At 53.0% G+C, this 43,552-nt stretch carries 29 protein-coding genes and 2 pseudogenes (1 of these 31 only partly in view); 8 read left to right on the plus strand and 23 right to left on the minus strand.

Annotated features, from left to right (window positions below; translation table 11 throughout):
• A protein-coding gene (locus tag LJF34_RS24275; protein WP_231188498.1) for an inositol-3-phosphate synthase crosses the window boundary here: on the minus strand, nucleotides 1-997 show its 5' portion. It extends 203 nt beyond the left edge of the window; 997 of the gene's 1,200 nt are visible here — the first part of the coding sequence; its start codon is at nucleotides 995-997; its stop codon lies off the left edge, out of view.
• Nucleotides 998-1,689: 692 nt separating this feature from the next.
• Here LJF34_RS24275 and LJF34_RS24280 point away from each other — a divergent pair.
• The 5 genes from LJF34_RS24280 (at nucleotide 1,690) to LJF34_RS24300 (ending at nucleotide 10,913) form a co-directional block, all read left to right on the plus strand.
• Nucleotides 1,690-2,469 (plus strand): IclR family transcriptional regulator, encoded by a 780-nt coding sequence (locus LJF34_RS24280; protein ID WP_255666474.1) that lies wholly within the window; start codon nucleotides 1,690-1,692, stop codon nucleotides 2,467-2,469.
• Between the two features lie 741 nt (nucleotides 2,470-3,210).
• A complete protein-coding gene (locus tag LJF34_RS24285; protein WP_231188499.1) occupies nucleotides 3,211-6,804 on the plus strand; it encodes a ThuA domain-containing protein in 3,594 nt (1,197 codons plus the stop codon).
• A gap of 658 nt (nucleotides 6,805-7,462) precedes the next feature.
• Nucleotides 7,463-7,834 carry a hypothetical protein gene (locus LJF34_RS24290; protein WP_231188501.1) on the plus strand — a complete coding sequence of 124 codons (372 nt, stop codon included), beginning with the start codon at nucleotides 7,463-7,465 and terminating at the stop codon, nucleotides 7,832-7,834.
• 893 nt (nucleotides 7,835-8,727) lie between these two features.
• Nucleotides 8,728-9,942, plus strand: a complete 1,215-nt coding sequence (locus tag LJF34_RS24295; RefSeq protein WP_231188503.1) for an orc1/cdc6 family replication initiation protein — start codon at nucleotides 8,728-8,730, stop codon at nucleotides 9,940-9,942.
• A 380-nt stretch (nucleotides 9,943-10,322) separates the two neighbouring features.
• Nucleotides 10,323-10,913, plus strand: coding sequence for a VTT domain-containing protein (locus LJF34_RS24300; protein WP_231188504.1), 591 nt, complete (start codon nucleotides 10,323-10,325; stop codon nucleotides 10,911-10,913).
• 409 nt (nucleotides 10,914-11,322) lie between these two features.
• Here LJF34_RS24300 and LJF34_RS24305 read toward each other — a convergent pair whose 3' ends face one another.
• Nucleotides 11,323-11,586, minus strand: coding sequence for a HalOD1 output domain-containing protein (locus LJF34_RS24305; protein WP_231188505.1), 264 nt, complete (start codon nucleotides 11,584-11,586; stop codon nucleotides 11,323-11,325).
• 476 nt (nucleotides 11,587-12,062) lie between these two features.
• On the opposite strand from LJF34_RS24305, the gene LJF34_RS24310 reads away from it, so the two are divergent.
• Nucleotides 12,063-13,901, plus strand: coding sequence for a multicopper oxidase domain-containing protein (locus LJF34_RS24310; protein ID WP_231188507.1), 1,839 nt, complete (start codon nucleotides 12,063-12,065; stop codon nucleotides 13,899-13,901).
• 507 nt (nucleotides 13,902-14,408) lie between these two features.
• Here LJF34_RS24310 and LJF34_RS24315 read toward each other — a convergent pair.
• Complete coding sequence (locus LJF34_RS24315; protein WP_231188508.1) at nucleotides 14,409-17,219, minus strand: LamG-like jellyroll fold domain-containing protein; 2,811 nt, start codon at nucleotides 17,217-17,219, stop codon at nucleotides 14,409-14,411.
• 408 nt (nucleotides 17,220-17,627) lie between these two features.
• Here LJF34_RS24315 and LJF34_RS24320 point away from each other — a divergent pair, with 408 nt between their 5' ends.
• Entirely contained in the window at nucleotides 17,628-18,290 is a 663-nt protein-coding gene (locus LJF34_RS24320) for a hypothetical protein (RefSeq protein WP_231188509.1), read from the plus strand.
• Between the two features lie 631 nt (nucleotides 18,291-18,921).
• Here the strand turns inward: LJF34_RS24320 and LJF34_RS24325 are convergent.
• The 3 genes from LJF34_RS24325 to LJF34_RS24335 all read right to left on the minus strand — a co-directional run bounded on the left by LJF34_RS24325 (nucleotide 18,922) and on the right by LJF34_RS24335 (nucleotide 21,578).
• A complete protein-coding gene (locus tag LJF34_RS24325; RefSeq protein WP_231188512.1) occupies nucleotides 18,922-19,290 on the minus strand; it encodes a VOC family protein in 369 nt (122 codons plus the stop codon).
• 167 nt (nucleotides 19,291-19,457) lie between these two features.
• The gene (locus LJF34_RS24330; protein WP_231188514.1) at nucleotides 19,458-20,600 is read right to left on the minus strand and encodes a Gfo/Idh/MocA family oxidoreductase; all 1,143 of its coding nucleotides are present in this window, start codon (nucleotides 20,598-20,600) and stop codon (nucleotides 19,458-19,460) included.
• A 9-nt stretch (nucleotides 20,601-20,609) separates the two neighbouring features.
• A complete protein-coding gene (locus LJF34_RS24335) occupies nucleotides 20,610-21,578 on the minus strand; it encodes a sugar phosphate isomerase/epimerase (protein WP_231188516.1) in 969 nt (322 codons plus the stop codon).
• Nucleotides 21,579-22,366: 788 nt separating this feature from the next.
• On the opposite strand from LJF34_RS24335, the gene LJF34_RS24340 reads away from it, so the two are divergent.
• Nucleotides 22,367-23,140 carry an IclR family transcriptional regulator gene (locus LJF34_RS24340; RefSeq protein ID WP_231188518.1) on the plus strand — a complete coding sequence of 258 codons (774 nt, stop codon included), beginning with the start codon at nucleotides 22,367-22,369 and terminating at the stop codon, nucleotides 23,138-23,140.
• Nucleotides 23,141-23,261: 121 nt separating this feature from the next.
• Here the strand turns inward: LJF34_RS24340 and LJF34_RS24345 are convergent, their stop codons facing one another.
• From LJF34_RS24345 to LJF34_RS24425, 17 genes and pseudogenes are all read right to left on the minus strand, one after another.
• Nucleotides 23,262-24,074 (minus strand): ABC transporter permease, encoded by an 813-nt coding sequence (locus LJF34_RS24345; RefSeq protein ID WP_231188520.1) that lies wholly within the window; start codon nucleotides 24,072-24,074, stop codon nucleotides 23,262-23,264.
• Nucleotides 24,067-24,897 (minus strand): ABC transporter permease, encoded by an 831-nt coding sequence (locus tag LJF34_RS24350; protein ID WP_231188529.1) that lies wholly within the window; start codon nucleotides 24,895-24,897, stop codon nucleotides 24,067-24,069. Before LJF34_RS24350 ends, LJF34_RS24345 begins: the two co-directional genes overlap by 8 nt.
• Before the next feature lie 86 nt (nucleotides 24,898-24,983).
• Nucleotides 24,984-26,114: an ABC transporter ATP-binding protein gene (locus LJF34_RS24355; protein ID WP_231188530.1), complete on the minus strand. Its 1,131-nt coding sequence runs from the start codon at nucleotides 26,112-26,114 to the stop codon at nucleotides 24,984-24,986.
• Between the two features lie 193 nt (nucleotides 26,115-26,307).
• On the minus strand, nucleotides 26,308-26,640 hold the full coding sequence (locus tag LJF34_RS24360) for a hypothetical protein (RefSeq protein WP_231188531.1): 333 nt from the start codon (nucleotides 26,638-26,640) through the stop codon (nucleotides 26,308-26,310).
• Between the two features lie 118 nt (nucleotides 26,641-26,758).
• Nucleotides 26,759-28,261, minus strand: coding sequence for an aldehyde dehydrogenase family protein (locus LJF34_RS24365; RefSeq protein WP_231188532.1), 1,503 nt, complete (start codon nucleotides 28,259-28,261; stop codon nucleotides 26,759-26,761).
• A 42-nt stretch (nucleotides 28,262-28,303) separates the two neighbouring features.
• Nucleotides 28,304-29,476, minus strand: a complete 1,173-nt coding sequence (locus LJF34_RS24370; RefSeq protein WP_231188533.1) for an extracellular solute-binding protein — start codon at nucleotides 29,474-29,476, stop codon at nucleotides 28,304-28,306.
• Between the two features lie 279 nt (nucleotides 29,477-29,755).
• On the minus strand, nucleotides 29,756-30,118 hold the full coding sequence (locus LJF34_RS24375) for a Rieske (2Fe-2S) protein (protein ID WP_231188534.1): 363 nt from the start codon (nucleotides 30,116-30,118) through the stop codon (nucleotides 29,756-29,758).
• A gap of 43 nt (nucleotides 30,119-30,161) precedes the next feature.
• Nucleotides 30,162-31,238, minus strand: a complete 1,077-nt coding sequence (locus LJF34_RS24380; RefSeq protein ID WP_231188535.1) for an amidohydrolase family protein — start codon at nucleotides 31,236-31,238, stop codon at nucleotides 30,162-30,164.
• A gap of 2,130 nt (nucleotides 31,239-33,368) precedes the next feature.
• Complete coding sequence (locus LJF34_RS24385; protein ID WP_231188536.1) at nucleotides 33,369-33,587, minus strand: hypothetical protein; 219 nt, start codon at nucleotides 33,585-33,587, stop codon at nucleotides 33,369-33,371.
• A 133-nt stretch (nucleotides 33,588-33,720) separates the two neighbouring features.
• Nucleotides 33,721-35,415, minus strand: coding sequence for a cation acetate symporter (locus tag LJF34_RS24390; protein ID WP_231188538.1), 1,695 nt, complete (start codon nucleotides 35,413-35,415; stop codon nucleotides 33,721-33,723).
• On the minus strand, nucleotides 35,412-35,843 hold the full coding sequence (locus tag LJF34_RS24395; protein ID WP_231188540.1) for a DUF4212 domain-containing protein: 432 nt from the start codon (nucleotides 35,841-35,843) through the stop codon (nucleotides 35,412-35,414). The genes LJF34_RS24390 and LJF34_RS24395 overlap by 4 nt, the downstream gene beginning before the upstream one ends.
• A 46-nt stretch (nucleotides 35,844-35,889) precedes the next feature.
• Nucleotides 35,890-37,872 carry an acetate--CoA ligase gene (acs, locus tag LJF34_RS24400; protein WP_231188543.1) on the minus strand — a complete coding sequence of 661 codons (1,983 nt, stop codon included), beginning with the start codon at nucleotides 37,870-37,872 and terminating at the stop codon, nucleotides 35,890-35,892.
• Nucleotides 37,873-38,045: 173 nt separating this feature from the next.
• Nucleotides 38,046-39,671 (minus strand): bacterio-opsin activator domain-containing protein, encoded by a 1,626-nt coding sequence (locus LJF34_RS24405; protein ID WP_231188544.1) that lies wholly within the window; start codon nucleotides 39,669-39,671, stop codon nucleotides 38,046-38,048.
• Between the two features lie 135 nt (nucleotides 39,672-39,806).
• Complete coding sequence (locus tag LJF34_RS24410; RefSeq protein WP_231188550.1) at nucleotides 39,807-41,702, minus strand: acetate--CoA ligase; 1,896 nt, start codon at nucleotides 41,700-41,702, stop codon at nucleotides 39,807-39,809.
• A 213-nt stretch (nucleotides 41,703-41,915) separates the two neighbouring features.
• Entirely contained in the window at nucleotides 41,916-42,185 is a 270-nt protein-coding gene (locus LJF34_RS24415) for a hypothetical protein (protein ID WP_231188552.1), read from the minus strand.
• Nucleotides 42,186-42,854: 669 nt separating this feature from the next.
• A pseudogene (locus tag LJF34_RS24420) lies at nucleotides 42,855-43,015 on the minus strand (ISH3 family transposase); the annotation flags it as partial.
• 232 nt (nucleotides 43,016-43,247) lie between these two features.
• A pseudogene (locus tag LJF34_RS24425) lies at nucleotides 43,248-43,552 on the minus strand (hypothetical protein); the annotation flags it as partial.

Genomic DNA, 43,552 nt, shown 5'->3' on the forward strand with positions numbered 1-43,552 from the left:
ACCCTTCCCACGTGAACTGCATCTTCATTTGCGTATCGAGAAATCCAGTAAAACGAATATCGTCCCAAGCTGTTTTCCAATCCCCGAGCGGTGGAGTGTAGTCGATTCGAACGTGGTTATGGAATTCTCCTTGCAGGATGCTGTCAAGGACACCGCCTTTGCTCGCTAATTTCCCAGCTTTATTATCGTCGTCTTCAAGAACTAACCCATCCTTATTTCCGAGGATATTGTGGCCGACCCATGACTGAACACGAAGGTTTCGCTGTGCAAACATTGGAGCGAGAGCGGATTTCACGAGAGTTTCTCCAGTCTTCCCGTCTCGACCCATATGCGGAACGTCGTTCAAATCCGCTAGTTGACGGAGACCGCCCAGTGCAGAGCCGGTACTCGGTGTGAAGTTGACGTATGGCATTTCCTCTACGAGGGCCGCATACGCGTAAAGAGAACTAGCTGGGATCCCACGATCATTGTTCTCGATGGCTTGCTCGAACGTATCTAGTGTGTCATACTGGTCTGCATTTTCGAGCGGTGGTTCGGTTGATGCAGCGTTAACGACAATGACCCGATCCAGGTCGTTATCATCCGCAAAGTTTCGGTAATCCCGTCGGATTTGGTCGACAACATCGGAGAGTGAATGAGATGACAGGGTCTGTTCTGCAATTTCGTCGACTGCACGACCACAATTGAGTGCCGTACCGGTTTTGATCCGCTTGTCGATAACTTCTAGATCCTGCTTTACTGCTTCGATTGTTTTTGCTGATGGTGTGCCCGATTCCGAGAGCGACTTAGCGGTCGATAGCAGTGAAGTCTGTGATACATCGTGACCGCCAAATACCAAATCTCCAATTTCCGGCAATTCTAACGACCGATATGGATCCCGTGCTGTGACTAAACCGGTTGTATCTGTCACTCCTGCTCCAATAGCACATGCACCAGTAATTGCGGTAGTTGCTACGTTTCCACGTGCTCCAATTATCCAAACACCTGTTTGACTCATAGTATACCTCGGTTGCTTCGTTTCAGAGTTTTCTGCTTTTGTCCGATATCGCTACTTCTTGCGTTTGTTTTCTCAAGATGTGAGTCCATGTCACGCATCTATTTTGCTAGTCATCGCTCCTCACTATTGACCTTTGTGCTGAAAATACGTCGGCATCATTTTCAGGATCGGACTGTTGATCCAGATGCATCTTTGTCCTTGCATAACTCCGTGATCCTTGGAGGTTCGGGATATTGGGTGATCTTTATATTGACTCTCAATTTTGCCCGGACATAATAACAGTTTTATGAAATATGCCTCATTTCTACCATTTATTAAAGAAAAACAACCCCGTCATTTTCGAGAATCGATTCCTGATTCTGTCGTGATTTCAACCGAAAAGAGGCGAATGAAAAAAAGACTCGAACAATATTATTATTCGTTGATGATTCATCGACCTCAGATAGAGGGGTTTCTGAACATAACAAACATTCATCGATTCGTCTTGAACACGGTTTTCTCTGTTAACAATCACCAAGCGTGATGAATCCCCAAAACAGTCATCAATTCAACACCGAACCATGAATATACAAATGTATAAACTTTCTGCCAATTGGGTATGTTGAGAAACACATAGATAATTATTGTCGATATATGCCTTTATTATAGATTGGAATGAAAAAATTCCCGTTCTGATAAGCAGAATTTTTATTATGAAGAAATACATAGTAATGACCGTGAATACCAAGCATGCCGTTAGGACGACTGAGAAGTCGCTCCTAATTGTCGAGAAACTGAGAGAGAATGGTCCTAGTGGGATAACCGAGCTTGCCGATGAGACGGGTATGGGGAAAAGCTCTGTCCATAATCATTTGATGACTCTTCGGAAATTTGGATACGTGAAGAAAAATAACAAAGATTACGAGCTCGGATTGAAATTTCTCGATTTAGGTGGCTATATTAGGAAAAATATGCCTCTTTACCAAATGGCATCTCCCGAGGTGAAATCACTTGCTCGAGAAACAGGCGAATTGACGAATTTGATGGTTGAAGAACAGGGTATTGGGGTATACCTGATGAGAGCCATGGGCGAGAACGCTATAGAATTGGATACACACGCTGGTTTTCGGACTCCGCTACATACAACGGCGCTTGGAAAAGCAATTCTTGCTTATCTTCCCGAATGTCGGACCAAACAAATAATTGAAGAGAATGGACGGGGATCAGAAGTAAACAGTGCCATTGATTCGAAAAGGGCGTTGTTCGATGAGCTCGACGTTGTTCGCCAGCAGGGCTATGCGATCGATGATCAGGAGAGACTACAGGGTGTGCGATGCCTTGCAGCACCAATCTGTCTCTCCGATGATGAGGTCCTTGGTGCGATCAGTATTTCCACACCCGCTAGTAGGATGCAAGATTCAGACATTGAGGAGTTATCAAATAAATTAATGGGTTCGGCGAATGTTATCAGCCTAAATATTAGTTATAGATAGCCTACTGTAGTCCTTTATAGTCTATTCTTCTATTCGGCCGAAGTTAGTGTGTTTATGATTAACTAGAATATTATTGCAACATCTGAGTCTTCTACTCCTATTATAGTCGCAAAATCAGAAAAACAGTGATAATAATAACAGCATCAAGTATATAACCATCATATATCCCTGTTCTACTATGCAAAAACGTCATTTATTTTGCTGATACCCATGCAATTATCATTCCAAAAACCAATTACGGATAAAGATAATTATTATTGGGTGCTGTATGGGCTGGGAATTACATTACTACCTTTGTAAACGCCTATTACATAACTAGCAATGTAAAAGTTGGTCATCGGATACCTCTTTTTGTTGTTCATAGAATAAGAACAACTCCCCCGTTTTTCTACGAATCCATTTCTTAGATGAAATATCCCTGGTTTATTCGTTCTCCATACTCTATGATAAGTTATGTTTAGAATTGACTAAGAATCTGTTGTTCAAAAAATAAATGAGTTTTATTAGATAATTCAGTGGTTATTAGGATTATTTCTCTTGCACCAACACCTTTTTATATTTCAGCTTTGAGCAAATATGTGTGGTACTAACATGAGCAATAGTAACACGCCTGAGTCAGACACACATAAAAAAATAGACACTTATCGACGACGAGTTCTTCAAGGAATCGGAGGACTTGGCGTCGCTGGGCTCTCTGGAGTTAGTATAGCGAATTCTAATACCCCGGCTAGAGCCAAAGAAATGGACGTGGGAGAGAATCCTGCTATTCTCGTCCTATCGGTGACTGCAGGATATCGCCACCAAGCGATTCCGACAGGGAACCAAACGATCCAAGAGCTGGCCGATGAGATCGCTACAGAGAACGGTGTCGACGAGATTACGGTCGATATCATCGATGATCCCAATGGTGATGCTTCCGCATTCCCGACGAATGCTGACGATCTAGCCCAGTACGACGTCGTGGTTTGGAATAGCACTACGGGGGACGTGTTGAATGAAGAGCAGCAATCAGCTTTTGAAGAATATATCCAATCAGGCGGTGCATATGCTGGAATCCACGCTGCAGCCGACACCGAGTATGAGTGGGAATGGTACGGTGGATTGGTCGGTGCATATTTCGAGGACCATCCATCGATACAGACTGCCAATGTGCACGTAACTGATCGTACCCATCCATCCACGGAACATCTTCCTGCAGTATGGGAAAGGACGGATGAGTGGTACGACTATCAATCGAATCCTCGTGGCGATGTACACGTTCTGGCTAGCCTGGACGAGAGCAGTTACGAGGATGCGGGGATGGACGGTATAGACCATCCCACAGCATGGTGCCAATACTACGATGGCGCACGATCCTGGTATACAGGAGGCGGCCACACGGAAGATAGCTATTCGAACGAAGCGTTCCGCCAACACCTCAAAGGTGGGATAATGTGGGCTGCAGGCTACGTCGATGGTGGGGCATCCGGTACGGTGTGGGACAACTACACCACCGTGCCACTAGACACGGATACGTCCAGCCCAGCGATGGTCGATATCGCACCCGATGGTCGAGTTTTCTACATCGAACGCGGCACGTTCGGTGGTGGTCCGGAAACACCCTCCCAAGTGGTAGTGATCGATCAAGATACCCCTGATAACGATAAGCACGTCGCCCTAGACCTCACTGTGTATGCTGAGCAGGAAGACGGCCTTCTCGGAATTCTCCTCGATTCCGACTTCGAGAATACTGGTTGGGTATATCTTTACTACTCGCCACTAAACGAAGACATAGATGAACCCCATAATCGTCTTTCGCGCTTCACGATGGAAGACGGTACGATTGACCGAGATTCCGAAGTCACGATAATGAAGGTCCCGACGCAGCGAGAAACCTGTTGTCACACTGGTGGCGACATGCACTGGGGACCAAACGGTGAGCAGCTATATCTCACCACCGGCGATGACTCCAATCCGTTCGAATCCAGTGGATATGCGCCACTGGACGAGCGTGACGGGAGAGAATATTACGACTCTCAGCGTACCGCAGCTAATACCGCGGATCTCCGCGGCAAAATCCTGCGGATTATTCCCCACGAGGATGGATCGTATTCGACTCCAGACGATAACCTTTTCACTGGATCCGAATATTCCGAAGACCTCGATAATGGCCTCGTTAAGCCAGAGATCTATATCATGGGCAATCGGAATCCCTACCGGGCCTCGGTGGACCACGAAACGGGTACGCTCTATTGGGGCGATTACGGGCCAGACGCTGGCGGTTGGAACGCCGAGCGTGGCCCACCGGGTACCGTTGAATTTAACAAAGCTAACGGACCGGGATTCTACGGATGGCCATATTTCATCGGCCCCAATATCCCGTATAAGGACTACGACTTCGAGACTGGTGAATCGGGAGATCCGTTCGACCCGAACAACCCGGTCAACGAATCGCCGAACAATACCGGTTTGACGAACCTCCCCACGCCCGAAGAGGCGATGATCTACTACGACGGCGACTGGGAGGCGTACCTCAACGGCCCCGATTATGCTCAAGAGTACCTCCCCGAGGAACCACCCTTCCCCCAGCTACAGGGTGGCGCACCGATGGCTGGATCCGTCTTCCACTATCACGATGACTATGATCCAAACCGTTCACTTCCGGAATCATTTGAAGGCAAACTATTCATCATGGAGTGGGGTGCGGGTTGGATCAAGTACGTTTCATTCGACGACGATGGAAACGTAATGGAGATCGATCCGTTCCTTCCGAATGCTGGATTCCACAGACCGATGGATATGAAGGTCGGTCCTGATGGTGCGCTTTACGTCGTTGACTGGGGAAGCGACTTCAGCGGCCCCAATGACGATTCAGGGGTTTACCGCATCGAACATACCAACATCCAGGCTCCGTCGATCAACTTCAGCGATGGAGCCGAGGTAACTATCGAACCGGGTAATACAGTAACCGTCGAAGCGTCGCTGACGAACACCACCTCATCGGTCCTTGAGTCTGGAGAGGTCGCACTCACTGCGTCTGGTGGATCGGATATCGAAGTCAGCGCCAACGATGGGACGACCTTTGATTCGCTCGCTGCAGGAGAAACCCAGTCGATGTCTTGGGATGTGACGGTACCGGATTCGGCAAGCAACGGGACACAGTCACTTTCTGCCACGACGACGTACACTCTCGATGGGAACCAGATAGAGAAGAATTCCACGTTTTCTGTTCGGATTACGGGTCCACTCTCGGCGCCGTTTGGATTCGATTCTGGTGGCAGTGAAATCGATGGCACAGTCACGATCGACGGACTGGATTTTGTTGCCCAATCAGACGCCGTTCAGGCATCCGGTGACTCGAGTGCAAGTGGGAACGATGTCGACGTCGCAACGTCCACGACTGGAGATCCGATCGACGGGACGGACCACGATGCGCTCTATCAGAGCGAACAATATGGCGGAAACCTATCGTACGACGTTGCGATTCAGAACGGCACCTACGACGTAACTCTCCACTTTGCGGAACTGTATTGGAACGAGATAGAAGGTAACGATGGTTACGTCGAGGACGCCGAAGGACAGCGCGTATTCGATGTCTCGGTGCAGGGCGAATCCGTACTCCAAGATCTGGACCTGTTCAAGCGCGTTGGCCATGACGTGGCCTTCACCAAAACAGTGCAAGACGTCGAAGTTACGAACGGTTCCCTCTCGATTAGTACGACCACGAAAGCAGACAATTCGAAATTCAGTGGTTTCGAAATCCAGCCAACGGATGGTGGCGGCAGTGGTGACGTGATCGAGGGTGGGACGACGATTGAACTCGGCGGAGAAACCCCCGGATGGGTTGGTCAGGCACCGGGTATGATCGATGGGAAGACGAATCCAACACTTCCATTGGTGGAGGGTGAGAGCTACACGATCACCTTCGAAAACCTCGATGGTGCACCGCACGACCTCGTCATCCTCGACGGAAATGGCGATTCCCTCGTCTCGACGGATCTCGTCATGGAGGAAGGTGGCACGGCAACGATAGAGTTCACTGCCTCGACCGAGATGGCGGAGTACTACTGTTCGGTTCACCCCACGCAAATGCGCGGCGCCGTCACTATCAAAGAAGGCGACAGCGGTGGTGACGGTCCAGAACCGGTGGTCGGCGATTCACGGCCGACGGACCCGGATGGAGACGGCAAGTACGAGGACGTCAACGGAGATGGCGAGGAGAATTACGATGATATCGTCGACCTCTTCGATAACTTCGAAGACGACGCGGTACAAGAGAGTCCGGATGCGTTCGACTTCAACGAGAACGGACAACTCGACTTCGATGATATCATCGAACTCTTCCGATCACAGTAACCAGTGATCTGATTAATAATTCTTTTTGCAGCCGAACAGAAGAGAGTGTAGTCGGATACGGGTAGTTAGAACTCTGAACATAGGCTTCTCGGAACATGATGAGGTGTGTGGTGCGGGAGTCCGAATACGTTAGAGTTCGTCGAGTATGGGAATCTTGGTTTCACGATATCACCGATGTCTTCCATTCTCGCCCCATAATTTCATGAATACATGGGATAAAAAATTAGGAGCATTTATTATTATTGGTGACCATCGTCTCTATGTTAGGTAAGTCAGGGCTTACCTGATAATTGTGGGAGTTGCTCAAGTAGTAATCTCTCACCATCCATGCCTCTTGCATACGTGGCGAATTGTATCGAGAGTACTACAAACGGAATTCGATTTCGACCAAGTGTTTTGACTGAGGCTTAGACGGACTCTATAGTCACGCAAACTGGTAGAAATCCGCTAACAGATACAGTGGTAGTATTCAGAGAGTTGGCGCCGCTTGTCCTGACTGGTGGCTTCAAACCGCCCTATCGATATATTTTACTGACGCGAAATACCGGAGTGAGAACGGTGTGAGCATATCGGAAGGCTATTTGAGTGTAACGAACCGATGCCGAGTTGTATCTCCAACCTCCCAAAAAGTAATCAGAGTGCGGTGCGATATGAAAATATGTCCACGATCACCGGAAAGAAACTGGAGCGCGCGTCTATGGAACGACTAGAGTGGATCGGTGTGGTTCTATCTGTCTTAATGGGATTGACGTACCTCTTCGAGGCTGCTGAGTCGCTACCGAGCATGTTGGGCCTCTCTTTTCTGCTTGCTGGGTTAGGATACGTTGGGGCGATCGTCCTCGCGCTCGTTGATTTTCGTCGATCACTTCTTTACGTGGCGGGAGTCGTATACAATCTTCTCCTTATTGGAGTTTACCTCTTGGTCCGAGGAGTGAACGATCCGGAACTCGTCGGTCCTCACGGCGCCGCCAAACTCCTTCAGGTTGTGTTCGTAATTCTTCTACTCGTGCTCATTGTCCGTAAGAGGTAACGATTTGAATAAGCCACAAAGGGACTAGAGACGTCCGCAATTACGCCACTGTAATCCCAATCAGCGAGCCGGTCTCGATTGTCGGTCAACGTTCTTCTGTCTTGAATTGGTAACAAAAGGACTCGATGACCTCCGTGGACTGAATCGTCCGACGATACGAAGCACGGTCGGTTTTTTGTCACCTCCGCTGTGCGGATGTGGTGGCTGTCTTGCGTTCCCGCGCGCATCAATTCACACCGGTCAGATTTAATCGCTACTGTCCGTTGTATACGCAGTGTACTCGACACGGCTGCTGGAACCAATACGACTGTTGGAACATTTGGCAGCATAGAGTTCCTATAATGTCCACTACGAATCTCTGTCAGGTTCTATTATCGGGTGCTCAAGGGGGTGGTGTTATATGAGTACGAATGATGTATCGTTGCAGTACGGAAACCGGGCGTTCTCCATTGGGCCGATTGCTTTTACAAATCGTACCCATCGATGCGTGAATTCATGCCGTTTCAGGTAGTCAACTCCCGAGAACGAACCACACACACACCACTTTTCACGAGCTCTCCTAGTTATTTACTATACCCCGAGTTAAAATGTGGTAAATACTCGCCAAAATTAACCAGAGTACGTTCCCACTACGGGTCTAGTTGGAATTCAATCATCATGAACCTTTCTCCGTTAACTAGGATTCTAGACACAATAACTAGCTGTAGCAAAACAAACTTAGGGTAGCGTGATACACGCTTATTCAGTTTAGCACTACTTAGACGGTACTGGAACGTACTTCTCGTGAAATTAGGAGAGGGTGTGTTTTAAGTAAAATTAAGCTTATGAAACCCGTGAAACTCGTGAAAGAGTAGTTTTATATATCCATGATTCGTGTTCTCAATGAACAATCAATGGGGCTGAAAAACTTCACTCGTGATGACTCAATTTTCGCCAACGAGGCCGTTCTCCGTGATAGTTATCGGCCTGAAAGGCTCGTCGAACGTGACAAAGAGTTATCTGAATATCAGGAAGCGCTGCGTCCCGTCATTAACGCTGCCCCTCCGAAAAATATTTTCTTGTACGGTCAGACGGGAGTGGGAAAGACACTCGCTACACGTTTAGTACTGAAGCAGCTTTTGAACGACCAGTGTAGATATGATGATCTCAGTATCGAGGTAATCAATCTGAATTGTAAATCCGCATCGAGTAGCTATCAAGTCTCCGTCGATCTTGTAAACCAATTCAGAAACACTTGTTCAAAGATTCCATCGACTGGGTACGCCGGTAGTCAGGTTTATCAAATGCTCTGGAATCATGTGGACGACTTGGATGCTACCCACCTGCTCGTAGTATTGGACGAGATCGATTCGATTGGAAACGATGATGATATCTTGTACGAACTGCCCCGAGCAAACGACAATGAGAAAATCAGCGATACGTTGGTTGGTGTGATCGGCATATCGAATGACTTCACCTTCCGCGATAATCTTAGCGCACGTGTCAAAGATAGCCTTTGTGATGAAGAGATCCATTTTCCACCCTATAATGCAAATCAACTTCGCAACATCCTCGAACGACGCGCTGAACATGCTTTTCGCGATGGCGTTCTGTCTAGCGATTCGATTCCCCTGTGTTCCGCATTTTCAGCACAAGAGTCCGGGAGTGCAAGACAGGCGTTAAAATTGTTGTACAAGGCTGGGGATCTGGCACGGACGAGAAATGACCCGGAGATCGCTGAAGATCACGTTCGAAATGCTCGTGATACGATTGAAAAGGGGAAAATCCAGGAGGAACTCAAATCACTACCGACCCAAAGCCAGTTGACACTGTTTAGTCTACTCCAATTGGAGGCGGAAGGCAGAGCTCCCTGTAAGAGGTCCGAAATTTATCAACGATATCAGACAGTAGCCGACCAAACCAATACCGACATCGTTTCGGACAGGACGATTCACAATCGAATCGGTCAACTGCGGTTGAAGGGGTTCATTCAACATGATGAGAGAAACGATGGTATTCACGGCGGTAGCTACTACTTATATCGGCTCGACATACGGGAAGAGATCATCCGAAGCGCTTTGAAAAAAAGCGAATCTCGAGTGTCCGATCTTCTCTATATCAGTTCGTGATTTTCATTCCGTACTATGTTGACATGCGTCGTGGCCACAACTCTCATTAATCAGCTTATATATAGTACTGAGTGATGGATGAAATAACAAAGCAGGAAATATTTCCGAGAAAGGGTGAAAGGGAGTATGCTTCCACACGTATTCTGCTCACCAACAGAACAGGGACTTGTGCTAATTGTGGTGTAGAGATTGAGCTCAATCAACCGCACAAACACGTATCATATGTCTCTTGGACGGAAAATGACGACACCGTATTTGAAGAGGCCGTGTTGTGAAATTCCAATTGCTTGTCAGGCTTTGGCCATCGAGGATGACGGGGGTCCCCTCTTCTAGTTGTTGGTGACAGATTTAATATTCACGGTTGTGTAGAGCAAAGTAACATGAAGAACCTCTTTGATTCGCTTGCTGTATCCAGATCATTTTTCGAATCGTTCGGGGGGCCCGGTCTATTTGCTGTAGCGTTTTTAGAATTTTTTCTGCTTCCAATTCCACCGGATTTCGTTCTCATTCCTCTGACTGCCGCAAACTCTGACTTAGCGATACTATATGTCGTATTGGCAACGTCCGGCTCCGTGTTTGCTGGATTAATCGGGTACGGCATCGGCCGAAATGGAGGACGTCCAGCCCTCAATTCACGCTTTGCTGGTCAACGGGCAGACCGGATCGAGGGGTATTTCTGTCAATATGGATCTGTCGTTGTCGCTATTGGAGCGTTCACTCCGATTCCGGAAGGGTACGAACTAATCTCGATCGGGTCCGGGGTGTTCGGTCTCGACCCACGAACTTACTTTGTAGCGTCAGTCATCGGTCGAGGTGGTCGCTACTCGATCGAGGCCTTACTGGTGCTGTTGTTCGGCGACGTGATTCGGACTGCTACGGAAAATGAAATATACCTGATTGTCGGGGGAATCGCTTTGATTATCATGGTTGCATACTTTCTCCGAATTCGGCTGCAATCGAGTCATCTGTGATTTAAGCGTAGAAACTCCATCCAGATTAATACGGAAAGACGACCGCTCGTTACGGTTGTGTACTGCTTGCTCGTGTTCTATCTATGTTTCTTCGTGTCCATTGACGGTTTTACCGCTCATTGAGTCCTTGGCAGCGAATTCATCGGCTGCAAGGCCCATCTTTCGGGCCCGTAAAGAAGATCCCGTCGGAATCACTCCTGTATTGCTGGCCCACATGGATTCGCGAGCAACGAGTACAGTAATGGCCCGATGGAATTTGCACCTCTAGTGTTACTTACCTATTCTGAAGGGTGACAGAGGGGGTTCAACAGCGGAATCTACAGCCAGGTGCTTTCCGGGAACCGACCTACGACAAAACAGATTCAAAAACGCACGATTACAATGACTTACTCGCGCAGGATGAATTCACTTATTTACTCAGCTTGGACGCAACGACAGTTTTGTCAGGATGGATTGTAACTTTGTGGTCCGCATACTCGAACGTAACCTCCTGTCGACCGTGTTCATATAGGTCTTCGAGTGCATCGGGGTCGATTGCCTCGTAGAGGGTAGTCTCCGGCTTCGTACCATTGCCTTTGGTTACTGCCGTTACTACGGCAGAGATGACCGACGATGCTTCTTCTGGCGTAATCCGTGTGGGGGTCTCTATGTGCTCGGGTGGCGAGTTGTGCATACACACGGGAAGGATAGAGCATTATAAGGGGTTTTGGATGTTGAATGTTAACATATATTTATCCCGCCCTGTAAATGTCATCTGATGAATGTCTCTAACTCGTGCATTTAATCCACAGGCAAGACTCTATAAGATCGGTTAATCCCACTTTTTAGACAACCTCGCCGCGTACTACGAAAAGCTAGCGTTCTCTCACTGTCTCGAAGTTCTCATTCTGACATTCCATATCGATAAGCAATCCACCGCAGAACTAATCAGTACTCTCCCTGCTTAAATTGCTCTCACTGAAGGGAGTAAACGTCGGTCTCGGGGGGTCACTTGATCGCTATACGTTTGGGCTGTGGTTATTTTGACTCTGCCTCAAGATTTAAATAGTTCGGTTAATAATGAGATTATAGAACCATGAGAATAATCAACATCGATAAGTTTAGAATATTTAATTATTTACTAGGTATCCTTTGTAGGAGTGATTAAATATGAAAAAACTATCCCGGCGTAAACTACTCCAAGCGGGTGCTTCACTCGGCATTGCGGGGGCGATTCCACAAACGATGAGCACGGTGGCTGCGGAATCATCACCCACCCTCGAAAAATTCGTTCAACCATTACCGACCTTGGAGGAACGCGAATCCGATGGGACACGAGATGGCGTTGATGCCTACGATATCCCGGTAAAGGAGTTCACACAAAACCTTCACCCAGACCTGCCAGACACCACACTCTGGGGATTCGATGGCGTATATCCTGGCCCTCTAATCACTGCAGAACGCGGAGAACCGATGCAGGTTCGCTTCGATAACAGTTTCCTCCCGGATACACATTTGTTGGAAGTCGATGAGCGAATCGGTGGAACGACCCCCGAGAATTATCACTATGAGGGATTCGATGGTCCGGTTCCCGAGGTGAGGACCGTGACTCATTTCCACGGCCTCGAAATCGAACCTGAAAGCGATGGTCAGGCAGATATGTGGACGTCTCCTGGTGGGGCTGAGGGGCCAAGATTCAGCAAGGAATGGCAGGAACTCCCGATGGAACAGGCCAGACTAACGTCGACATATCACGATCACACGGTCGGGATTACACGTCTCAACGCCTATGTCGGACTTCTTGGTTTGTATCAGATCACTAGTCAAGCCGAACGGGATCTCAACCTCCCAAGTGGTGAGTACGATATCCCCATGTTGATTCAGGATCGATCGTTCAATGATGATGGGTCGCTAAAGTATCTCGATTCGTGGGCGTCGTCGTTCCTCGGTGATACGGCCGTCGTGAACGGAGCGGTATGGCCCTCCCTTGAGGTAGAACCACGTCGATACCGGTTCCGACTTGCTAACGGGGCGAACCATCGGGCGTTCGATCTCAAACTTCAGAGTGAGTCCGGTTCGGGTACACCGATGCTCTATCAGTTTGCTCCTGATCACGGATATCTCGATTCGGTCGTATCCATCGGACCGGGCGGTGACCTCGACTCGCTTCGAATCGCTACGTTCGAGCGTGCTGAAGTAATCGTCGATTTTACCGATTATGCTGGACAAACGTTTACCGTCACTAACGAGGCACAGATGGGGGGTGGCCTCGAAGAAATCTTGCAGATCGAAGTGTCTGATCCGGATACGGCACCCGAAGACCCTAGTACGGCACCATCCGATCTAAATCTCCCATCAGTCGGTCCGACGTTCGACGAAGACGACGTGGTCGAGACTCGAAATATGGATCTGGGGCTCGAAATTAAGGGTGATCTGCCTACCTACACGCTGAACGGATATACAATGTGGGACGATGGGTCGATGGTCTACCCACAACTTGGATCGACCGAGATTTGGGAATTCCAGAACCACACGAGCGGCACACACCCGATGCATATGCATCTTGTTAAGTTCAAGGTGATCGGCCGTGGACCGGATGGGACTGACGACCCACTTCCGAACGAACGTGGTCACAAGGACGTTGTTCGCGTCAAGCCTGATGAGAAGGTGCGAGTCCTCACACGATTTGATGGGTATACCGGGCAGTATCCTTGGCACTGCCACATGCTTGAGCACGAGGATAACAAGATGATGATCTGCTTTGTTGTGCAGGACGGGGAAGAAGAGGGTCCTGACCCAGTCGTCGGGGATAAATCACCGACAGACCCGGATGAAGATGGTCTGTACGAAGATATCGATGGTGATGGGAGTGAAACCTACGACGATGTTGTCGATCTCTTTGAGAACTACGATGATCCGGCCGTCCAGAACAATCCTGCCGCCTATGATTTCAACGACAACGACCGACTCGATTTCGACGATATCGTAGAGTTATTCAAAGAGATGTAAAAGCCACCCAGCATTCGACTGCAGCGTCTTTCGGGAAACACGAAACCTGTTCTTCCAAGAAAACGAATCCATTACGAACCGATTTGAGAACCATTCACGATTTTATCGACGCGGTTTTTGAGCACTGTTCTCATTACTGTATTCGAGAGACGCTCCCTACCTATTGAATCTCGATTTTCAATATCTATCGAGTAGACTCGGTTACATCCTTTTGAGTAGCATCGATGTAACTCTGGTCGCGGGAATAGCAGACCACGGTCTGGATGTCGGAATATTCCATAGACATGGAACTGGGCTACGTTACGAAAACATAACGCTAGAACAGTAACAGTCGGCGCTAACCCGTGGTGACCATGCATAGAGTTTCGCTGAAGATGAGACCACCGACCAAAAGAACGGCTATAGAACGAAGCAACACTTTGTCACCCTCGGTACCCAGAACGAGAAAGTAAAGGGACGTCTTTTTACATCCCTGAATTTACAGCGAGCGTCAAACAGGGTGGGAGATTAGAGAGAGCGGAAGAGTTCGACGAGGTCGTCAAAGTCAAGCCGGTCGTTGTCGTTGAAGTCGTACGCGTCGGGATTGTTCTGTACGGAGTCATCGTCGAAGTGGTCGAAGAAATCGACCACGTCGTCGTACTCGGTCTCGCCGTCTCCGTCGATATCTTCATACTTTCCGTCGCCATTGGGGTCGGTTGGCTTCGAATCGCCAACAACCGCGGGAGGCTGACTGCCACCGGTACTACCGTCGTACTGGTAGAGACCGTAAATCTCGACCTGCGAGAGTGCCCGGGTGTAGAGGCGCACGTCGGCGAGCATCCCGCTGAGCCAGTCCTTGGTGCCGGATTTCGATGCGATAGCGAGATCGACGGTCGACGAGGATGACTCACTGGCACCTTCCGAGGAGGCTGCCGGAGTTCCGTCGATGTAAATCTCCGAGACACTCTCGCTGGGTGCGTGTCGATAGACCAAGTGGTGCCACTCGCCGTCGGCGATTCCCGCTTCTGTAGCGAATGCGCCATTGCTGGAATCGTCATCGGGGTCGAACCGCGGATGGGAACCCTCCGAATCGAAACCAGCCCACATCGATTCGTTCTTGCCGACGGTTGCGGCGTAATAGCCGGCATTGTCCGTGTTGATCCAGGTGGAGATGGTGTAGGCCGCCGGGTCGAGCGCATCGGCGTCCGGAATGACGACGGTACCATCGCTACCATTGAATTCCGCGGCGTCGCCGGGGATATCTGGTGTGTCAATACCGGTGGAGACACCGCCAGTGATCGTTCCGTTGTGGTCGTTACCGGTTGCGTCAATGACGGTATCGCCGTCAACGTTGTCCGCACCGAACTGCCATTGACCGACCAGACCTTCTGTGGGTTCCTCCACGTCCGCTTCGGTGATTTCGAATCCGCTCATCTTCGAGTTTTCTACCGGATCACTCATCGTGATCGAGAGCGAACCGTCGCTGACGGCGACGTTTTCGACGGTCTTGGTGTAGGCAGTTGCGAAGCCGACTTCCTCTCGGAGGTTTAGCTCGTTGATCACTTGCTCACCTTCGACCGAGACGTTAAACACGCGCTGTTGACCGTTCGGATCATCGAACGCGAATTCCGCGAAGTGAAGCGTCACGTCGTAAACCCCGTCTTCGAGGCCGACCTCGTACGAGAGGTTTTCACCCCATTCTTCGCTCTGGTAGAGCGCATCATTTTCGGTCCCCTCGATCTCGAGATCCGGCTCCCCGGTCGGGCTGCTATTCCCTTCGTTAGAAACCTGGACGCTGGGTGATTCGGCGACGAATTCGAGGCCATCGATGGTGACCGTCCCATCGATCGTCTCCCCTCCAGCATCGTAGCCGAAGGGGACCGAAACGGGTTCAAGGTCGGGACCGCCATCGTCCACTTCCCCAGTAGTGATGTAGTCCAATCCGCCATATTTGAGGAGATAGAGACCGCCCTGTTGACCTGTATGTAACATCATGGGAGTGCCACCATCCGTGGGGAATGGATCGATACGGCTAACTGATCCGTCTTCGGCGTAGGTGACGGTCTTGAACCATCCGCGCCGTTCCATGATGATGTGTTTGTCGTCGTAGTACCCGGGCAAGGCGATCGAGGGATCGAAGTCATCTTTGTACTGATAGACCTCGCCGATCATGGGCGATCCACCCGTTGGTGGATCTGTGCCTTCGATGGGATACGGAATCTCGTCCGGGACGTTATCATCGGCGTACTCCGGAACGTTGTCGATGAGTTCATCCCACGAGTAGGGATTGGTGATAGTCGCTGGTTGGGCCGGTGGGAGTTCAGTGAGTCCGTCGTTGTTGGGCGAGTCGTTGACCGGGTTATCCGGATCGAACGGATCACCGGTTTCGCCCGTGGCAAAGTCGTAGTCACGGTAGGGAACGTTCATCCCGGTGAAATATGGCCAGCCATAGAACCCAGGCTCGTTCACCCGCACGAATTCGGTGAGTCCAGGCGGTCCTCGCTGGGGATCCCAACTACCTGCGTCGGGGCCATAGTCGGCAATGAAGGGATCTCCGGTTTCCTCGTCGACGGTGAGCGTAAACGGATTCCGGAAGCCCATCGCGTATATCTCGGCTTTAACCTTGTTGTTCGCGTGCGCATCTGCGTACTCGTCACCGGTGAAGAGGTTGCCATCGGGGACTGTGTAGCCACCGTCGTCCTTGGGCGTGATCCGAAGCAAACTCCCACGGAGGTCGTTCGTGTTGCCTGACGTGCGCTGTGCGTCGAAGAATCGTCGACCATCTCGCTCGTCTATCGGCGTATATGCACTCGACTCGAACGGGTCAGTATCGTCTCCTGTAGTGATCAGGAGGTTCCCCTCCAGATCGAAGGCGAGCGCACCGCCGACGTGACAACAGCGCTCACGTTGGACAGGGATCCGAATGATCTCAGTTTCGGAGGTCGGGTCAATCGTATCGCCGTCGACGGTGAAGCGTGAGACGACGTTGTATGGGTCGACGAGAGACTCACCTGGTGCCTCTTTGTAGGTATCGAGCGATTCGAGTTCTTCTTGATTATCGGCGAGTTCGTGGTTCGAGGGTGAGTAGAAGAAGTAAACCCAACCGTTTTCCTCGAAGTTCGGGTCGAAGACGATGCCTTGACCGCCATCCTCGATACCACCGTGGACTTCCTTTTCGAGAGCGATGGTAGTCTCGCCGCTATCGGGATGATAGACCCCTATCTTTGCCGTTCCAGTCGGCTCGGGGGGATATCGGGGGTCGCCGCCTTCGGAGTTCGTAAAGCCTCTCCCTCGGGTCGTGTAGAAGACTCGCCCGTCTGGCGCAACATCAAGTTTCATCCCGTTGCTTAGCGAGGCCACCTGATTTCTGTTGAGGGTGACTGACGGAGGAGAACCATCGGATTCGGGTTCTGGGTAGACGGGGACCTTGAAATCGACAGTTTTGAACCCGTCACCAACCGAGTAGGTAGTCGAGCTGTTCAACAAGTATGGGCCGCTGTCCTCGCTAGGACGGGTTACCTTCCAAGAGACCGATTGGGAAGCTCCCGAGGAAAGCGGTCCAAAGCTGGTTTCGGTTTGTAGCGTAACCGTCACTTCGGAGCCGCTTTGAGAGCTAAGAGTAACGTCGCCATCTGTGATTTCCGAGTCGTATGGGTTGGTAATCGTGGCGTCGACGGTACTGGAAGTGTGTTCGACGGTGAGAGAACTATCCGTGAACGCTGGTACCGATGCAGGGGTAGGTCCGGATTGGTACCAGACATTGCGGAATCTCACTGGTTGGCCGTGATTTTGGAGTTTGATCGGCTGCTTGACGGGATGTTGGCTATACTCTGCGACGTCCTTGTAGACGGTGGGACCGTTCAGGACGGTTTGGGCCTGCACCAGCACATCATTCCAGTAGATGGTCACCATGCCGGGCGACTCAAGGTCGCCGTTGTCGGCAAAGCGTGGAGCACGCCAGATGATGTCGTAGGTCTGCCAGTTTCCTTTTGGGCGGCTGGCGTTGACAAGCGGGGGGTGCTGGCCATACACCGAGGCGGCATACCCATCTGCATAGGTCGGATTTTGGTAATTGTTGAGAACCTGGATTTCGTACCGGTTCGCCAAAAAGAATCCGCTGTTGCCAGGCACTTGGTTACTTCCAGAGATGCTCTCGGGAGATTGCCACTCGACGTGGTAGTGGCCGTCACCGAAGTTCTGTTTGCTGACGATGGAACTGTCGCCGACGACGACGTAGTCGTCTTTGATGTCCCAGGTACTGGAATCGTTCCAATCGTCAAGGGATATCTGTCCGTTGTCTCCGTCTCCAATGAGGACGGTGGCATCTTCGGGTGGGTCAGGAAAAGCGGGTTCACCCGGATCAACAACGGGCGGGTGGGGCCGACACGGGTCATGGACTTGCCAGGGTGAATTAGGGAGTCGGGGAGTCGTGTTAAACCCCGGTCCTTGGCAATCTTTGGGGGGCTGATATCCAGTTCCCACATCGTGGTCAGCTACTGCAGGACCGATGAGGCCACTAGCCATCGTGAGTCCTGCTGCACTCAGTATCGATCTACGAGAGAATTTGCTATCATTACTCATGGTCTGATGATCCATCTTATTGGTGACTAAACAATAAATTAAGCCTTACTATATTTTTTACTCACTTTGAATATGGGAAATATATTGCGTTCGAATTGCATTCAGTACTCGATAGCTGTCTTAAGCCAGGATGACTTATTCACGATGAGTTGAAAAGTAGTCACGTGAATTTAAATACAGATGCTCTCCTCAACGATTTACTAATTACCTCCTACCCTGCTGATTCAAGAAAAAATCTGCACCAGCGGCGTCGAGACGAACACAACCCCAGGGAATGCTGGAGTATTCGGTCTTTCCTATGAAATCGACGTTGACAATCGTACAACTGTCTTGTGAGACGGATTTTTGAGTTCTCGACGCAATAGACGCCGATTCTGTGTCTCCAAAAGGGTGTTATGGCAATGAGAAGTCTCACCATCACCGAGTCACCCACACGAACGCCGAGCGAGTAGGGTGAGGGTCACTCAGATATAGTGAGAAGCTCTATCCGGTTTTCAAACGGATCCCGGAACGAGAACCGCTCTATCCCTGAAATGGGTGGTTCGTCCTGAGTTTCGAACCCCTTTTTCTCGAGATAAGATCGCACCTCGTTGACGTTCCCGATTTCGAATGCAGGATGGCGCTTCGATCGTGGGTGTTCTCCATCCTCGACACTAATATGTAGTTCTACCCCACCTGCTCGAAACCACATTCCACCACCCGAAGAAAACGATTCAGGTCTCGGAACCTCATCAAAGCCGAGAAGTGATGTGTAAAATTCACGCGCTTCTTCTTCGGCACTTTCCGGGATTGTAAGCGTAACGTGGTCAATGGATTTCCAGTCGATCATTGACTGGATTATGTCCGTAAAGCGTATATATTGATTGATCCCGGCAATCGTTCCATGTAGTATCTCACACCAAAGTGTTGGCTATGTCCATTTTGACACGAAATATCAGCTACTGATCGAGCCGCTTGTTCGAAAAAAGTATCACTTTCGTCCCGATTTCTCGCCGGTCAGGAAACGTTGACCCGTTCACCGGATTCATCGGATTTCTCGATCGCGGCGAGCAACTGTTGGACACGATAGCCGTCCTCGAAGGTCGGGACGTCGCTCGACGACCGTTCATCGGAATCAGTATCTGTGTTTGCGACCGCGGAGAGGAACTCGTAGTTCTCGAAGACGAAGGTGTGTTCCCATCCGAGAACGTGCCCCTCCGGCCACCATCGTTCGAGGTACGGGTCCTCGTCCGCAGTGACCATGATCGTCTGGAATCCACGGTCGTCGGGGCCAAGGAATTCCAACTCGTTCGGTCGTTCGACTGAGAACCGAAGGCTCCCCTTCGATCCGTTCACCTCGACCGAGTGGTCGTTCTTGTGGCCGGTCGCGAACCGCGACGCCTCGAATGTCCCGACCGCACCGTTTTTGAACGTTGCTTGTGCCGTGTACGCGTCGTCCACAGTCACCGGACGCGTTTCGTCTGCCCCGGAAACTGGGCGCTCATCAACGAACGTTCGCAGTTGCCCACGAATGTCTTCGATTTTCCCCGTTCTGTCCTCGACGAGGAAGCGCGTCAAGTCGAGTGTGTGTGCGCCGAGGTCGCCTAGTGCGCCGCTACCAGCTACGTCGGCATCGAGTCGCCACGACCAGGGTGCCTCCGGGTCGGCGAGGAAGTCCTGTAGGTAGCTTCCTCTGACGTGTCGTATTTCGCCCAGCTCACCCGAATCGATGAGCCGTTTTGCGTAGCGAACCGCAGGGATGAACCGATAGTTGAACGCGACACCCGAAGGGACGTCCGCGTCACGGGCAGCGTCCCGCATTCGTTTGGCGTCGTCAAACGTGTGTGCAAGTGGCTTCTCGCAGAACACCGCAGTCCCTGCATCGAGCGCGGCGATGGAGGGGTCTGCGTGAATCGCGTTCGGCCCGAGGTTGTAGAACACGTCGACGTCGCCGATGACATCCTCCCAATCAGTATTGTACTCCTCGAAACCGAGTTCGTCGACGGCATCCGCAAGTGCGTCTTCGTCTCTTCCGACGAGAACGCGTCGTTCGACGTCTGGCGCGTCCGGGAAGAACATCGGCAGGCGGGCGAGCGCATTCGCGTGGGCCTTGCCCATGAAACGATAGCCGAGGACGCCGATGGAGAGTGGTTCGTTCATTTGTCCACCTCAGGCCCAGTAGGCGTCGCCGGGGTTCGTTTCGAACACAGCTCGGTCGAGTACGTCGATGGCCTTTTCCAACCCTTCCTTCGACGATGTGAGTGAATCCTCGTGTTCGATAGAGAGCGCTCCGTCGTACTCCACCATTCGTAGAGTCGAGACGACGTCTTTCCAGAACGTCTCACCATGGCCATACCCGATGGAGCGGAACAGCCACGAGCGGTCGATTTCCTCTGTGTATGGCGTTGTGTCGAGCACGCCTTTCTCGCGGGCGTTCGCATCGTACACTTTGGTGTCCTTGGCGTGGAAGTGGTGAATGGCGTCCTCTTGGCCGAGGAGGCGAATCGCGTCGGTGATATCGATGTCCTGCCAGAACAGGTGGGACGGGTCGAAGTTGGCGCCCATACGGTCACCGGTCTCTTCGCGGAGTTCGAGCATTCCGTGCGGTTCGTAGACGAGCATATTGGGGTGCATCTCGATGGCGATGTCTACGTCGTAGTCGTCCGCATACGCTTCGAGTTCCTGCCAATATGGGATAGCAACCTCGTTCCACTGATACTCGTGAGCCTCGTGATGCTCGTTTGGCCACGGGGCGGTGATCCAGTTAGGGACGGAATCGTCCGGGCCGCCGGCGGGCAATCCCGAGAATGTCGTGACAGCGTCTACGTCGAGTTGACTTGCGAGACGAATGGCCTCGCGAAGCTCCTCGTCGGCTTCGGCCGCCTGATCTTCCACGGGATGCAATGGGTTGTTGTGTGTCGCCAGTGCCGAGATGTACAGGTCGTTATCGTCAAGCAACGACTGCAGTTCAGACTGGGCTTCCTCGTCATCCAAGTACTTTTCTCGAGGAAGGTGTGGGTCACCGACGAACCCACCGCAGCCGAGTTCGACCGCGCCGACACCGAGGTCGGATAAGTACGAGAACGTGTCTTCTATCGATTCATTAGCTAATGCTACTGTGAGGACACCGACATCCATGGTCGAGAATCCCACGGTCGATTCAAATAATTTGGGGTGTCGGAACCATGAATAATGTCCTCGCCCTCGACCTGGCGGACGTTTGTGACACTTTCACCCCGTCGCGAATACACTCTCGACGGAAGACCATGCCCGTTCCCGAAACTGAATTGAATAAGTCCTGCCACGTCGTCCTCGTGAGGCCACGGCAGGGTGTCCACCGTATGGAAGTTCGCGTCGACCTCACGAACTCCTTCGTGATGGTCGTTTCATACCGGGCGGAAAGATCTGTGAGACGTTGAGAGTGGTCGTCGCTCGGATGATGTGGTTGTGAGTCGAGCGAAGTTCCGCAGGTAGTTCCTCGAGGAGAATCTACCGTGACTTCGGTTTTCAGCGTCGTCATGGATGCCTGACACCGCTCGCGATAGAGAATACCGGTAACTCATTTGCCGATCTGCAAGTGTTTGTATTCCGCTATCCTTCGACCCCATGACAACGAGACGGGGGATTTCGATATAGCAAAATAGAATTTATAGTGGCTTAGAGGAGTGTTTTCGGGCGATGTACTTCTTAAAACGCACGATTACACTGGAAGCGATGGTACGTCATGTACTGCCGCTTTCCCTTCTAAGCGGAAGTGACGACCCCCCGGTACCCCCGAATCGATCTGTGCAGAATTCGTGGGGGAAGCGATCCTCATGGATGGTGTGAAGGATGGCTAAACAGTTAGAGGATCGCTCCTTCCCCCGTGAATGAAAGCGACTCTAGCAGGCAAAACATTTTATACTACGGTTACGATGAAGCAAATTATGGTGATAGAGGCGAATAACCCTGTCAAAGCCCTCTATACGATGGAAGAGATAATTGAATCGCTCGAAGAACACAAAGCAGTTGGAGTCACAGAGCTCGCAGAAATCGTTGAACGACCACAAAGTGTAGTCCACAACCACCTTGCGACACTCCGGGAACTCGAGTACGTCGTCAAGGAGGGACCGAAGTACAAGCTCGGACTTAAATTCTTACAACGAGGGGAAATCGTTCGAAACCGTTTGCTACTGTACGCGGAGGGAGCACCCGCTATCAGAAAACTGGCAAAAGAGACCGAGGAGTTGATAACGCTCATCGTGGAGGAGCATGGACGGGGAGTCTACCTTGATGTCGTTCAAGACAGTGTAGATATTCAATATCCTGCGATTCCGGGAACACGAATCAGGTTGCATTGTTCGGCCACCGGCAAAGCGATTATGGCGTACATGCCAGAAGATGAGGTCGACGAGATTATTAACCAACATGGGTTGCCCGCCCAAACTGACGAAACCATCACGACGCGGGAAGATTTATATGAGGAACTCGACGCAATTCGTGAGCGAGGGTACGCATACGACAGACAGGAGTTTCGCGAGGGCATGCGCTCAATCGGCGCACCAATTCTCGACGAGAAGAACAACATCCTCGGTGGACTGAGCATCGCCGGGCCGACGCACCGATTCGCCGGCGATCGGTTCGAAACCGAGCTCCCGAAGAAACTCTTGCAATCGGTGAACGTCGTCGAACTCAACTATAACGAGCCGGATATCCGGTGATATCATGTGATACGAGTCCTATCCGCTATTCACTCGCTAACTTCCGTCCGTCGCGATGGGAGATCATCAGCCGACGCCCCAGCTGACAGAAACCGAGAGGAAAAGACTCGGTATGAAGAGATCAAAGCTGTTTAGCCAGTCGTTCCAAACCGATAGCGAGTGCAGCAGGTACCACCAAGAGGATGGCCATGACGATGAGTAACGTCGAAACCACACTGATGGTTGGGTCCAGCTCATTTCTGAGGCCAATCCACGCCAGCACCGGGATGGTACGGGTATCCTGTCCTGATAGGAATAGCGCCATGACGAATTCCTGGAGACTAATAATAAACGCGATGAGTGCTGACGCAAAGATCCCGTTTTTGATGTTCGGAAGGATGATCTCGGCGAACGACCGGATGGGACCGGCACCGAGATCGTTGGCAGCGTCCCTCAATTGCCAGTCGAATTGGGAGAGTACTGCTTGCATAATGAAGAACACCAGCGGCGTCGCCCACAGAGAATGTGCAATGATGATCGCAACGTATGAGCGATGGAGACCGAATTCGCCGAGATAGGTCAACAGAATGACCGCGATGACTACTGCTGGCAAGAGCAGCGGAAGTAAGGCAATAGGAATAAAGTATTGCAACCACTTCGATTTGACCCCTTTCAGACCAAATGCAGCAGTCACGCCCAAGAACGTCGACAGCACCGCCGTTCCCGAAGACGTAATCACGCTGTTCACGACGGCTCCTTTCCACGACGGGTCCGAGAGAAACTGATCGTACCAGCCCAACGAGAGTCCACGCGGCGGGAAGACTAACTGTCCTGTCGAGCCGAACGAGGTGCCGATAACCACTAGTAACGGTAGCACCATAAGAAACGCCAGCAGTCCGTATGCAGCACGGAAGGCGAATAATTCTAGGCGTTCGCGTACGTATGCATTAAACATGCATCTCGTCACCTCCCCAGTGGTTGAGGGCAGTGAACATGAGTACGACTGATATCAGAACGAAAACGAGTAGAATTATCGATAGTGCACTTGCGACTGGATAGTTGAACTGCTGAAGCATCAACCGTTCGACTTCGATGGCAAACGTCGTCTCGCTGGCCGACCCCAGAAGCGCGGGCGAAGCGTACGCACCAACTCCCCAGGCAAAGGTTACAACGGTAGCCACAGAAATACCTGGCAACGTCTGAGGCAGTACTACCTCGAAGAACGAGCGTGGTCGGCTCGCCCCAAGGTCACGGGCCGCCTGAACCGTCTGCCACTCAATGGTCGACATGACACTGTAAATAGCCAACGTCGCGTATGGCAACGCAGTGTACACTTGACCGATGACCGTTCCCAAGAAATTGTTCATAAGTATCATCGTTTGCTCGATGACGCCGGTCCGTACCAGAATGCTGTTGAACGGTCCAATAGGGGACAATAACAGTAACCACGCGTAGAGCTTGACGACCAGCGTCGTCAACAACGGAAGGATGACCGTGAACAACAGCACCGTCTTCAACATCCCATCAGCTCTCCAGACGGCATAGGATAGCACTATCGCAAGCGTGAGCGTTATGATGGTCACCACGACGGTAAACTTCATCGTGAATACTAACAGTCCGATAGTGAGATCCGAGGTGAGTACTTGAACGTAGCTACGTATAGACCACGTTCCTGCAGCGTATGCACCGGCACCGGTAGGTGCGTAAAGACTGATACGAAAAAGGTAAACCAACGGTACAATAAAGAAAATGACCTCGAATATGATGAGTGGAACCATCAGTAGCTTCGCCCGCGTGGAGCCACGTTGGAGCCAGTTCCCAAGTCGACTGAGTACCGACCCCTGTTGGAGTTCTACGCTCATACTTAATTCTCTACGGTGGTGAATTGGGTTTCCTCATTGTCGAACGCAACCAACCGTTTGGGATCCCATTGGATAACGATGTTTTGCTGTTCTTCAATTTCCCTGTCCGGATCGTACTGCTGTTCGACGAATATCGTTCGCGAACCGGTGTCAATGTACAGCCGCGTCATTGATCCACGGTAGATTACGTTGTCGACCTGTCCACTTGCTGTACACCGTGTATCACCGCCGTCGGCCTTGATAGTTTGAATTTCGGATTGCCGGAGTTGCATGTTTTCCGGCCGTAAGGAGATGGACACCGATTCTCCCTCGTCCGGGGCTGCCTGTCGGTTCGTAACTGGAATATCTACATGACATCCGAGATCCGTCTTGGCGACGACCTCGTCCGAGGCCGTCTCAACCACTGTTCCTTCGAGGAAGTTCGTATCGCCGAGAAACTCCTCGACGAACTGGTTCTTGGGGTTATTGTACACATCCGGTGGTGCCCCTACTTGGATGAGTTTCCCGTCGTTCATAATGCAGATACGGTCGGCTAGCGTGAATGCCTCACTCTGGTCGTGAGTGACGTGAACCATCGTCTGGTCCAATTCCTTATGAATGTCTTTGAGTTCGAGTTGCATCTCTTCTTTTAGCCGCTTGTCCAGATTCGACAGTGGTTCGTCGAGTAGCAGCACGTGAGGTTCGACGATGAGCGAACGCGCCAGTGCAACCCGCTGTTGTTGGCCGCCACTGAGTTCTTTCGGTTTCTTGTTCTCGTGACCATCAAGCTGAACCATTTCGAGCGTCTCTCGGGCACGCTCCTTCCGCTTCGTTCTGTCGATGCCATCCATTTTCAGCCCAAATGCCACGTTTTCTAGTATTGTTTTGTGAGGAAACAATGCCCAATCTTGAAAGACGATGGAGCAGTCGCGTTCGTAGGGTGGTTGTCGTGTGACCTTTTGACCTGCGATGTGAACATCGCCCTCCGTCGGTCGTTCGAGACCACCGATCATTCGCATCGTCGTCGATTTACCACACCCGCTCGGGCCGAGCACACACAGTAACTCCCCCTCTTTCACCTCCAGGGATAAATCATCGACAGCGTTGAAACCCCCATAACTTTTTGTCACGTCTTCGAGTTTAATTGCACTCATGGTGAATCACCGACCCAACGCGCACAGTGTGTCGGTACAGTCAGACAGGCTGGTAAGCATGTGAATTTCACACATGGCACAATATGATTCAGCTAACAATATATAAATTTCCATAATATAAATTATAGTCTGTGGAAACATATGCCGAGTCACGCTGACGACGAACATAAATCCTCGATTGGTTCGAACTACACTATTCGAGTGCAGATTCAATGAGATCGATAAATGCCGTCGATGAAAGCTGATAGATCGTATTTCCGGCGTTCGTCCGTCGACGGGCAGTCGACGCAACGCACCTCTCATCGACGTGAATCTCCCACTGGCACGGGTAGCGAGGCTGTTTTGATCGGAACGTGATGGAACAGTCGTGCTTTTCCTCCAACTGCGGTACGATGGTGTGTGTAAAGACGCCGTCGGAGAACGTGGGCGGTTTGTAATCCGGCAGTCCCATCTCTTCACGGAGTCGCTCGTTTTTCTTCCACCACTCCGGTCGCTCGGTCGACTGGGATGCGGTTTCTTCAGGCACCACGTTCCGACTATCGGTTTTACCGTACTTATTCATGACGCTGTGGGTCCACGGAACGAAAACCCCGGAGCGGCTATCGAACCTCAAATCCGCACCATATTCACGGCGGTGGCTACGGTCAGCACGTCGGATTTTCGAGATTCATATAGACGCTTTTGGTTTGCAAATAATGGTCGAGGGACGCTTCACCGAGGTCCTTTCCGATTCCTGATTCCTTGAAGCCACCGTAGGGTGCCTCGGGGAGGATAGGGCCGTAGTCATTGACGTAGACTATCCCAGCTTCGAGGTCCGCGGCTGCCCGGTGAGCGAGCGAGGTGTCTTCGGTTCCAATACCAGCCGATAGGCCGAATCTAGTGTCGTTTGCTCGTTCGATGCCCTCCTCATAACTATCGAACTTCTGCACAGTCTGAACTGGACCAAATATCTCCTCACGAGCGATACGCATATCGCTATCGACGTCGGTGAACACCGTCGGTTCGACGTACCATCCACGGTCCAGTGGGCCATCGGGCGTTCCACCGCCGTAAATCAGGTTCGACCCCGATTGCTTTCCAAGGGAGATGTATTTCCGAACGGACTCGTACTGGTCGGCAGTGGTCAACGGCCCCATCGTCGTGCCTTCCTCGAGCGGGTCCCCACACGTGTACGACTCGGCAGCCTCGAGAAACGCGTCGAGAAACTCCTCGTAGATGTCCGTGTGGACGATTGCCCGTGAGAATGCATCGCAAATCTCCCCCGAACTGTAGTAGATACCGTCGGCAACTGCCTGTCCGACTTTCGACGGGTTGGCGTCGGGAAAGACCAAGAATGGGGACTTGCTACCGAGTTCCAGGGTTACCGGTGCAATGTGACTCGCAGCACCTTGCATGACACGTTCGCCGACCCTCCGACTACCGGTGAACGACACCTTCTGGACGCCTCCGTGGCCAGTTAGCGCATTCCCTACATCGCTTCCTGTTCCGGGAACGACGTTGACAACTCCATCTGGAAAAATGTCCGCCGACAGTTGCGCGGCGCGAATCGCTGTCAACGGTGCATCCTGTGCTGGCTTCAGCACTGATGTATTACCAGCGGCGAGCGCAGGGCCGAGTTTCCAGGTTAACGACCAAATGGGGAAGTTCCATGGGATTATCTGCCCGACCACGCCGAACGGTTCTTTGCGAGTGTAGGCATGGAGACCGTTACCGGCGGCGATTTGATCACCGCCAATGGTTCGACAGAGCGAGGCATAGTAGTCCAGGGTGTCGAACGCGCCCTGGACTTCCCCGCGAGCTTGTTCGATGGGTTTGCCAGTGTCGAGACACTCTAGTCGGGTCAGTTCGTCTTCGTGGTCCCGTAACTCGTCGACCCACTCTCGAAGCATCGATGCTCGCTCGGCGGGTGAAGTCGCCTCCCACTCACGGTCGTAGGCATCCCAGGCCGCCTCGACTGCTGCATCGACATCATCACCGTCACAAGCCGGAATCGCCGCAATGGGACGAGTCACAGCCGGGTCGAGGGTCTCAATAGTCACGTCCTGGTTGGGAAGATACTGCTCTCCATCTATCCAGGGAGTGAACGTTGTATCGGTCGTTACATCGGTAATCGCGTCTTCGTGTGCGGTTAGGATCGAATTTTCCATGAATCCATTGATTTACGGGAGAATTTGTCGACTATGCCGGTACTACGATGACCGTTTGAGCTTTTCGAATTTTTCACTAAACTCACTGGAATACTCAGAGAGGTAGTTATAATCCGGGAAGTGGAAGTTTTTATACTCTCGGTTGTTCGTTGGGAAGCCAGCCTCCTGTGCGACCTTGGAGTGCTCTGCGTTCTTGTTTGCCAGTAGCTGATGGCTCGTCTTACCCCACTTGTTCTGTACGTCCTTCCTGAGCATGAAGTTGAGAAAGTGTTCTGCCATCTCGCGTTTGTCCGTGCCACGGACGACGCCGTAATGGTCGTAGTATCCCGTGGTTGCCTCCGGCAGTGTAACCGAGATCCAGTCGTTTTCGGCCTTCCGTCCCATCGAGACGCCAAAATACGATTGGGCAGCGTTGGCGATGCGTAGTTGCATCTGCTGCCATCGTTCGGCACCCGTGCTGTAGAACGAGGTTGCGTTGAAATCTTTGACCTTTTTGAACGGTACGTTGTGGTACTGTTTGTTGTATATCTCCTTAACACCTGCCATTTGGTCGGCGACGAGAGCGCCGATGAGTATCGTGTACGCATAAAATCCGCCGTCCATCGTCAAGCGCGTGTTATTGTCGATGAGGGTTTGCCAATCGGTAATGTCGTAGTTGATCTTTCGGTTGTTATACATCACACCGACGGGTGCACCGTCGAACGGGACTGCGTACTCCGTCGACCGAAGGTTCTTGACGTAGGGATACACCGTTTTCAGATTCGGCACGTTCTTCCTTCGAATGTCAAGGAAGAGGTCCTCTGCCCGCGCCTGCTTATACATCTGACCCTCTGTGACCGCGATGTCGTACGGCGGATCATCCTCGGGAGCGCTTTTGATTTTCGAGATGATCGCACTCCAACCGGGTACGAGCGTAACCGTCGCGCCCGTTTCCTCCTCGTACATCCGCTTGATCGTGTTCTTGAAATAGGTGTGGTATTGACCACTCCAGACGGCCACCGTGAGTGTCTTGCCGGTTTTTTTCGCGGACGTACCGCTGCTACCGTCCTCTTCATCACTATTCGATTCACCCGAACAGCCAGCGAGCACCGAAGCGGACGCTCCTGCCATCGAAAGCAGGAGCGTCCGCCGATTCTTTCTGTCGTGCTTCGTATCGTTGGAGTCCGAGAGCGTCGTCTCGTCGTCGGACTTACTCTGTGAGGCGTGCCTACTCATACCATTACTATATATGAATTAATAATCTAATATAAGTCTTTTGCGCCATCAGATACAACTAAGCATTTCGTGGAATGTTATAAATATTATCAATTCGCCTGTTTAGTTAGTATGCCGCCTAATGCGCGGTATCGGCATAGTGTATATAATATTATTTATATGAATTGATTCCCTGTAGCGCGACGCATACCGGGATACCTCAGAATGTAAACCGACGTACGATAGGAGGATAGCATGCGTTCGACGGTGGATGGGTACTATCTATTCCGGCATCGTCTGTCAAATGCTCACGATGATATCCTCACCGTCGACGCGAACTGGATGAGAGGGTAGTTTGGCCTTCGAAGTTAGTGATTCACCGTTCGTGACGTCGTATTCCCATCCGTGCCACGGACAGCTCAATATCTTGTCCTCACTACACCACTCCATGCACACTTCGAGATTTTCCGGGTCGTATTCGGCGGTCCACGTTCCGGTCAAGGTACCTTCACATACGGGCCCAGCTTGATGGACACACCAGTTTGTGTATGCCTTGTACTCACCGTCAACATTGAAGACAGCGATTTCGCGTCCCTCGATTTCAGCCAGTATTCGCTCACCTTCGTTCAGCTCGTCCGTTCGTCCGATTACATGGTCTTTCATGGTTCACTCCAATTTTTCACCGTCTTCACGTCGGTCGTCTCTTTCACAAATCAAGGTGGAAGGCCTCAACGGGAGTATCGTGCAACACTTTCCGACGTTCCTCCTCCGTAAAATAGTGTTGTAAGTACTTGTCGAGTTCTTCGAGTGCATCGAAATCCCAGTGTGGGTAGTCGGTGGCGAACATGATATTGTCTGTCCCCATGATTTCGAGCATCTTCGCCATATCCTCGGAGTCGTTCGGTTCACCGAGTGGTTGGTTGGCGAAGTAGACCGACTCGCGGATGTACTCCTCGGGTGTTTGCTGGAGCAGTGGCACCTCGCTTCGACGCATGTGATATATTTTATTCATCCGGTGCATCATATATGGAACCCAGCCCAAGCCGGCTTCGAGAAAGATCCAATTGAGATCTGGGAATTTCTCTGGCGCCCCTTCGGCGATGATACTCGTCAATGTCATCATTTGCTGCCAAGTATGTGCGACACTGTGAACTTCAAAGAATTTGTTGAAACCGCGGTTCTGCATCGGGAAGTCGAACATAAACTCCTCGGCATTCCCGTGAAACACGATTGGAAGGTCATTGTCCTCCGCAGCTCGATAGATGGGGTCATATTTTGGATCTCCCAAGGGAGGATGTTCACCGCTCGATCCGATATACACTCCAACGACTTGCTCTTCTTGACCCATTTCGTCGATCTCCTCTGCAGCTTCATGGGGTTTTTGGGTCGCGACAGCAGCCAGCCCTAGAAAATCGTAATCGTCTATATACTTGTCCAGTAGAAGTCGATTGTACGCCCGCATAAGTTCCATTGCCAGATCTGGCTGCGAGAATTTCCCGAGTGGTTCAAATGTGTTGATGATCGGATAGTCGATATTAAATTCTCGCTGAAACTGGACGATATCCTCTGCTTCGGTAAATTCCGAGAAGTTATCCTTGATCTTGCCACCCATCCGTTGATCCCAGCTACTCGATGGGAAAATGGGGTGCGGAGAGTCAGTAATACTGGAAGCATATGGTTCGTCCATGTATTGTGCAATCTCCTCTTCGGGTACAGTCATGTGGACATCGGTATCCACCACAGTCGTCTCTGCCAGAGTTGAATTGGGGGCTTTTTGTGCCATACACTCATCCAGTTCTGGATCGTTCATAATAAATCTTCTTCGTAGATTTCTACACTCACGTCCTCTATCTCCTAAATTCGATTCTTTTTGACGGAATTCGTAATCTCAACCCTCGTACAAGCCAGAGTCACTGTTTTAAGAGGGAACGTTGAAAACAGTACAAAAAATTTGGCTGTATCACCCGTCATTGGATTCGTTATTACGAAATAATAATGTAATCGTTGAATTGTCGAGATAGGGGCTGAAAAGCAGATATTGGCGACTTGAACCATGTTTCATCTTGCCTCAGTCAGCGAGAAATTGAAATCAATCGTATAACTGCTTCTCGATCGACTTTTCGCTTTTTCATTTTGCTAACCTATAATTCCATAATTCGGAATTTGTTCCATGATTTCTCCACCGACCATTACATCCATAGGCTTGTAATATCGATTGAGAACTGGAGAGGCAACTCAACAGTTAATACCTGCCGGACAGGCACTGTACGCCCAGGGGGCTCGAGAACCGCTCAACTACTTGACTTCGTACCTTCTGTTAGCTAGATGCGTATATCTAGCGTGAATCCCTGCTGTTTCCAATCACGTTGTTCTTACAAAAAGGCGTACAGCGACGTGTCGAATTGGCCATCGGACTTCTCGATGAATCGTCGAGATAGGTGCCCTGGCGGGCACCCACCTCCTTGATCTGGTTTATCGTTCTGAAGAGTTATTTATAAACAATCGAGACGACGTCGAAGATGACGTTCCACGACTGCAACGATTAATTTCTCCTGAGATAGCAAGGATAAGAATTCTGCGGAACTGTCCAGATAAGCACTTAATATGGCCGCTAAATATCATAGTAATGGGAAAACAGTGCAAGCAGTTGGTGGGCGTTTACTTGTCACCTATCCGACTAGATCGGGAAACAGTAGACTATGATTTGAAAGTGTGATACTACTTTTCGAGAAGGACTTACTCTGAATCATCGACCTATCATACAATCTCAATCGGAATTGTACAGTGCTATATCCGAATTGGTCGATTGGATACGTTATTTCCTTGTAATCATGTTTCTCGATAACTTTGTCGGGGAATACATCCGCTAGATTGATGCCATATTATTTAAAGAATTATACTCCGAGTAGTTGTTTTGCAGAGTATTGTGATATATGGTCAAAAATACCTATCGTTTATCGCTGGATAATCCTGTTGAATACAATTTATTTCTGCTTACTCAAGTGAGGGTCCGAAACACTTCGGAATCTTTGGTATCCATCCTAAAAATCGCTCGAAATGAACGATCTACACTCCTCAGATGCAGCTTCGAGAAGTTCTGGGTCAAGCCTACTGTCTCCTAAAATTATAAGCGGAAGTGAAACTACCCCGAGGCCCCGAATTAATCTGTGCGCAAGCGCTACTCACCAAACGGGTCTCGTTAACATCGCCGTTCGCGCTCTCAACATACGTGATTTGCTGTTTCTAATGCCCCGAGAGTGATCGATTACTATAGCACGGTTTATACCATTCCAGCGTCCTCAAATGCCTGTTCAAGCGATTTTCCTTCACCAAGCAGGTTATCTCTCCTTCTGTCTTCGCGACTGTCTCAGCGCCTGAGATGACTTCCATCGGTGCGGCGTTATTTACGAGTACGTTGATCGTTCTCCATTTGTTGACCATGGCTTGCACAGTCGATTCGATCGACTCAGGATCAGTTATATCTGAACTCGGCTAGGTTGATTCGGCATGCAGATTCCTGTGTGAAATTTAGGTTGCCGATTGATTCCAGCGTCCATCGTGCATGAGAGAGCTATCTGCCTGACTTCAGAACTCATCGTCTTCTGCCTCCATTTTCGTGAACGCTATGGGCCTCATTCGCAACCACACAACCTCGGAGGATGGATTTGATGCGTGCCTCGCTTTCGATTGAAACGGATTAGAAATATTCAGCAGTGTGTTTGTTTGTGTGTGCGTAGGTGTTTCAATCAGCGAGGGCGTTTGGCGAGCGCACGTGTTTCTACTGACCCAAAGCAGTCGATGATAAGTGAGATACATTCGCGCTTTCCATCATCTCTTTTAACAAGTGGTGGACTGCAAACCGTAATATCCTACCTGCGGTCGGGAGTCCTCCGCCTGAAGGCGGAGGAGGATGTCACTTCCTTTCTTGTTTCAAGCTCTCAATAGACCCAAAGAAGCCGAAGTATGCGACGACACCGCCGAACATCGCTAAGTGGGAAGCCCACTGCGGACTGTTCAACGCGCCGAACACGATCGAAACGACGGCTACCCACGCGATGGCGAACACCAAGTCGACGAACATGCCCGAGCGGTTCTCGCGGACGTGTTCGCCGAGTTCCTCGACGGAAATCATTTGCCAACCCCGTGATACGGCGCTCGTGGATTGATACTCACCGACGTGCGTCTGGTAAGGGGACCCGAAGACAGGTCGATCGCGCTCTCAGCCCACCAGTGTTCGATCGGCGAGTGGACCCGTTCGTCCATGATTAGTCAGCCGCCGGGGATTCACCGTCGTCGGTCACCGCGACTTCCTCGGCGGACTGCATCTTCGACATCGGCTCGGGACTATGACACTGTCGAACCAATCGCTTGGTCTTCAAATCCGGTTCGTCGGTCAACAACGAGACAGCGATGGTGACAACGAACACGATGGGTACGCCGACGAGCGACGAAGCGAGGGCGGGAAGCCACTGGGCCAAGAACGGTGAGATGATGCCATCGGTCCCGGCCGCACCGGCGAGGATGCCGTAGTTCGGCAGCACCTCGTTGACCATCGGGATAAACCAGATGGCGAGGCCGGTCGTCATCCCGGCCAACGCACCCTGTCGATTCGTGTTCTCCCACCAGAGGCCGAGGAAGAACATCGGGAACAGAACGGTACCCGCCAGTGAGAACGCGTACGACACCAGCGCGGCGATGGGTGCCGCGGGGTCCAACGCGGCCAGCGTCGTGATCACTCCCAGCGCGACGATGCTCAAACGTCCGACGAACACCTGCTGCCGTTGGGTCGCCTCCGGGTTGATGATGTTCGCGTATATGTCGTGGGAGATGGCGGAGGAACCGGCGATGAACAGTCCGGCGATCGTCGCGATCGCGGCGGAGATACCGCCGGCGGCGATCAGTCCGACGAACCACTGCGGTAAGTCGGCTAGTTGCGTCGCAAGCACGACGATGACGTCGGCAGCGGCGCTACTCATACCGGGATCGCCGTAGACGGCACCGATGTTCTTCGCGTAGAGATCGGTTCCGAACGCGGCGAACGCCGGGGCCGAGAAGTAAAGCAGGCAAATGAAGAACAGACCCCAAACGGTCGACCAGCGGGCGGTTCGCTCGCTCTCGACCGTATAGAATCGCACCAAGACGTGTGGTAGACCGCAGGTTCCGACGACCAGCGTGAACGCCGTCGCGATCCAGAGGTAGTAGCTCCCGCTGACGAACGGTTCGCTGAATTCGCTGCTGAGTTGGTTGATCAACGCACCGTATTCGATGTGCGGTAGCACCATCGAGTAGCCCTGCGTGTAGCCGACGACGTACAGACCGGCCAAGAACGCCACGATGAGGATGGAGTACTGAATGGCCATGTTTTTCGTCGCTCCCAGCATTCCCGACAAGGTCAGGTAGCCGACCGTGATCGTCATCATCATGACGACCATCGACTGGTAGCCGGTCATTCCCGGAATACCGATGTCGCCGAAGATGTACAGGCCGACCAGACCCATCCCGCGCGCCTGCCCGATCGCGTACACGAACCCGATGAGGAACGTCGTGACGGCCGCGATGGCGCGGGCGGCGTCGGAGTTGAAGCGGTCGCCAACGAAGTCCGGCGCAGTGTACTTTCCGAACCGGCGCATCTGTGCGGCCAGGAAGATGAGCAGGATGAAATAGCCGGTCGACCAACCGACGACGTACGCCAACCCGTAGAAGCCCGAGAGGGCGATGAGTGCCGCCATCCCGAGGTACGACGCGGCCGACATCCAGTTCGCACCGATGGCCATCCCGTTCTCGATGTTGCCGATGGATCGTCCGGCGACCCACATTCCCTCGGTGTCGGCGACCTTGAATACGTACCCGACGACGAGGAACAGGGCGAGCATCGCCGTGACCAGAATCGCCGGAAGGATCTTGAACGAGATGTTCAGGCCTTCCGGTAACAGTCCGGTCTGGAGCGGGAGGAGAATCATTCAGCGGCACCTCCGTCGGCGGCCACGGGGTCACCGCCGGTGGTCTTCTCGGCGGTGTCGTGCTCGATTCCGTACTTTCGATCGAGTTGGTCACGCTTGCGAGCGTACCAGAACGCGAGCAACAACGCCCCACCCGGGGCGCCGATGGCGACCAAGAAGTAGTGTAGCGGGAAGTCGATGAGGGGCAGTTGAGTGGTCATCGCGCCCGGAGCGACTGCCGTCAGCGTCACCGGTCCGAAGACGATGAGCGCCCAGGCGACGAAGCCGGTCCAGATTATTCGGAGGTGGTCGCGCATGAACGGCGTACTGGGGCGCAAGAGGTTCACTTCCTGGCTGAGATAGTCCATATCGCGGTGTGACTGTCTGGCCTGGGTGGCGGTTCCTCCGTCCGTTTCGACGGTCGATTCTCGTGAGGTGTCTTCTGTCATAGTATCGTGTTCGTGTGTCGTCCGTTCGGTTGCAAGCGATCTACTCTCAGTCGGTCCGCACTCTCTCTTGGATTCCGGCGACGACGTCCGGATTGCGTAGCGTCGAGGTGTCGCCCAATTCGTCGTCGTTGGCGATGTCCTCCAGAAGCCGCCGCATGATCTTTCCGGAGCGTGTCTTCGGCAGTTCCGGCGTGAAGATCACCTGCTCGGGTCGGGCGATCGCACCGATGGCGTTCTCGACGCCCGCGACGATCCGCTCGCGGAGTTCCTCGGTTTCCGCGGAGTTGTCCTCGGTGATGACGTAGGCGTAGACCGCTTCGCCTTTCACGTCGTGGTGTCCGCCGACGACGGCGGCCTCCGCGACGCCCGTCACGCCGACGATGGCGCTCTCGATTTCCATCGTTCCGAGGCGGTGCCCGGAAACGTTGAGAACGTCGTCCACGCGGCCGAGAACCGTGATGTAGCCGTCCTCGTCCAGTTTCGCGCCGTCCTCGGGGAAGTACACCCAATCCTCGGGGTCGTCGGATGCGGTGTCCGAGTACTCGGACCAGTACTCCTCGACGTAGCGCTCGTCGTTCCGGTACAGGGTTCGGAGCATCCCCGGCCACGGTTTCTGCACCGTGAGGTGACCGGCCCGTCCGGCCTCGACCGGTTCGCCCTTCGTGTCGACGACCCGCACGTCCAATCCGGGGAGGGGCAGACCGGCGGAACCGGGTTTCATCTCGTCGATGGCCGGAAGGGTCGTGACCATCATGCCGCCCGTCTCGGTCTGCCACCACGTGTCCACGATGGGACAGTCTTCCCCGCCGATATGCTTGTAGTACCACTTCCACGCCCGCGGGTTGATGGGTTCGCCCACCGTTCCGAGCAGTCGAAGGCTCGAAAGGTCGTGCCGGTCGGGGAAGCGGGAGCCCCACTTCATGAACGCTCGAATCGCCGTGGGTGCCGTGTAGAGCTGCGTTACACCGTAGTTCTCGACGATTTCCCAGAGGCGGTCCTTCTCGGGGTAGTCGGGCGTTCCCTCGTACATCACGCTGGTCGTCCCGAGGGAGAGCGGTCCGTAGACGATGTACGAGTGGCCGGTGATCCACCCGATGTCGGCGGAACACCAGTAGGTGTCCTCGGGTTTGACGTCGAGCACCGCTCGCGAGGTCCACGCCGCGTACGAGAGGTAGCCCGCCGTGGTGTGTTTGACCCCCTTCGGCTCGCCCGTCGTCCCGGAGGTGTACATCAGGAACAGCATGTCCTCCGCGTCGCGCTCGACGGGATCGACCTCCGCACCCTCCTGTTCGGCCACGAGCGCGTCGTAATCGTACTCGTCGTCACCCATCGGGTGGTCGTATTCGTCGCCGAGTCGGTCCACGACGACCGTCTCCACGTCGTGGTCCACCCGCGAAAGACCCTTATCCGCTTTCTCCTTGTGGTGAAGCGGGTCGCCGCGGCGGTAGTAGCCGTCACAGGTGACGAGGTACTCGGACGCCGCGCTCTCCATCCGGGTCGCGAGCGCGTCGGCCGAGAACCCGGCGAAGACGACCGAGTGGGGTGCGCCGATCCGCGCACAAGCCAACATGGCGACCGGCAACTCCGGCACCATCGGCATGTACAGCGTCACCACGTCGTCCGCTTCGACGCCGAGGTCGCGCAGTCCGGCAGCGACCTCGTTGACCTCGCGGTGGAGTTCCTCGTACGTGTACGTTCGATTCGTCTCATCGGTGGGTTCGCCTACCCATTCGATGGCGACCTCGTCCCCTCTGTCGTCGAGGTGTCGGTCGAGACAGTTGTACGAGGCGTTCAGCGACCCACCCGTGAACCACTCGTAGAACGGCGGCGTCGAATCGTCCAACACCGTCTCCCAGCGTTCCTCCCAATCGAGAAGCTCGGCGGCACCGGTCCAGCAGTCCGGCCAGTCCTCATCGAACGTCTCGTAGACGTTCGCATCCGCGACGTTCGCTCGCTCGACGAACGATTCCGGCGGCTCGAACTCCTCCTGTTCCGCTAACCACGCTTCGAGTTCAACTTCCTCTGGCATGCCTGCCCATGCAAATCAATAATAATAACATAAGATCACTAGCTAATTATCCCAACCGTCCGTCCGAAATCGATTTTCTGACGTTGCACGCGGCTACACAGTCATTCCGGCGCTTCTGGCCGTTCCTGAGGGAAATAGCGTTTCCGCTGATCTTCCTCGCCGAATCTAGGTGCTTAGGTTTCGGCGCCGTCGAAGTACGCAGTCAGCAGTTTCTGTTGAGCTTTCCGTAGGTGGTTGTGCAACGTGGGCGAGGAGACGTCGAGCGTATCGGCCAACTCCTCCGCCGTCGAGTTACGGGGCCACTCGTAGTAGCCGCCGAAGTACGCCGCCCGAAGCGCGGTCTCCTGGCGGTCCGTCAGCCGTTCATCCAACCATTCGCGGAAGCTCGCCTTCGTGTCGACCGGGCGCTCGACGTCGCGTTTGGCAGTCAGCCGCGTGGCCTGGAATGCATCCGTGACGGTATCTACGATTCGCCTGATATCGACGTCGGCGGCGACCGCGGCGACCAGCGTCGAAACGCCGTCTTCGGCGGTCATCCCGTGGACGCGGCCACCGTGTTCCACGACCTTGTGAGGTACCCCCGTCGAGACCGCGATTTCGACGAGGCCGCCGTTGCTGTGATTTTCGACGAGACGGACGTCCTCGACGGCCGAATGCTCCTCCGCGACCGTGAGTGCCTCACCCACATCGACGCCCTCCACGGTGACGAAACAGACCAGCGCGTCATCGGCGGGGACCATCCCCGACAGTCGAATTCTACAGTCGAGGGCGGCCGACAACGCCGCGAACGCGTCGCGATCGTCGCGGGATCTGAACTCCAATTCGGTGATGGTATCGGCTACGAGCAGTCGTCTGTGTTCGACGGACGTCAGCGCCTGAACGACTTGCACGCCGAGCACGCCGAACAAGTCGCGTTCCAGGGGACCCGGCTCCGCCTCCATGCCGATGGCGATGACGCCGCGGGTCCTGTCGCTGTGGACCAAGGGGACGTAGGTGAGCGCCGTCACGTGAGCGGGGGTCTCCTCCGTTCGAGTCAGAATCTCGCGGGAATCGACCGACTCGCGGGCACGACCGTCCAGGACCGCGTCGGCGCGGTCGTCGGAGATACCGACGCATTCGCGGCGGACGAGCACGCCTTCATCCGCTGCGAGCACGGCGAACTGATAGCCATCGGTGCGCACGAGACGGTCGCAAACGGTCCACTCCACGGCTTGGCGAGTATCGGCATCCACTAGTGCCTCGCCCACTTCCGTAGCGACTGTCATCGTTCGACGGAGGTGGTCGCTCGGCTGTACACCGGCGAACGCGGCGGCGATAGTTTCACGGGTCGGATCGTCCGACAGGACGTCCAGATTGTCGAGGGAGTTCCATCCGCCCACCTCGCGAACGACGTGGGCGGGAACCCCCTCACGAACGCGTGAGCGTGCGAAATATCGACGCAAGTCGCGCGAGGAAACGTCGACGCCGGCGCGCTCACCCACCTCGGGTACGAGCATTTGCAACCGGCGAGCCGTCACGTCGAACGGTCGTTCGTTCTCGTCGATGCCCTTCACGCGAGCGTACTTGCGGAGGTCGTGTTCGACGTCCGCCGGTACGTACGCCTCGCGGTGACCGTTTCCCTCGCGAACCAGCAGAAAATAGTGGTTGCCGTGTGCTTCGACGTCGCTCAGGTGCAGCCGAGCTATCTCCGCTGGCCGAATGCCTATCTCGCCGACGAGTCGGATCACGAGGTCCTCCCGATAGGTCTCCGTGGCGCGTCGGAGGCGTCCATAGTCAACCTCGGTCAATCCGCCAGCCATCGTTTCGGTTATCTGGATGTAAGCGAAATAAACGCTTCGGTAGTGTGATCGATGTAAACGGGCGTTCGCCGATAATCCGGTTCGTACGACCCTCGCTGAGGATCGCGCGATTTCGGTGCGTTCGAAGAAGCGAAATCAGTTCCGCTCGTCGATCGTCTGGAGTTCGCCCACGACCTTGGGATTTCGAATCACGCTCGTGTCGTCCAGTTCCTCGTCGTTGGAGATCGCCACGAGGATTCGGCGCAACAGCTTGCCCGAGTGGGTCTTCGGGAGTTCGGGCGTGAAGACGACTTTCCACGGGGTGGCGGTACCGGCGACCGACTCGACGGCTTCGTTGACCCGCAGATGGAGATCGTCACTGTCCACACGACTGCGATCGCAGCTAGCGTACACGTGAATGGCTCGTCCCTGCGTTGGGTGGTCGCCGACGACGACCGCCGTTTCGATGACGCCTTCCACGTCCACGACGGCAGACTCCAGTTCGACCGTCGAGAAGCGCCGTCCGCCGACGTTGATGACGCCGTCGGCTCGTCCGAGGACGGTCACGTAGTCGCTCCCGTCCACACGAACCGTATCTTCGGGGTAGTATCGCCAGTCGTCCCGGGCGGACGTCACGGTTTCCCCTCCCGGCGTCAGCAGCGAGCGAGGCATCGCAGGCCAAGGGCGAGTGATCGTGAGGTAACCGTCCTCGTTCGGGTCGACGGATTCGCCCGACTCGTCGACGACTTCGATCTCGACTCCGGGCAGTGGCGGCCCCACCGCGCCGGGTTTCATCCCGTCGACTCCGGGTAGCGTCGAGATGAGAATGGCGCCGGTCTCGGTTTGCCACCACGTGTTGACGACGGGACAGACCCCCCGACCGACGTGTTCGCGGTACCATCGCCAGACGCTCGGTTCGAGCGGTTCGCCGACGGCACCCAGTAGCCGCACGCTAGAGAGGTCGTGATTCTCGGGGGCCTCCGCGCCTCGTTTCATGAACGCTCGGACGGCCGTCGGTGACGTATAGAAGACGTCCACGGCGTTGCGCTCGATCAACGTCCACGGTTCGCCCTGGTCCAACGAATCGACCGATCCCTCGACCAGTAACGTCGTGGCTCCGAGCGCAAGCGGACCGTAGACGGCGTACGAATGTCCCGTGATCCAACTCACGTCGGCGGCACACCAGTGAGTGTCGGACGGTTTGACGTCCAGTGCGGCGCGAGTCGTCCACGCGACCTGTGCGAGGTAGCCGCCGGTTGTGTGCTCGATCGCTTTGGACTGGCCGGTGGTCCCGGACGTGTAAATGCGAAACAGGGGATCCTCGGATCCACGACCCACCGGTTCGACCTCGCTTCCGGCGTGTGCGTCCAGCAGATCGTCGTAGCGGCGGGAGTTCTCCCCCAGATAGGTATCACTTCCAAGCCGATCCACCACGACCATGTGGACGTCGCCTTCGACCGCCAACCGAGCGTTATCGGCCCGGCTCTTCTGGTTTACGGCACCGTTCTTTCGGTAGTAGCCGTCGCACGTGATGAGAAATTCCGATCCCGCCCGCCCCATCCGCGTCGCGAGCGAGTCGGACGAGAAACCGGCGTAGACGACGTTGTGTACGGCGCCGATACGGGCACACGCGAGCATCGATACCGGAAGTTCCGGCACCATCGGCAGATACAGCGTGACGACGTCGTCCGCTCCGACGCCGAGGTCGCGCAGTCCTGCCGCGACCTCGTTGACCTCGCGGTGGAGGTCGAGGTAGGTGTAGGTGCGACGCTTACCGCGTCTGCCTTCCCAGACCAAGGCAAGATGATTTTTCCGCTCATTGAGATGACGGTCTACGCAGTTGTGTGCGGCGTTGATTTTGCCCCCTGCGAACCACGCCATTGGTGGTCCTTCATCGAAAACTTCGTGATACGGGCGATCCCACGAGAGAAGATCTGCGGCTTCTACCCACGCTTCGGGCCACTCCCGGTCGAAATGTGGACGAGGATCTGTACGAACGTTCGCCTGCTCGACGAACGCGTCGGGCGGCTTAATTCCATCCCTATTTGTCATTATCGGTGATTGGTCGGATTGACTAAAAATGTTCGGCTTATATGGATTACAGGCGCTACAACCTCGTCTTTGTCCACCATTATTGAAAACTATTCGCTCTCTAAAGCATATCGCCCCTTTTCTGCTCACTAATTACTAAGCGGAAGTGGACTACCCTGGTATCTTCTATTTGATCTATGCGCAGTTCGTAGTGCAGATTACTCAAATGGATGTTTATCTGAGCAGCCCAGCAATAACAAGCACGAGCCCAAGCGGCGCGTAGATGATACCTGCCCCGATATTGCACGTCATCTTCCCGTCCACAGTGGTCGACGTATATTGAATTCCGAGTCCACTAAACCCAGTAATTTGTGGCCCACTTGGGTTTGCTTCATGGAGGCCAACACCACTACAAACGGGTGGTGTGATCAGGCCGATTCCAATGAACACAAGGACCCCACCGATGAGTGCAATTGTCCCGCCGTATTCAGAACGAATACTCATTCCTTAAAATTCGTCGTATTGATGCTTCTATCTTTCTATAAGCACAGATGACCCAAGAGAAACAAATGATCAATCGTGGTACCCCGAAATACATAGAGAGCAGCGCGAACTATCTACTTATTTATTGTCCGTTGCTTTGGTAGGTAGAAACTCGTGCTTCGGGAGACACGCTTTTCCTTACCAACTCCGCCAAGATCGCAACGTAACCTCCCAAGCGGAAGTAGACTTCCCCGGGCACTGTTGAGTTGGTCATTGTACATTTCGTGGTACATATCTAGCGTGCCAACTGCTTTCGATTTCGAAGATTGAACTTGACTGCTCCGAACAATCGGGAGAAATAGTCTACTCTCTGGGATTTCTGCGCGTTTCAAGATGCGTGATTGGTTCTATAACCGAAGTAGAACGTGTGACGGCAGTGAGCTCGATTTCTGAAATTTGGCCGATTTTGGCGATTGACTGCCTGTGAGCAGTATAAGCGGCAGTGGATCTCTCAGATATTCTCATTCAGATGTATGAAGTACATGGCATAAATACCATAGTTGATAGCAACTGTTCCAGCAATCCACTCAGACGCGCTCGATCTCATCTATACGCAGTCATCGCCACATGTCGAGTTCGACTACGCTGGGTGTCGAATCGAAATCATGCCTGTACGGAAAGTCCGCATACAGTCCAGCCCTTCGAGAGTTCTTGCTTGATCGTCTGCTGGGGCGATTGGCATCACGTGGGCGTGGTTGGGTGTGAAGCAGTGTCAAACACTTGTTGTCGTAGAACTCGCAATCGAGATAAGCGACCTTGCCGTTGAGGTCAAGGCCGTCAAGGATTCCAAGAAGCCCTGGGAGGACATCAGCAAGTAAACGTCTCAACTAACCGGCTTTGTGATGCACTGGGTATATTTCCACATTGATCACGTGATTTTTAGCCTTATCCAGCGGTTCCCCTGATTGAATTTCGGAAATCCCGAGAGACGGCAATCGGTTCGTGATATAAGCCTATCTACTGACTGTTAAAGAGCGCTTTCTCGCTAATTGTAGCGCCGTCTAGCGAAACTACAGAGTCGATTTAGTCACTCCGCTGAACAGCTGTTATGAGTTGGCTTTTTGGAAGCCACTCATCGGTGAGGCTGGGAAGACCATCCCGGTTGCAAAACTGTTGCTGGTGGTCTTGCAGCTGCTTCGCTAACCGCTCGTGGTGGTCGGTATCGACCCCTATATTTTCAATCCCTTTTTCGAGTGAGTGTATCTTGTGTGCAAGCCGCATGAGCGATCGTGCGGCCGCAGAATTCTCGAAAAGAATCGCGTCTTCCGTTTCTCGGGTGATGGTTCCAACGAACATCGTGGGGGTAGTTTTATCCATGGATCCACCCT

Origin of the sequence: Haladaptatus sp. DYF46 (assembly GCF_021083305.1) — an archaeon.
GTDB lineage: Archaea > Halobacteriota > Halobacteria > Halobacteriales > Haladaptataceae > Haladaptatus.

What these genes read in the sequence shown, in the direction of transcription:
- LJF34_RS24315 (WP_231188508.1), bottom strand. Translation starts at nt 17,219, where the DNA reads ATGAAACTTGATGTTGCGCCAGACGGGCGAGTCTTCTACACGACCCGA.
- LJF34_RS24415 (WP_231188552.1), bottom strand. Translation starts at nt 42,185, where the DNA reads ATGAGTATTCGTTCTGAATACGGCGGGACAATTGCACTCATCGGTGGG.
- LJF34_RS24295 (WP_231188503.1), top strand. Translation starts at nt 8,728, where the DNA reads ATGGGGCTGAAAAACTTCACTCGTGATGACTCAATTTTCGCCAACGAG.
- LJF34_RS24380 (WP_231188535.1), bottom strand. Translation starts at nt 31,238, where the DNA reads ATGGCACAAAAAGCCCCCAATTCAACTCTGGCAGAGACGACTGTGGTG.
- LJF34_RS24310 (WP_231188507.1), top strand. Translation starts at nt 12,063, where the DNA reads ATGAAAAAACTATCCCGGCGTAAACTACTCCAAGCGGGTGCTTCACTC.
- LJF34_RS24390 (WP_231188538.1), bottom strand. Translation starts at nt 35,415, where the DNA reads ATGATTCTCCTCCCGCTCCAGACCGGACTGTTACCGGAAGGCCTGAAC.
- LJF34_RS24280 (WP_255666474.1), top strand. Translation starts at nt 1,690, where the DNA reads ATGAAGAAATACATAGTAATGACCGTGAATACCAAGCATGCCGTTAGG.
- LJF34_RS24395 (WP_231188540.1), bottom strand. Translation starts at nt 35,843, where the DNA reads ATGACAGAAGACACCTCACGAGAATCGACCGTCGAAACGGACGGAGGA.
- LJF34_RS24330 (WP_231188514.1), bottom strand. Translation starts at nt 20,600, where the DNA reads ATGAACGAACCACTCTCCATCGGCGTCCTCGGCTATCGTTTCATGGGC.
- LJF34_RS24365 (WP_231188532.1), bottom strand. Translation starts at nt 28,261, where the DNA reads ATGGAAAATTCGATCCTAACCGCACACGAAGACGCGATTACCGATGTA.
- acs (WP_231188543.1), bottom strand. Translation starts at nt 37,872, where the DNA reads ATGCCAGAGGAAGTTGAACTCGAAGCGTGGTTAGCGGAACAGGAGGAG.
- LJF34_RS24285 (WP_231188499.1), top strand. Translation starts at nt 3,211, where the DNA reads ATGGACGTGGGAGAGAATCCTGCTATTCTCGTCCTATCGGTGACTGCA.
- LJF34_RS24340 (WP_231188518.1), top strand. Translation starts at nt 22,367, where the DNA reads ATGGTGATAGAGGCGAATAACCCTGTCAAAGCCCTCTATACGATGGAA.
- LJF34_RS24345 (WP_231188520.1), bottom strand. Translation starts at nt 24,074, where the DNA reads ATGTTTAATGCATACGTACGCGAACGCCTAGAATTATTCGCCTTCCGT.
- LJF34_RS24305 (WP_231188505.1), bottom strand. Translation starts at nt 11,586, where the DNA reads ATGCACAACTCGCCACCCGAGCACATAGAGACCCCCACACGGATTACG.
- LJF34_RS24410 (WP_231188550.1), bottom strand. Translation starts at nt 41,702, where the DNA reads ATGACAAATAGGGATGGAATTAAGCCGCCCGACGCGTTCGTCGAGCAG.
- LJF34_RS24385 (WP_231188536.1), bottom strand. Translation starts at nt 33,587, where the DNA reads ATGATTTCCGTCGAGGAACTCGGCGAACACGTCCGCGAGAACCGCTCG.
- LJF34_RS24300 (WP_231188504.1), top strand. Translation starts at nt 10,323, where the DNA reads ATGAAGAACCTCTTTGATTCGCTTGCTGTATCCAGATCATTTTTCGAA.
- LJF34_RS24405 (WP_231188544.1), bottom strand. Translation starts at nt 39,671, where the DNA reads ATGGCTGGCGGATTGACCGAGGTTGACTATGGACGCCTCCGACGCGCC.
- LJF34_RS24335 (WP_231188516.1), bottom strand. Translation starts at nt 21,578, where the DNA reads ATGGATGTCGGTGTCCTCACAGTAGCATTAGCTAATGAATCGATAGAA.
- LJF34_RS24375 (WP_231188534.1), bottom strand. Translation starts at nt 30,118, where the DNA reads ATGAAAGACCATGTAATCGGACGAACGGACGAGCTGAACGAAGGTGAG.
- LJF34_RS24350 (WP_231188529.1), bottom strand. Translation starts at nt 24,897, where the DNA reads ATGGTTCCACTCATCATATTCGAGGTCATTTTCTTTATTGTACCGTTG.
- LJF34_RS24290 (WP_231188501.1), top strand. Translation starts at nt 7,463, where the DNA reads ATGTCCACGATCACCGGAAAGAAACTGGAGCGCGCGTCTATGGAACGA.
- LJF34_RS24355 (WP_231188530.1), bottom strand. Translation starts at nt 26,114, where the DNA reads ATGAGTGCAATTAAACTCGAAGACGTGACAAAAAGTTATGGGGGTTTC.
- LJF34_RS24325 (WP_231188512.1), bottom strand. Translation starts at nt 19,290, where the DNA reads ATGATCGACTGGAAATCCATTGACCACGTTACGCTTACAATCCCGGAA.
- LJF34_RS24370 (WP_231188533.1), bottom strand. Translation starts at nt 29,476, where the DNA reads ATGAGTAGGCACGCCTCACAGAGTAAGTCCGACGACGAGACGACGCTC.